The following is a 57,671-nucleotide window of genomic DNA, read 5'->3' on the forward strand; positions in this document are numbered from 1 at the left end:
ACATAGGTCCATAGGATGGGATTGGCTTTCATTTTGTGTTTTGAAACCGTACCGCTGACCCCTTCGTCTAGAACTTCGCCTTTTCTCTTCTCCATTGCCACTCGCAGCGAAGAGATTAGACCTAAAGCAACGACTACGATGGATAGTATAAGCAGCACTTGCCACCAGGGCATGGAATCCTCCTGCCTTTCCTGCCGTACGGCCTGTCGCACGGATACTTTATCCTTATCTTTCCGCTTCAAGCCGTCGTTCATACATCCTGCCCGCTTACGGAGCACGAAATATATTTAAATTGTGCGGTCTAGTATGTAATTGGTGCGTGAGACAACATTTTCTGGTGATTCAACTTTTGACGATAGAGAACCCGTACGTGAGACGACAAAATGTGTTGATCCAGCCCCACAACGGCGAAAGCCAGACGCGAGACGACAGATCCTGTTGACTCAACTTGGGCCAATGGGGATCCAGTACGTGAGACGATAATTCTATTGACTCATAACTCTTAACTCAGCATTCTCCATTTCAAAACCCGATCATAATCAGATAATGAAAAAAAGCCGGCCGCCCTTTAGGCAGCCAGCGTTACATAAACACTATCTTGTTTCTACATCTTGATTCTACACTTCCGACGACTCCATATCCTCTTCCGTGACCAAACCAGCGAACAGAGCATGGACGAACTGCTCCGAATCGAAGGGTTCTAAGTCGTCCATCTTTTCACCCAGACCGACGAACTTCACGGGGATATTCAACTCATTGCGAATCGCGATGACGATGCCGCCCTTGGCGGTGCCGTCCAGTTTGCTGAGCACAAGCCCTGTGACGCCCGTCTTCTCGCCGAATAACTTCGCTTGGCTCAGGGCGTTCTGCCCCGTCGTCGCATCGACGACGAGCAGCACCTCATGGGGGGCCCCCGGTACTTCACGGCCGATTACGCGGTAGATCTTGTTCAGCTCCTCCATCAGGTTCGTCTTGTTCTGCAGACGACCTGCGGTATCACAGAGCAGGACGTCGATCTTGCGCTGTTTGGCCGCTTGCACCGCATCGTAGATCACCGCTGCCGGATCAGAGCCGGCTTGGTGTTTGATCACGTCCACGCCGACACGCTGTCCCCATACTTCCAACTGCTCAATCGCTCCAGCGCGGAAGGTGTCCCCCGCTGCCAGAAGCACTGATTTGCCTTGGCTTTTGAGACGGTGGGCCAGCTTGCCGATGGTCGTCGTTTTGCCTACGCCGTTAACCCCGACGAACAGGATCACCGTCAAGCCGTCTTCGTTCAAGCGAAGTTCCACATCGGTGTCATCGCCCTTTAGCAAGGACACGAGTTTCTCGGAGAGGATCGGCTTAAGCTGTCCGGCATCCTCGATCCGCTGTTTCTTCACTTCGCTGCGCAGATCATCGATCAGCTCCATCACCGTTGTCACGCCGACATCGGCGCTGATCAAGATCTCCTCCAGCTCTTCATAGAATGCCTCGTCGATCTTCTTATATCTGCGCAAGAGGTCATCCATCTTCTCCGTAAAGGCGCTCGTCGTCTTCTGCAAGCCTTCTTTGAACTTCGTTGTAACGCTCTCCGCCTTTGTGGAGATCGACTCGCGTAACTTTTTGAAAAAATTCATCTTCCAACCTCCGCCAACTGATAGTTCCACAACTGATTGAATCCCTTGAACTCCCTTGGATTCGCTGGAATCCCCTTAACATCCCTTGGTTTCTCTACGATTCGCTTGAATCGCTTAGATACGCTGAGACGTGCCTGATCCACGCTTTATGCCGATACGGGTTCACCGTCTTCCAACCGTACCGATACCAGCTTCGATACGCCGTCTTCTTCCATCGTCACGCCGTACAGGACGTCCGCTTCCTCCATCGTGCCCTTGCGGTGCGTGACCACGATGAACTGCGTCTGATTGGAGAATTCCCGCAGATAAGATGCGAAGCGCGAGACATTCGCTTCATCGAGGGCTGCCTCTACTTCGTCCAGCACGCAGAAGGGCACGGGACGAACGTGGATGATCGCAAACAGCAGCGCGATCGCCGTGAGCGCCTTCTCACCGCCGGAGAGAAGCTGAAGATTCTGCAGCTTCTTGCCCGGCGGCTGGGCGATGATATCGATACCGGTCTCCAGGATATTGTCGGGATCGCTCAATATGAGATCAGCCCGTCCGCCGCCGAACAGCTTTACGAACACCTTCTTGAATTGCTCGCGAATCTGTTCGAAGGTTTGGGTGAAGCGCTCCGACATCTCCCGTTCGATATCCTTGATCACCTCGTACAAAGTTTCCTTCGCTTCGACGAGGTCATTCTTCTGACGGGTGAGGAAATCATACCGTTCACTCACGCGCTCATACTCATCAATCGCGCCGAGGTTCACATCGCCGAGCTGAGTGATCCGGCGTTTTAGATCCCTGACAGCCGCCTGCGTGCCCAGGATGTCCTGAGGAACTGGATACCTTTCCTTAGCGAGCTCATAACCAATCTCATAATCTTCAGCCAGATGCTTAAGCAGGTTGTCCAGCTCGACATCGAGACGGTTCAGCCGCACTTCCAGCTGGTGTACTCTCGCTTCAACTTCCTGCAGCTGGACTCGCTGTTCCTTCGTCTCTTCCTCACGCTGAGCGAGATCTTGCAGCTTCTGGGCCCGATCAGCGCGCATGAATTCGATGCGCTGCGCACATGCATCCCGTTTCTCGAGAAGCTGCTCATAGAGCACGGATTGGCGCTTGATCTCGTCCGTCGTGCGGGCGATCTCAGCATCCGTGTTCTTGAGCGTCTGCTCTGTTTCCTCCTGCTCCTGCAACAACGCAGCCAGCTCATCAGTTGTACGCTGCATCTGCTGCCGCATCGCAGAGCGGTCCTGCGTAACGGAGGCGATCTCCACCTTCAGCTCAGTGAGCTGGGTTTGCAGCTGATCCTTCGCAAACTCCTGGGACTTGCGCAGTTCCTCTGCTTGACGAAGCTGTTCATTGAGCGAGTCTTCCGCCTCCGCAAGCTCCTGTAGCTTGTCCTGTACTTCAGCCAGGCGCTGCTCGATCTGCCGGCGTTCGTGAAGCACCGTCTGCTGGTCCTGCTCCGTCACCCGCAGCAGGGCTTCGATATTCTGGAGCTGCTGATTCGCCTGTTCGATCTGGGACTGAAGTGCTTGCTCCTGCAGCCGACCTTGTTCGCCCAAGCGGCGAAGTTTCTCCAAATCTACCTGCAGGCGTTTGATCTCCTGCTCTTCATATCGCACCATCGTGCCGGCATCTTCGAGTTCGCTGCCGAGGCCGCGGATCTCCTGCTCCAGCTGATCTATGATCCGCTGCCGGCCCAGCAGGCTGTTCGTCTTCTTCTGGAGGCTCCCCCCGGTCATCGAGCCGCCGGGGTTGACAACGTCGCCGCCAAGGGTGACGATCCGATAGCGGTACTTCAAACGGCCTGCGAGTTGGTTGGCATGTTCCAGCGTCTCGGCGATGACGACATTGCCGAGCAGATTGGCAGCAATCTGATGATAACGTTCCTCATACGTAACCAGATCCACAGCGATGCCGATATACCCCGGCATCTTCTGAATCATTCGCAATTCCTGTTCAGCTATGTAACGCCCGCGCATGACATCGAGGGGCAGAAAGGTCGCGCGCCCGGCCTGCTGCTTCTTCAAGTAAGCGATTGCTGCGCGGGCCGCTGCTTCATCCTCCATGACGATGTTCTGCAGCGCTCCGCCGAGGGCAATCTCGATCGCCGTTTCATATTGTTCGGGTACATGGATCAGTTCGGCAACAGCGCCGTGCACGCCTCTTAAGGCACCGTTCTCCCGCGCTTTGAGCACGGTTCTTACGCCGAGAGCGAAGCCGTCGAAGTCCTCTTTCATCTCCTGCAGCGTATCGCGTCTTGAGGATAGACCGTCCATCTTCTGCTGCAACTCCCGCAGCTTGCGGTTCCAGCCCTCGAGCTCCGTTTCCGCATGACGGATCTTCTCCGTGATCTCGAGATATTGCTGCCGCGTCTCTTCAAGTGAAGCTGAGGTTTCTTGGAGCTTCTCCTGGAGATTAGCGATGCGCGATAAGATTTCATCGCGTTCTCCCTTCGCCCGCTCGATATCGCTGCCGAGTTTCTCCTGCCGTCTCTGCAGCGTCTCCTCCTGCTGCTCCAAGTAGCGAACCTCGTTGCGATGTTGGGCTGCCGAGCTCAGCACTTCCAGCATCTCGGCTCGCAGATCTTCCTCCCGTGCAGCATCGGCCCCTTCCACACCTTGGAGGCGGGCCTGTTCCTCTTGCAGCCGGCGCTGCAGTTGCTTCAGCTGTTCTTCCACTTCCATGAGCCGCTTCTCCAGGGCAGCTTGTTCTTCCCGTCTCGCGTCGATGCGGCCTTGCAAGGTGAGAAGCTTGTCCTTATTCTGAGTGCGCTGAATCTCAAGGTTGCGGCGCCGCTCCTTCAGCACCTCGACCTGGCCGTCGGACTTTTCCGCTTCTCCGCTCACCTCCAGCAGGTGCTGCTGCTCCTTCTCCAACTGTTCCTCCAGTTGGCGGATCTCCAAGCGGAACTTCTCTAACGAAGCATCATGCTGGCTGATAACCGTTGAAAGCGCCAGCTGCTCCTCTTGCAGCTGGCCGAGTTTCTGCTTCGTCTCGCTCCATGAAGCATGCACCTGCTCGATTTGATGCACATAGAGCGCGATCTCATTGGCCTTCAGCTGTTCTTTCAGATCTTTGTACCGCTTCGCTTTCTCCGCTTGTTCATGGAGGGGCTCAAGCTGTCCTTCCAGTTCCGCGATCAGGTCCTCGATCCGCACGAGATTTTGCTCCGTTTCCGCAAGCTTCTTCTCGGCTTCTTTTTTGCGGGATTTGTACTTCACGATCCCGGAAGCTTCTTCGAAGATACCCCGTCTTTCCTCAGACTTCGTGCTCAAGATTTCTTCGATGCGACCTTGTCCGATGATGGAGTAAGCCTCTTTGCCGATCCCGGTATCCATGAATAATTCCGTGATGTCTTTCAGGCGGCAGGCCTGTTTGTTGATAAAATATTCACTTTCCCCGCTGCGCATGATCCGGCGGGTAATCGTTACTTCAGAATAATCCAGGGGAAGTTTCTGCGAAGAATTGTCCAAAGTCAAAGAAACCTCGCTGTAGTTCACCGGTTTGCGCGTGTCGCTTCCTGCGAAGATCACGTCTTCCATCTTGCCGCCGCGAAGTGACTTGGCACTCTGTTCCCCCAGCACCCAGCGGATCGAATCGGATATATTACTCTTGCCGCTGCCGTTAGGACCGACGACAGCTGTAATACCTGGCACAAACTCCAGCTCGGTTCTGTCAGCGAATGATTTGAACCCCTTCAGCTCAATCCGCTTTAAGTACATGAACTCACCTCTAACGCCCTAAACATAGTATGGAAGCAGGATGCGAATAAGATCCCTCGCCCTGCCTGCCAGCAGCCACAACTTTCAGCGCACGGTCTGTACCGATGAACGCCAAGTGCTCTGCAGCGATCTTATACGGCTGCAAGCCATGTTTGCTGTATGGTTCAGCAGCCTGTCACGGGCAGATTCACGGCAGATCCCTGCATGGCAGATTAAATATGCTAAACATGCTCATAATAGAAAACTGTCGGAGCAAGTGCCGCCGACAGTCCTCTAATATATGCTATGGGGTCGTCAACTCGGCCAAAGCTTTCGCGGCTGCCTGTTGCTCCGCTTCTTTCTTCGTGCGACCGGACCCTCTGCCCAGGCACACCTCATTCATATACACTTCGGAGATGAAGTGCTTATCATGAGCCGGTCCTTGTTCATCGACGATCCGATATTCCAATAAACCCAGTGCATGTTGTTGCACATACTCCTGCAATCGAGTCTTATAGTCGGTGATTTGCGGTTGGTCATACTGCGAGATCTTCGGAAACATGACGCGATGCAAAAAATCCTGAACCGCCTGGATGCCTTGATCAAGATACAGCGCCCCGATAAACGCTTCAAAAACATCGGCAAGCAGCGCCGGCCTGCTGCGCCCGCCGGTGATCTCTTCTCCTCTTCCCAAGCGGACATAAGAGCCGAACTCGAGTTCATTGGCGAACTCGACCAGCGAGGGTTCGCAGACGATCGAAGCGCGAAGCTTCGTGAGTTCCCCTTCTGTCCGCTTCGGATAACGGTGATAGAGATAATCGGACACGCACAGTTCCAGCACCGCATCGCCTAGAAACTCTAAGCGTTCATTGTGGACGGCTTTCCCTCGATTTTCATTGACATACGATGAATGCGTAAATGCCTGAGCGAGCAGTTTGCGATTGTGAAATCGAATATTCAGCGCTTGCTCCAACTCTCGCAAATCACGGTTCATGGGGCAGAGCTCCTTTGGTCAGAGTCTTACTGATATCGTACGCTGTCTCATCCTTCGTGCAGCATCCTTCGCACAGCTCCTGCTTACTCCTCATAACGCTTCAAGATTAAGGTAGCATTGTGTCCGCCGAAGCCGAAGGAGTTCGACATCGCCACATCCACCTTCGCCTCTCGGGCTTGGTTCGGCACAACGTCGAGATCGCACTCAGGATCTTGATTGTCCACATTGATCGTCGGCGGGACGACGCCTTTATTGATCACCAGTGTGGAGATGATCGCTTCCAAACCGCCGGCAGCCCCCAGCAGATGCCCCGTCATCGATTTGGTCGAGTTGACGAGGAGGCGGGATGCTTCATCGCCGAACACGGTCTTAATCGCAGCGATCTCCGCCTTATCCCCTACCGGTGTAGAGGTGCCGTGTGCATTGATATAATCAATATCCTGCAGGTCAAGCCCGGCATCGCGGATCGCCATGCGCATGCAGCGAACGGCGCCTTCACCGCCGGGAGCGGGATCCGTCATATGGTATGCATCTGCACTCATGCCGTAACCAACGACTTCTGCGTAAATCTTAGCCCCGCGTTTCTTCGCATGTTCTAGGGATTCCAGCACAAGCACGCCCGCACCTTCGCCCATGACGAAGCCGTCGCGGTCGATATCGAAAGGCCGGCTGGCGCGTTCCGGTTCGTCGTTGCGCGTGGACATCGCGCGCAGCGCACAGAAACCAGCCATCCCGACCATACGAATCGTCGCTTCCGCACCGCCGCAGATCATGATGTCGGCATCTCCGCGCTGGATCATCCGGGCGGAATCGCCGATCGCATGGCTTCCAGTAGCGCAAGCGGTAACTACGTTCGTATTGGGTCCCTTAGCTCCCGTCAGCATCGAGATCTGACCGGATGCCATGTTCGAGATCATCATCGGGATGAAGAACGGGCTCACCCTTCGATGTCCCTTCTCCAACAAGATCATGTGTTGTTCTTCCCATGTACCGAGGCCGCCGATGCCGGAACCGACGATGACGCCGACGCGTTCCGGATCCGCATTCGTGCCGATATCAAGGCCGGCATCTTGAATGGCTTTCTTCGAAGCTGCTACGGCGAACTGCACAAAACGGTCCATCCGCCGTGCTTCTTTCCTATCTATATAATCCTCAGGATCAAAATCTTTCACTTCTGCTGCGATTCTTGTAGGCAATTCGCTGGCATCGAACGACGTGATCGTCGATACCCCGGATTTTCCCTGAACCAGATTCGTCCACAATATATCTAGATCGGAACCGAGCGGCGTGATCGCCCCCATGCCGGTTACTACTACTCTATGTTTCATCATTACCCACCTCGGTAAGGATATCGGATGTTCAGCTCGTGATGAACGAATGCGTTCGAGCCGATTGCTTCTATAGTTTCAACCGCAGTTAATGTGGATAAGTCCCGTTATGCACGGGACTTAAAGATTACTTGTGAGATTCTATGTACGAGATTACCTCTCCTACATTCGTAATCTTCTCAGCATCTTCGTCGGAAATCTCCATGTCGAACTCATCCTCAAGTTCCATCACGAGTTCCACGATATCCAGAGAATCAGCACCCAGGTCATCTTTGAAAGATGCTTCTGGAGTAACTTCAGATTCATCCACACCCAAGCGATCCACGATAATGCGCTTCACGCGGTCAAACACGTCGGACATCCGGTTCACCTCCCTCTTGGTATTATAGTAGAATAGCTCATAAAATGCCATAGGACTTCTCCGATTAGCCCATGTACATGCCGCCGTCAACATGAATCGTCTGGCCGGTCATATAATCGGCATCCTCGGAGGCGAGCACGCGGACGATCCGCGCGACATCCTCCGGCTGTCCCAGTCTTCCCAGCGGAATCGACTTGAGCAGCTGTTCGCGCGTCTCCTCGCTGAGCTGATCGGTCATCTCCGTCGCGATGAAACCCGGGGCAACGCAGTTGACTGTAATGCCCCGCGAGGCCAGTTCCTTCGCCGCGCTCTTCGTCATGCCGATCACCCCGGCCTTGGCTGCGGCATAGTTGATCTGTCCGGCATTGCCGGCAGCACCGACAACGGAGGAGATGTTGATGATCCGGCCAAAGCGCTGCTTCATCATCGGCCGTGTCACGGACTTCATGCAGTTGAAGACGCCTTTCAAGTTCGTATTAATAACTTGATCGAATTCTTTTTCTTTCATACGCATAAGCAGATTATCCCGCGTGATGCCGGCGTTGTTCACAAGGATGTCGAGCTTGCCGAAATGTTCGAGTACTTGCTTCACCATGCTCTCGGCTTGTTCCATGTCGCCCACATCCGCCTTGACGAGCAGCGCCTGTCTGCCAAGCGCGCGCACGGCCTCCGCGGTTTCCTCCGCTGCTTGTACGTTGCCGGCGTAGTTCACGGCAACATCGGCGCCGGCTTCGGCGAGACTGATCGCGATCGCCCGTCCGATGCCGCGGGAGGCGCCGGTGACGAGCGCAACTCTGCCTTGCAATGACATATCGATTCCCTCACTTTCCCTCTCTATTCTTAAGTGCGGCGATCGCCGCCTCCAATGACTCCACGGAGTTCACCGTATAGACGGCAGCCGAGCGGTCGATCTTGCGGATCAGACCCGTCAGCACGGAGCCGGAACCGATCTCCACGAAGGTATCGACGCCCTGGGACAGGAGCCAGTTGATCGAATCTTCCCACAGAACCGGAGAGACCACTTGCCTCACGAGAAGCTCGCGGATCTCTTCCGCCTTGGTCACCGGTCCGGCCGTTACGTTGGCGACCACCGGGACCGCTGCATCCCGCATCTCCACTTGCTGCAGGACCTCGCGCAGACGGCTTGCTGCCGGTTCCATCAGGGAGGAGTGGAACGGACCGCTTACCTCGAGGGGGACGACCCGCCGCGCACCGATCTCCTTGCCCCGTTCAACGATCGCCTGCACGCCCGCCGCCGTTCCCGAGACGACGATCTGCCCCGGGCAGTTCACATTCGCCATCTCCACAGTTCCCGCCTGCTCGCTGACTTCCCGGCAGAGCGCAGCCAGCGCTTCGCGATCTGCCCCCAGGACCGCGGCCATCGCACCTTGCCCTGCGGGCACTGCCTGGTCCATGAATTCCCCGCGCAGGCGCACGGTGCGCACCGCATCGGTAAAGGACATCACTCCAGCGCATACGAGAGCACTGTATTCGCCAAGGCTGTGTCCGGCGACGTAGTCCGGCTGAAGACCGCTGTCCCGCAAGCTCTCCAGATAGGCGCAGCTTGTCGCCAGCAGGGCCGGCTGCGTGTGGTAAGTCAGCTTCAATTCATCCTCCGGTCCTTGGAAGATCAATTCGCTTAAAGGATAGCCAAGGGTTTCATCGGCGGCGCGGAACAGGGCTTGCGTCCCTTCATGCTGCCGGCAGATGTCCGCTCCCATGCCGACGCTCTGTGCACCCTGGCCTGGAAAAACATACGCTGTTAAGCCCATCTTACGCAACTCCTAACTGCACGATTTCTGCTTATCTTGTCAAAGCCGTTAACTTCATGTTCGATATGCATCATTTAATTCCTTCATGTCGTCACCAGATCAGCACAGAAGCTCCCCAGGTTAAGCCGCCGCCGAAGCCGACAAGCACGAGGCAGTCCCCCTCCTGCATGCGGCCTTCTTCCGCTGCTTCCGCCAAGGCGATCGGGATCGATGCCGCCGATGCATTGCCGTACTTATCCAGATTGATCATGCATTTGTCTTCGGGAAGGTTCAGCTTCTCCAAGGCCGAATGGATGATGCGGATATTGGCTTGATGCGGCACAAGCAGGTCAACATCATCCTTCGTGAGACCTGCTTTGTCCAGCGCTTCAAGGGCGGCTGAGCCCATGATGCGGACGGCGAACTTGAACACCTCTTTGCCCGCCATATAGATATAATGCTTCTTCTCGGCGATGCTCTCCGGCGATGCCGGGCAGCGCGAACCGCCGCCGGCCAGATTCAGCAGCTCCCCGCCGGAACCGTCGGCACCGAGCACGAAGGAGCGGAATCCCCGTCCATCCGGCACTTGCCCAAGCACAACCGCTCCCGCCCCGTCCCCGAACAGGATGCACGTGTTACGGTCCGTGTAATCCGTGATCTTGGATAAGCATTCCGCGCCGACAACGAGGACATGTTTGTACAGACCGGCAGCGATCATGCTGACGGCATTTGCCAAACTATAGATAAATCCCGAACACGCCGCCGACAGGTCGAAGGCCGCAGCGCGCTTCGCTCCCAGTTTCTCCTGCAGGACACAGGCCGTGGACGGAAAAGCCATATCCGGCGTGATCGTAGCAACGATGATCAAGTCGATATCATCGGCAGTCAGCCCGGCATTCTTCAATGCTTCTACCGATGCATGGTACGCCAGATCCGAGGACGCTTCCTCCGGAGAACTGATGCGCCGCTCGCGGATCCCGGTACGCGTGATGATCCAATCGTTGCTCGTGTCCACCATCTTCTCCAGATCAAAGTTGGTGAGCACTTTCTCCGGCACATATTTGCCTGTCCCAAGCACTCCTACCGACATTCCTAAATTCATAGCTGCCCCTCATTTCTCTTAATTTCCTCTCTGATCGCGTCTACCAGATGATTCATCAGCGCCGTCCGAGCTTGCCCGATGGCATTTTTGATCGCACCTGCATCTGAGGAACCATGACTCTTGATGACGATACCGTCGATTCCGAGCAGCGGGGCACCGCCGTGTTCACGATAATCGTATTGTTTGAACACCCTCAGCTTCGGTTTAAGGATGAGGCCTGCGATTTTCGTTAATGCCGAGCTCGTCAGCGTCTGTTTCAGCAAGGTGAAGATCGCCTTCTGCGCACCTTCAAAGGACTTCAACATGATGTTGCCGGCAAAGCCGTCACAGACGACGACATCGCAGACGCCGCTGAGGATGTCCCGGGCTTCCACATTGCCGATGAAATGGATCGGCAGTTGCTCCAACTGACTGTAAGCGGCTTTGGTCAGTTCATTGCCCTTCATCGCTTCAGTGCCGACATTGAGCAGGCCGACACGCGGCTGATCCAGCTGGTGAACCTTGCTGCGGTAGATCGTACCCATCACAGCATATTGCGCCAGATGTTCGGGACTGGCATCCATGTTTGCGCCAAGGTCCAGAGCCAGGGTGCCGCTTCCCTCGAGCGTCGGGATCATCGGCGCTAAGGCTGGACGATGGATGCCCGGGAGACGTCCGATAATCAGAAGCCCCGTTGCCATGAGGGCGCCGGTGTTGCCGGCGGACACAAGCGCATCGGCCTGCTTCTCCTTCACCATGCGGCCGGCGACGACCATCGACGCATCCTTCTTGCGCCGCACCGCCCTGACGGGCTCATCATCGGCTTCGATGACTTCCGATGCATGTTGAATCCGCACGTTGCCGGGCAATTTCCCGCCGCCGGCGGTGATGAACTGCGCGATCCGCGGCTCGTCGCCTACCAGGATGAGCTCGACATCGGCGAATTCCCGAGCTGCTTGCAGCGTTCCTGTGACCACCGCTTCCGGCGCATGGTCGCCGCCCATCGCATCAATTGCTATTCGCATGATTGTCTACCCCTTCTGTCTGATCTTGCTCGATGGTTTTGGTACGATAAATCATAAAATTACCTTGAAATACCTTTTCATCCCCAACATAAGTGAAGACTTCGACGTGCGCTTTGCCTCCGGCTTGGGAACCCGATCGCACATAGGCCTTGGCAACGCATTTCTCCCCCAGCCTCACCGGCCGGATGAAGCGGATGTCCGCAGAAGCGGTGAGCGCCACCTCGTCATCGATCACTGCCACAGCCAGTGAGTTGGCTTGCGAGAAGATATGGTGCCCTCTCGCGATCTTCGTGCGGGAGAACACATGCTCCGGTTTGATTTCGAAGATGGAGATGCCGCTTTTGTCCAGCTGCAGATCGATGACATCACCAATCACCTCGTGCAGCGGCAAGGAGCGCACTTGATCATAAGTCTGTTCAGCCATGAGCTTCAGCCGCTCCCGCAGCTCAGGGATGCCGAGTTCCAACCGGTCCAGCCGCACCGTCTGGATGCTGACGCCGAACTTCTTCATGAGATCCTCATCCGTTAGGAAAGGATTCTCTTCAATCGCTTTAGCGAGCTGTTGCTGCCGTTGTCGCTTAGGCAGTCTGCCGATTGCCCTCACCTCCCGGTATGATGAGTGAATATCGGATCGCCCGGGACGGACCCGGTCTCGTGATCATCGTTATGTATGGTTTTACATAGCTTTCATTCCGAAACAGCTTTGCAATGGTTCAACTATGATTCTGCAGCCGTTCCGCAACGTTCAGCTATAATTCCTGGTTCTATCAGCCAATCCGACAGCCGCACCCGTACACGCAGATCTTATCACCTGGTACTAGTAGTATATTATAAAACAAGCGGAAATGTGAAGTAAAATCCGCCGGACTTCCAAAAGCTGCACAGAAGAAAGGCGCCCTCATTCTCAAGAGGACGCCTCTGCTAACGCAATTATTGTTTGATCACTTCTTTGCCCTTATAGGTGCCGCAAACACGGCATACGCGGTGAGCAACCTTCATCTCGCCGCATTGTTCACACTTCACCATGCCTGGAATACTCAATTTATAATGAGTACGGCGTTTGTCGCGTTTCGACTTGGAAGTCTTGCGAAAAGGTACTGCCATGAATCCCACCTCCTTCAAAGCATGCCCTGTGGCAGCAATGAAACATGATCATTTCTCAAAAAACTTCTGCAATTCTGCCAGCCGCGGATCGATGCGCTCCATGCGGCAGGAACAGTCCGTTTCATTGCGATTCGTCCCGCAGACCGGACAGAGACCGCGGCAGTCCTCCTTGCACAAAGCAACGAACGGCACGGACATCAGATAGGCCGCTTCCAGATACGGAACTAAGTCAAACTCATTCTGCGGAATATAGAAGACATCGTCTTCTTCGTTCTCATCCTTAAATTGTTCATCCTGTGAAAATGATTCGTGAAAAGGAACATGGATATGTTCACTGACTTCATCCAGACAGCGGGAACAAGAAAATACGATGTCGCCATCGAGCTGCCCGTCGATCAGAAAGATCCCTGCTGCAAACTCAGCTGTAAGTTCAGCATGAACGGGAGTATGCCTTAAGATATCACGGCGGCTGCCGAGAGCCTGGCTCATGTCCAGCTGAGTTTCAAGCTGAATCGGTCCGTCCAGACCGGCCATTTCTTTAAAATTGATCTTCAACGGGCATCACCTCAAACAAACAAAATTTATTATATCGACTCCTATGGCTTCTTGTCAACTAAATTCAGCCAAGTATAGCAGGCGAATCCCGCTTGGGTTAAAATAGAAACCAATATGGAGCCGGACTTCAGATCTCCCCTATGACAATCTCTGGACTTGCAGGTCCTCAGCTCATCTTGCTTGCGAATCTTACGCTAACCCCACGATACAAGGAGTCATGAACATGCGCACAGTAGGGATCATCGTCGAATACAACCCGCTTCACAACGGTCATGTTTATCATTGCCAACAAGCGCGCCGCCTATCAAAGGCTGACGCCGTCGTCGCTGTGATGAGCGGGCATTTCTTGCAGCGAGGCGAGCCCGCGCTGACGAACAAATGGGCGCGTACGGAGATGGCGCTCAGCATGGGCGTCGATCTCGTGATCGAACTGCCCGTCGCTTATTCCGCGCAGCCTGCGGAATGGTTCGCCTACGGGGCGGTATCCGCCCTGCACTTAAGCGGCATTGTAGACAGCTTATGCTTCGGCAGCGAGAGCGGCGACATCGCATGGTTCAGCGAATTAGCGGATCTGCTCGCGGACGAGCCGGAGGTTTTGCAGAAGCAGCTGCACGCAAGGCTCAAACAAGGCTTAAACTATCCGCAGGCCTATACCCGCGCTGTCCAGTATGTACTGCGCAGCGAAGGGATCGGTGCCGCTGGATGCGGCACGGACGATGCATACGACCTTGCCAAACCCAACAATACGTTGGGCCTTCATTATATGATCGCCTTACGGCGGCTGGGCAGTTCCATCGCCCCGCTGACGATCAAGCGTGTGAAGGCCGGCTACCATGATCCGCTCGAAGCCGACGCACAGATCGCCAGTGCCACCGCAATCCGCGAGAAGCTGCTTGTCAGCGGTGATCTTGCCGCCATCCAGCCTTATATTCCACACTATACCGCAGAGATCCTGCAAAGGGAATGGGACGCCGGCCGCGCTCCAGTTCATTGGGAGCGGCTGGCCGTGCCGCTGATGCAAGCGATCCTCAGCCGCAGCAAAGAGGAATTAGCGGCACTGGCGGAAGTAAGCGAAGGTCTGGAGAATCGCATCCTGCGCGCATTGAACGAGCTGGAAGGCAGCTGCAGCGTCGAGCAGCTGATCGAGGGTTGCAAGACGAAGCGCTATACCCGCACGAAGCTGCAGCGCACCTTCACCCGCATCCTCCTCGGCCATCGCAAGGAACTGCTGACCCGGGATGTCTTGGCGCAAGGCGTTCCTTACCTGCGCATCCTCGGTTTCAGCCGCATCGGCCGGCAATTGCTGAAGCAAATGAAGCAAACCGCTTCTGTACCGATCATCACGAATGTCGGACAAGAGGTGCATCCGCTTATGCTGCTCGATATCCAAGCTACGGGCATCCACGCCCTTGGCTACCAGCACTTCACTGCCCATGATCTCCTGCGCGATTATTATGAACCGCCGCTGATGCTGCAGCAAGAAACTTCAGCGAGCGAAGAAGTCCCTGCAGCAGATGCGGCCGAAAGCGGATCGCTTTGAGCGGCGGCGGTCCGCTCGCTTAGGCAGCCGGGATAACCCTGTGAGACCCGATGCCAGCCGCGGCTGCCGCTTCATCCTCAGCACCTGCTTCCTCCGCCTGTATGGCTGCCCCCTCTGCGGCCGCTTTGGGAGGGAGCTTGCGCAGATATTCCAGCGCATCGCTCAGCGTGCGAACCTCCACGATCTGCATGTTGGAGCCGATCTCCTCCGCCGTCCGCACCGCTTCGGAATAATTCTTGATATGAAGACCCCGCTTCTCATCGATGTAATCCGCAGGGGCCAGGAAGATATCGGCGCCGTCCCGGTCCGCCCCGATCACCTTGTGGCGGATGCCGCCGATCACGCCTACATCGCCCTCGGGACTGATCTCTCCCGTACCGGCGATGCGATAGCCGCGGCTGATATCCTCCGGCACGAACCGGTTATAGATCTCCAGCGCGAACATCAAGCCGGCCGAAGGACCGCCGATGTCTTCCGTCGAAATCTTCACGCGGTACCGCTCATCCTCCGGCTCGACGCTGCGCATCACAAGCAGGGATACGCCCAGCCCTACCTCAGCTTCCTCTCCTTCAGAAGACGGCAGGCGGCGCAGCTCGATCTCTTCCGTGTAACGGACATTGCCGCGAAGGAAGGTCACGGACGCCAGATCCCCTTCCTTCTTGGTACTGAGATGCTGTTTCAGGTCTTCGAAGCGCTTGACGGCCTGCCCGTCAAGCGCCTCGATGCGGTCCCACAGCTGCAGCACCTCCGCCGCAGGATAGTCCGCCATGACGCTCTGCACATACAATCCTTGGTCCTCGTAGCGATAGGGGATGCCCAGCTCCTCGTACACCGCAAGGATCGCATGGTTCTGCGAACCGAGCATGTTGATCTGCTGCCGGCTGTGATACTGTTCCTCCGTCTCCCCTTCATAGAAAACTTCTTCGCGTTTGTGAAACTCCGCATACGGATCCAAACGCAGCATGAGATAGCTGAACAGATCCGGGTAGCTTTGGTAGACCGCCGTCAAGAGAAAGGCTCCTTCCTCCTTCCCGCCGGTTTCTGTCTCTACCATCTCCCCGATCTCCTCCGTCGGTCCGGGCAGATACACCACATAATTCGTAGGAATATTCTGCAAGATCATAATCGCGAGGATCGCCGCCAACATGGCGATGATCAGTGCATGGCCCAGCCGATATAAGGTGCGTTGCATGTTGTGCTCCTTTCTAAGCGCAGCGCTGCCGAGGGCATGCTCCGGTCATCCGTCGTCCAAGCAGGTCTAAACAAGCCCGGCAGAACGTAAGATGCAATAAGTCCACTTAACAGGAGGCAAAGCATCGGTGACTGCTTCAAATTTCCGCAACAGTCCCATATTAACCATCATCCTCGGCACAGCAGCCTGCTTCGTAGTCGGTTTTATCATTCTCTATCCCGATCAGATCCTGAACTCCTCTCTCGAAGGGCTCACAATCTGGTGGAAAATCGTCTTTCCGGCGATGCTGCCCCTTCTGATCCTCGTTGAGATCATGACCGCCATGGGCATCATGCACTTCATCGGCGCCCTGCTCGATCCCGTGATGCGCCGCATGTTCCGCCTGCCCGGCATCGCCGGCTGGTGCATCGCCGTCGGCTGGACCGCCGGGGCGCCGGCTGGCGTGCAGCATATCGCCAAGCTGCGCCATGCCGGGCAGCTCACACGGCAGCAGGCGGAACGCCTGCTGGCTCTGTCCTATGCAGCCAGTCCCGTGCTGATCGTCATCGTCATCGCCGCCGGTTTCTTCCAGCGGCCGGAGCTAGGCGTGCCGCTCCTCGTCATCCATTGGCTCGGCGCCCTGATCGCGGCGCTGATCGCGACGGATTCCGCTGCCGATCGCAAGCAGCAGTCTGCCGGCCCCGCCCAGCATCGCCGCCGCAGCAAGCGGCAGCCGGGACTCCTCCGCCGCAGTTTGCTGGCAATGGAGCAGGCCCGCTTCGAAGACGGGCGCAGTTTCGGCCGCCTGCTGGGGGACAGCGTCTTCGACTCCATCCAGAAGCTGATGATCGTCGGCGGATATATGATCTTCTTCGCCGTCATGCTCAAGATCATCTCCCTCTCCGGCGCAGACCACCTCATCATCCAAGGAGGCGCCGCCCTGGAAGCGGCCTTCGGCCTGCCTGCCGAATCCCCCGCCGCATGGCTTGCCGGTTTCTTCGAGCAGCATCTCGGCGCCTATGCCTTGCGCAGTGCTTCTTATGATATCTGGTCGCTGGCCGTATTAAGCGCCCTGCTGGGCTGGAGCGGCCTATGCCTGCAGGTGCAGACCCGTTCAGCGATGGCGGGGACGGATCTGCGAGCGGCCCCATTCCTCTTATCCCGTATCGTGCACGCCGCAGCGGGAGCGGTGCTCTCCTTCCTCCTCTTCCCGCTGCTGAACCTGCTGCCGGCAGCTGCCCGCGGCTTCCGCCTGTCCGAAGAAACGGGCGTGCCGGTATGGGCGGAATGGCCGTATGCAGCGGGAGCCTCCCGCGGTTATCCCGATCTCATCACCGTCATCCGCTTCGATGCCTGGCTCATCTTCGGCGCTTCCTGCGGGATCTTGCTCCTCGCTTTGCTCTCGCTTCTGTACGATGCGATGTCCGATGCGGGCCGCCGGCACAACGGCTGAACGCTTCTCCAGACCAAGCAGCGCGGACCGATCAGACCAGCCGCTTATTAGACGGGGAAGGGTACTTCTTCCTGAGCGCCTCCTCTACGATCTTGGGCACCAGATCCGAAACATTGCCGTGATATTGGGCGATCTCCTTCACGATACTCGAACTTAAGTAAGAGTACTGCGGATTGGTCATCATGAAGAAGGTCTCCACTTGTCTGTTCAACTTGCTGTTCGTAGAAGCGAGCTGCAGTTCATATTCAAAGTCGGATACCGCCCTCAGTCCCCGGATGATGATGCTGGCTTGCTTCTGCTGCATATAGTTCACCAACAGATCCCGGAAGCTGTCGACCTCAACATTCGGCATATCCTTCGTCACTGCGATGAGCAGTTCCTTCCTCTCCTCCACGGAGAAGAGCGGCTTCTTGCTCGAGTTGTTGAGCACAGCCACGATCACATGGTCAAAATGTTTCGCAGCCCGGTGGATAATATCCAGATGCCCATTGGTCACCGGATCAAAACTTCCCGGATAGACCGCGATGAGTTCCGGTCTCGGTCGCTTCATAGCGCCTCACTCCAATCTCTACTATGTATCTTGATGTTGTCTGTCTTCGATGCCGCGGCGAATCTTCTCCATCCCAACCCTCCGCCCGTTCTGCAAGCGTCAGTCCTGTACGCGGTAGATCGAAACGGCGGCTTCCCCGTATACGGCACGCCGCACGCATACACTCCTGCCGATGCTCGGTTCATATGTATGTTTGGCATCATGCTCGATGACGATCCTTGCTCCCTCGGCGAACAATTGCTTCTCCTCCATCTCCAGCATGATCTCATCCATATTCGTATATCGGTACGGCGGATCGAGGAAGACGAGATCGAAGGCAAGACCCCTCTTCGCCAAGATCGACAACGCCCTTCGTGCATCATTGCGGTAAAGTTCAGCCCGATCGGCGAAACCTGTGCGCTCCAGATTATCCCTAATCGTATCGACCGCCCGTCTGTCGTGATCGATCAGCACCGCCCGCTGCATACCGCGGCTGAGCGCCTCAATCGCCAACCCCCCCCGACCCGGCATATAGATCCAGCACCGTGCCGCCGTCGAAGTAAGGTCCGATCATGCTGAACACGGCTTCTTTCACCTTATCCGTCGTCGGCCGCGTCGTGCTCCCAGGCACGGCCTTGAGCGGCCTTCCTCTGGCGGTTCCGGATATGACTCTCACTTGCTTGTATTCCCCCTTACCGGATCACCGTGGCATGGAAAACTTCTATACGCTATACTAACACATTCAAAAAAAAATACGAAAACCAAAATCCGTTCTCCGTGCCCCTAAACACAAAAAAACCGCGCCAATTCGCGGTCAAAAGAATTCGGGCACCCTCGCGGGTGCCCTTTTCATGGGAGAGGAGAAACCGGATGAAGAGCTTATGGGGAAACGTAAGTCTTCTCCGCGGTTGTCTGCAGCATCTCTCGATGCCGCTATCTATATCTTGTCCGTTCTTCACAGATCTATACATCGCAATCAAAAATTTTTTTGGTTCTTTTGACGATCCAGGGCCCAGCCTCATGAAAGGTCGTCAGGACGTTCGCCATCCAGCAGTTTATCCAAGGTATCAAGCATCTGACGCACGGAGTCCTCATCATACTTCCCCCGCTTCTTAAACTCTTGAAGCGTCCTCCTGAGCTCGCCGGCAATTCGCTCCTGCTCGGCAGTGTCCTCCATGCCTTCGGGATCGAACCATACATATTTGTCCTCTGGGCCGTTGCGCAGATATGGACGCAGCCAATTATCCGGATACGTATAATCCTGCTCGCCCAACACCATAGCCAGCACATCGTCCGTTTCCAGCGGAAGCAATTGATGGTAATATTCGCCCTCACCACTTCCGGACAGATCGACATGCAGATAGACATAGTGCAGATAATGTTCGCCGGTTTCTCTGTCCCTGACGATCTCATACTGCTCCAAGTCGCCCGTCAGCAATTCCTGTATGTTCTCCAATCGATCTTGCAGCATCTGCGACGGGATGAGTTTCATCGTGTGAAAGGATTGCGGCATGGCGAATCTCTCCTTTCTTTCTTACGCTTCATCATACCACATTTCCTCAGTCTGCATGTACATTCCGTTGATTTTTTGCGGGTGAGGGTGTTTTTGCCGGCGATCTTGCCCTTGAATAGGAACGTACATTCGCATTATAATAGAAACATACCACATGTGCGAACATGTGTTCTGTTCATGTTTTCTGTTTCGAATCCAAGGGAAAGCAAACAGGTGATGCCTATGGAATCCCGAAGAGACAGGATTATCTTCCTCGTCGATATGCAGAGCTTCTACGCCAGCGTCGAGAAGGCGCGGCACCCTGAACTGCGGGACAAACCGCTGATCGTCGCCGGCGACCCGGCACGCCGTTCGGGGATCGTCCTTGCCGCCTGCCCCCTCGCGAAGCGATGCGGGGTCACAACGGCGGAGAGGCTGGGGGAAGCCGTGCGCAAATGTCCCGACGTCGTCGTCATCCGGCCGCGCATGCAGGAGTACATCCGCGTCTCGCTGCAGATCTCCGCGATCCTGGAGCGCTTCAGCGATCTCGTCGAACCCTATTCCATCGACGAACAGTTCATCGATGTCACGGGGAGCTACTTGCTGTTCGGCAAGGATCCGCAGGAAGTCGCGCGCAAGATCCAGGCGTCCATCAGCCGCGAGACCGGCGTTTACGCGCGGGTCGGAATCGGGCCGAACAAGGTGCTGGCGAAGATGGCCTGCGACAACTTCGCTAAGAAGAATGCCGACGGCATCTTCACGCTGACCCATGAGAACAAGCGCGAGCACCTCTGGCCGCTTGCCATCGACAAGATGTTCGGCGTCGGCAGCCGCATGAACCGTCATCTGCGGCGGCTCGGCATCCACACGATCGGCGATCTCGCTGCCTTCCCCCTGCACAAGCTGCAGCGAATCTGGGGGGTGAACGGACATGTGCTGTGGATGACGGCGAACGGCTATGACTATTCGCCCGTCACGCCGACGACCCATGACACGCAGAAGGGGATCGGCCATCAGATGACCCTGCCCCGCGATTACCGCACGGCGGAGGAGATTCGCGTCGTACTCATGGAATTAAGCGAAGAGGTGTGCCGCCGCGCCAGAAGCAAGGGGCTGATGGGCGAGACCGTGAGCGTCGGCTGCCGCGGCGCCGACTTCGACCGTCCCACGGGCTTCCATCGGCAGACGAAGCTCAGCAGTCCGACCAACCATATGCCGCATATCTTCGCCGCGGCGCAGGCGCTGTTCGAGCGCCACTGGGACGGCGAGCCGGTGCGCAGCGTCGGCGTCTCGCTCACCCAGCTGAGACCCGATGACGAGTATCAACTGGACCTGTTCCTCGACCGCGAACGCGAGCGCAAACTCGATCATGCCGTGGATGCGATCAAGGAGCGGTACGGATCCGCCGCGATCGTACGCGCCGTCTCCCTGACATCCGCCGGCCAAGCTTATGATCGGGCGCAGAAGATCGGCGGCCATTACAAGTAATATGCTGCATGAGTCCTATGCCTCATGCACCGCTGTCTTGTCGGCATCAGCCCATGCCGCTCGCATCCCGCGCAGCTGCTTCTGATGCTGCAGTCCGCATCTCCCGGCTCCATGCCGCGGCCTGTGCGGTACGATGATCCGGCGCTTCCTGCCTGTGATCATCCTATCCGCCGATCACCTGCTGATGGCCCCTGCGCGAACCAACCCCTTGGTCTTTGATCTTGCAGCCATGACATTCTTCCGAAAGGAGTGAACACCGATGTCAGACAACATGGACGAACATCTCCGCCGGGGCAACTTATTATGGGAGGGAAGCCGCATGTTCTTGCCGGAACATCGCGAACAATTGCTTGCACAACGGCGCAGCCGACAGGCCTTCCGCATGCCGCACTTGGATGAAGAACGGCTGGCCGACATGAGCCGCGCTGTCTCCGATTCCTTCACCCATGAGCAGCCGATCACCGTCGTATACGGCACGAAGTACGGCACGCAGCGCTTCACCGGCATCGTCAAGGGAGTCGATCCCTTCGCCGGCAGGGTGAAACTGGTCCGCACCGCCGACAACGAGAGCCAAGCAGCAAGCGGTGAGGAAGATGAGACCTTGCAGATCGCCTTCCGGCAGATCGTCGATATCCAGGAGTAAGCGGCTTAGAGACCGCGCCGTCCGTCTGCCCGGCCTAGCGCCGGGTCTTTGCTTTTATTAAGATTATTCATCATTTCATCGTCACAGAGGATCGTTCCGCCCCCGCGATGCGGCCGTCAGCGAAACATCCCCCACAGCTTGATCAGATGGAACATGTTGTTCGGATCGATCTTCTGATCCAGAACGAACTGTGTAATACTCGCCGTCTGCTGCTCATCGATCGCGATGTCGATCACGTAAGATACGGATGCGATCAATTGACGAATCGCTGCGGGGTGTTGCAGGTGTTCCTTGGTCACCCCCTGCAGCATCGCTTTGACCTGCTCTCGCAGCCCCGGATCCTTCAGCCTCTCCTTCACCGCTTGCACCAGCTCGGGACTGATCCCATATTCCACATACCGCATACGGATATCCCTCCTATATTCCTTGAAAGTTCCCCTTTACGCGAAACGGGGGAAGCACCCCTTGCATCTCCTGCCGCCGCAGACCCCCATCACGCTCAGAGAGAATGGACTGACGATACAGTGTATGTTCACTGCCTGTCCAGATATCCACCGTCATCTGTCCCAGCATCGGACCAAGCAATCTGCCCGATTCAGCCGGCATATTCAGCCAATAAGAAAGCCAGGCGAAACAATGCTCACCTGGCATAGGTCAAAGAATAGCCATTTAGTCCAATATATCACCGGACAGCACTTTCTCCCGTTGCAGCATCTCACGAAGCGGTGCATACTCCGGCGACGTCCAAAAATCCCGCCGCTGGATCAGATCGGCTGCATCATCCCGCGCCAGCTCGAGAATCTCGAAATCGCTCATCAGGTCGGCGAAACGGAACTCCGGCAGACCGCTCTGCTTCGTGCCGAAGAAATCCCCCGGCCCGCGCAGTTCCAGATCGCGCCGTGCTACTTCAAAACCGTCATTGGTCTCCATCATCACCCGCATGCGCTCCTGCCCAACCTCCGTCTTCGGATCAGCGATCAGAATGCAGTAGGACTGATGCTCGCCGCGGCCGACGCGGCCGCGCAGTTGATGGAGCTGCGCCAGCCCGAATCGCTCGGCATCGTAGATGACCATCACCGTCGCATTCGGCACATCGACGCCGACCTCCACCACCGTTGTTGAGACAAGCATATGGGTCTCGGCGTCCTTGAATTTCCGCATCTCCTCATCCTTCTCCGCAGCCGGCATTCGGCCGTGCAGGAGGCCGACGCGAAAGTCGGGGTAAGCCTGCTGCAGCTGAGCATGGAGATCGATGGCGTTCTGCACGTCGAGTTTCTCCGATTCTTCGATCAGCGGACAGATCACATAGCACTGCCGCCCGGCCGCCATCTCCTTGCCCATGAAGACGATGATGCGCTGCAGCATATCGTGCTTCACCCAATAGGTTTTGACCGGTTTGCGCCCTTTTGGCAGTTCGCTCAGGGTGGATACATCCATATCGCCGAAGGCCGTAATCGCCAGCGTCCTGGGGATCGGTGTGGCGGTCATCGTCAGCACATCGGGATCCATCCCCTTGCGGCGGAGGATGCTGCGCTGATTCACTCCGAACCGATGCTGCTCGTCGGTGATCACCAGTCCCAGCCGCCGGAAATACACATCCTCCTGAATCAGCGCATGGGTGCCGACGATCACATCGGTGATCCCCATCTGCAAGGAGGCCAGCACATCCCGCCGCTGTTTCTCCGTCATGCTGCCTACGAGCAGGTCCACCTGGATGCCGAAGGGTTCGTACATCCGTTGCAGGTTGCGCATATGCTGCTCCGCCAGAATCTCCGTCGGCGCCATGAGCGCCCCCTGACTGCCTGCCTTCACAACGGCAAACAGTGCCGCAGCTGCCACCACCGTCTTGCCCGAACCGACATCGCCCTGCAGCAGCCGGTTCATGCATCCCGGCTCACGAAGGTCGCGAAGGATCTCATCGATCACCTCTTGCTGCGACCGCGTCAAAGTAAAGGGCAGACTGCGGATGAATTCCTCCACCTGAGCGCGGTCGATCGGATGCGCGATGCCGTGCTTTCTGTTCTTATTCGCTGCCTTTAACGCTTGCAGTTTCAACTGGAACATCAAGAGCTCTTCATAGACCATGCGGCGGCGTGCAGCTTGTCCTTCATCGATGTTCTCCGCGTAGTGCACGCCGAACAGCGCTTCCCGCCGCGATAACAGCTGATGTTTGTGAACCAACTCTGCCGGCAGCACCTCTTCGATCAGATGGCCGTATTGTTCCAGAGCCTGCTTGATCACCTTGCGCAGCCATTTCTGGGAGATGTCCCCGCTTACCGAATAGACGGGCTGCAAGCGTCCCGTCTGCCGGTTCTTTCCCGCTTGGAATTCCGACTCAGCTACGGTGATCTGCCGCCGCCGGGCGTCCCACTTGCCGGTCAGGACGATATCCACCCCCGGTCTTAACCGTTCTCTGAGAAAATGCTGATTAAACCAGACAGCATTCACCGGCATGCCGCTGACGATCACTTTGCACACCATGCGGGACTTATTCCTGCCGTACATCTGCACATAGGGCGCACCGTATACTGTCGCTTGTACCGTAATCTTCTCCCCGTCGCTGACTTCCGACAGATCCCGCATCCGGTAATCCTCATAGCGAAACGGAAAATATTCCAGAAGATCTTGCACCGTGAAGATCCCAAGCTGGTTCAAGAGTTCCGCTCTGCGCGGACCGACCCCTTTGACGAAATTCACGGTGGTCTCCGCAAGTTTCCCCTTCATGGTTCTCCTCACCTCTAAACAACAAAAAAGCCCCTATAATCCTAGACTACCCTAAACATTCGCGGGTTGACAACCGGATATAGGGACTTCCTCGTTCACTTATGGAGGTTGTTTATGTATGGGATAAGGATAAGGTTGTCACTCGGATTCCATAAGCGGGCTCATGAATACCGCGATCACGCCAGTCCCGGCATGCGTGCCGATGACAGAGCCGATGCGCGTGTAGACATAGCGGTGGACGATGAATTGTTCTCTCACCATGTTGCCCAGCTCTTCAGCCGTTTCCTTATTATCGGCATAGGCCATATGTACGACCACCGGTTTATCCATGGCAAAATCCTTCTTCAACAGTTCGATGATCCGATGCATCGCTCGTTTCTGACCGCGGATTCGGTCCACAGCGTATACCTCACCATCGTCATCGATGCTGAGAATCGGTTTGATATTCAGAAGCGAACCGAACACAGCTGAAGCCTTGCCGATCCTTCCTCCCTTGTGCAGATACTCCAGCGTATCAACCAGGAAATAGAGCTTCGTGCTGGAACGCAGGTTCTGCACGAGATCGATGATCTCTTCCTTGCTCTTCCCGCTCTCAGCAGCCTTCGCAGCTTCTTCTACCAGCATTCCAAGTCCGTAGCTGGCGCTCTTGCTGTCGATAATCGTGATGTCCGCTTCTTCTTCCAGCATAGATTTGGCTAAAACGGCCGACTGGTAGGTACCGCTGAATGCTGCAGAGAGATGAATGGAGATGATCTGTGTGCCGGGGGTTTCATTTAACTTCTTATACACCTCAAGAAAGTCCATCGGCGAAGGCTGGGAGGTCGTCGGCAGCTTGCTTGCTTTGACCAGCTTATCATAGAAGACATCCGGCTCCAGCCACCGATCATCATACACCTCTTCCCCAAAATGCACCTTGAGCGAGACCACTTCGATCCCATACTGTTTTACGAGTTCTTCCGGCAGATCTGCCGTACTGTCCGTGACGATGCGAATCTTGGACAAAACATATCACCTCTAACCCTTAATCTAACGCTCTCCTCAACCATCCGCTCTTCTCTACTCTACTGAGAATATATAGTAATAAAGAGGCTGTCCCCCATGAAGGACTTCGAACTCAGCTTCTGGATAGGTTTCCTCTGCATAAGCCAAAAGCTGTTCCGTCATGCTAGCATCCGCATCGGCACCTGTGATCACAGTGACGATCTCATCACCGCTTTCCAGCATTTTCGCCAGCAATTGCTTGCTGGTCTCCAGCAGTTCATTGTGCGTAACGACGATCTTGTTGTCGAGAAGCCCCAGATAGTCGCCTTCCTTGATCGTCAGATCCTCGTACTGCGAATCCCTTACGGCATAAGTAACCTGCCCTGAACGAACCTGGCTGATCGCTTCCTCCATATTGGCGCGATTCTGCTCAGGTTCCGCATGCCCGCTAAACGCAAGGGCAGCTGCCATTCCCTGCGGGATCGTCTTCGTAGGGATGACGATGATCTCCTGATCCTCGACCAATTCCTGGGCTTGCTGCGCCGACATGATGATATTGGAGTTGTTCGGCAGGATGAACACCCGTTCTGCCGGGATCTGCCGCACGGCGTTCACCAGATCCTCCGTGCTCGGATTCATCGTCTGTCCTCCGGAGACGATCAGATCGACGCCGATGCTTTCGAAGATCTCGGCGATGCCGTCGCCGACCGCCACCGCAAGCAAGCCGTTCTCCTTGCGCGGCTGCGGTTCAGCAGCTGCAATATGGCCGTAATCGGCCCCCTCTACGATATCGCGATGCTGGTCCCGCATGTTCACGATATGTAAATTTCGGAGTTCCCCATAAGCGAGCGCTGCATTCAGGACATCCCCGGGCTGTCTGGAATGGACGTGCACCTTCACCATGCCGTCGTCAGCGATGATGATGATCGAGTCCCCGTCCTTCGCCAGCTGCTCGCGCAACTCATCCTCATCGAATTGCGCTGCCGCTTCTGGATATGCCGACATATCGATGAAGAACTCCATATCATATGGGTAAAGAATATCCTCAGCGGCAATCTGTGCCTGCGCCGGGCCTTCCGAGCGAATCTCCTGCGCATCAGCTTGTCCAAGCGGCATGCTGGATAGATCCGCAGCCGGCACCGGTGCTTCCACCGTACCTGCTGCCGCAGCGTCATCCAGCGGTCGTTCATTCGTCAGCGATTCTAAGAATCCCTCATAGATGACGACCAGGCCCTGACCGCCTGAATCGACTACGCCAACCTGTTTTAATACGGGGAGCATCTCCGGCGTTCTTGCCAGCGCATCCTTGGCCATCGATACCACAGCGGTGAACAGTTCCGTCATATCCTGCGCACGGCGGGCGATCTGCATCGCATGCTTCGCAGCCTCACGGGATACCGTGAGGATCGTTCCTTCTACTGGTTTCATGACCGCTTGATAAGCCGTATCGACACCTTGCTGCAGCGCCTGCGCCACCTGAACGATGTTCGCCTTATCAAGCTCCTGCAAAGCCTTGGCGAAGCCGCGGAATAATTGGGATAAGATGACGCCCGAATTCCCTCTCGCCCCCATAAGCAAGCCTTTGGAGAAAGCGGCAGCAACCGTGCCCAGATGCTCGCTTCTCCGCTTGTTCACCTCATTTACACCCGATGTCAACGTCATGTTCATATTGGTACCGGTGTCTCCATCGGGAACCGGGAACACATTCAAGCCGTTAATGAACTCAACATTGGCTTGCAGTCGATTCGCGCTTGCGATCACCATGTTGTAAAAATCTGTACCATCTATAAAGCGCTTACCCAAAATGAGAATTCCCCTTCCTATTTCATTACTCTGACATCTTGCACGATGATATTCACGCCGTCCACGTGAACGCCGGCGATGTCATTTAACACGTAGCGAACCTTGGACTGGACGTTATGTGCAACTTCAGAGATCTTCGTTCCATAACTGACGACTATGTATAGATCGATCATCAAGGAGTCGCCTTCACGTCTTACTTCGACACCCTTGCTCAGATTCTCTCTGCCAAGCAGATCCGATATGCCGTCCTTGATGGACTGCCGAGAAGCCATGCCCACAAGACCATAGCACTCCAGGGCCGCAGAACCAGCTAACACAGCGATGACTTCATCGGAGACCGTGATCTTACCGTCTTGGGTGGTTTGCTCGATGACCAAAGTGATACATCCCCTTTCGTTGGTAGATAGGATGAACTAAAGTTCATTTTACTATATCTGATAGGAGAAATAAATAAATGAGTGTCGAAAAATCATTCGTTGACGCTGCTTACTGCCTTATGGTATCATATCTAAGTGTGTTTTGGAACGAGGGAGGTGTGTGATTCATGGCTCGCAAATGTTATGTTACCGGCAAGCGCCCATCCAGAGGCCACAATGTTTCCCATGCGAACAACAAATCAAAAAGAACCTGGGGTGTGAACGTCCAGAAAGTTCGGATTCTGGTCGATGGCAGACCGAAGCGCGTATATGTCAGCACCCGCGCACTGAAATCCGGAAAAGTGCAGCGTGCTTAACAGCACGAGTATAATCGAAATTAGCCTGAATAGATGAAAATTCGCATAATTAGCAAAAAGCACCGAAAACTCTGGTGCTTTTTTTCGTTGCGCTGCTGTTCATCAACCGTAAACATATGCGAAGGAGATCCCTTTCCTTGTTATGAACTGCCGAGCGACGGATTAATACTTTCCCATTTTTTTAAGGACGAATTTTACAAAACCGCCTAAAAACTTCGGAAGTTTAATCGTATAAAATTTCATAACAATCCCTCCTCAGCAGTAGATTATGAGTTCCGAATCCGTTCGGTGACCGGACGGCCTAGAGGTTCTGCGACCGAAATCGATTGATCTGTCAACAACATATATATGCAGGGCGTGCTGCAAACATACGCGATTAAACATGCCCTTCGATAAAAAAATCCTCCGCAGCCATTGTCTAATCGACAACACTGCGGAGGATCTTAGATCCGGCATCTTTCTGCCTTGACCTAACCGCGCAAACGCCGAATCGCCTCAGCCCGATCCGCTTCATTGAACACGGAGCTGCCGGCGACCAGAACATCTGCGCCCGCTTCGATGACCTGCTTCGCCGTCTGTTCATTGATTCCGCCGTCTACTTCGATATGGACGTGCGTAAGGCCCTGCTCGTCCAAGCGCCGGCGCATCTCGCGGATCTTCGGCAGCATCGCCGGGATGAAGCGCTGGCCGCCGAAACCGGGATTAACCGTCATGATCAGGATCAAGTCCAGCTCATGGGCGACATGATCGAGGACGTTGAGCGGAGTGGCTGGATTCAAGGCAACGCCCGCGTGGATGCCAAGATCCTTGATCTGGCCGACCACGCGGTGCAGATGGGTGCAGGCTTCGGCATGAACGGTAATGCGGTCCGCGCCGGCCCGCTGAAACTCCTGCAGCATCAGCTCCGGCCGTTCGATCATCAGATGGACATCCAGCGGCAATGATGTCGATTGCCGCATGAAATCCACGATGAACGGTCCAAATGAAATATTCGGAACGAAGTGCCCGTCCATGATATCGACGTGGAGCAGATCCGCCCCGCCCCGTTCCACATCCTTCAGCTCGTCCTCCAGACGGCGAAAATCAGCTGCCAAAGCGGATGGTGCAATATAGATCATCTAGGGTTCCTCCGTCTCTTCTCTTTCGCTTCTTTCACTTCTTCTAAGAATACCTTGTAATGTTCGTATCTCGTTGGATCGATGCAACCTTCCTGCAAGCCCTCCGTGACTGCACAGCCGGGTTCACTGATATGCAGGCAGCCACGAAACTTGCAGGATTCCGCTGCTTCGCGCAGCTCTCGGAAGCCAAGCGTCAACTCTTCTGGTTCGATGGTGAAGTCCAGCTGACTGAAGCCCGGTGTATCGGCGATCCAGCCGCTTTGCGGCAGAGGGATCAACTCCACATGGCGGGTCGTGTGTTTCCCGCGTCCCAGCCGGCGGCTGATCTCTCTGGTCTCCAAGTCGAGACCGGGGATCATCGCATTGAGGAGCGTAGACTTGCCGACCCCGGATTGTCCCGCGAAGACGCTGATATGACCGGTGAGCCGTTGGACCAGCTCGTCGGTTCCATCACCGTGAACGGAACTGGTCGCAAAGACCTCATATCCGATATTCGTATATTTGCGCATCGCCGCTTCGAGTTCCTGCGGATCCTTCCCCAGATCCTTCTTCGAAAAGCAGATGATGGGCGTAAGGCCCGCCAGCTCGACGTGAACCAAAAAGCGGTCCAGCAGGAGATGACTGACCGCCGGTTCAGCGATCGAGAACACGAGCACCGCTGTGTCCACGTTAGCGATCGGGGGGCGCACGAGCTCACTCGTGCGCGGTTCGATCTCCGTCACCGTCCCCTCGCCGGTCGCTTCCACCTCGAAGTGCACCCGGTCTCCTACGAGCGGCGTGATCCCGCGTACTTTGAATACCCCGCGCGCTCTGCACTGAACCGTTTCCCCGCCGTCATCCGGCATGACATAATAGAAGCCGCTTAACGCCTTGACGATCAATCCGCGCGCCATGCATCATCCTCCACTGTTCATGCTTGTTGAGTTCCTGATATGTTCGTTCAAACGTTACGATCTGTCATATCGATTGGCATTGTTCACCTGTCAGCCCTGTCCTTCCGACAGCTGGCCTTCGATTGCTTCCGATTCATCGGTCCAAGATGCCTGATCCGCCGGCTCATCCAGAACTTCTGCTTCCACCGCCTCTTCATCGGGCCCGGCAGGCGGTTCCGGCGTGCCCGTCTGACCTCCGCCGGACTGGAGCAGCCGCGCTTCCGAATAGGTGACCGTCTGCGTATCCAGCCAAGCGCCGTCTCGCTGAATCAGGATCGTCGCGTTCTGCGTCGGGGAGACGACGATGCCCACGCGATAGGTCGTGCGCTGCGTGATCTCCTTCGTTCCCCACAGGACATTGTCCTTGCTTGCATCCGTGATATAGATCTCGATCGTTGAAGCGACGCCTTCGACTGCCGGCTCTACGGTGATCACTTTCTCCGTTTGAATCGCATCGCTCGGCAAACCTGTGCTCACATAGAGCGTGATCTCCGCTCCGGGAGACACCGGATCATTCGGCTCGAAAGGCCACTGCCGGAACACGTGCCCCGCAGGCTGCGTATAATCCGGTGCTTCTTCGATCTTGACATTCTCATTGAGGTTCAGGATCTCCAGTTTGTTGCGTGCAACCTGCAAGGTGTCGCCGATTAAGTTCGGCATGCTCTCGGTGCCCGGGCCTTGACTTACCACCAGCGTCACCTGGCTGCTGCGAGGATTCACCTTCTCCCCGGCAGCCGGTTCATGGCTGACCACGCTGCCCTTAGGCAGATCATTGTAACTTTCGACGATCTCGATGGCATCCCTGGAGAAGCCCAGTTCCACCAACAGATTGCGCGCTTCATGCTCCAACATCTCCGTCAGATCAGGCATCTCTTGCTCGAGTGGTCCCAAACTGACGGTCAGATGAATCGTCGATCCTTCCTTCACCAAGATATCCGCTTGACTCTGTCTGATGACATAGCCTTGTTCGTAAATATCGCTGTACTCGTCCTCGGTGAACTGCACCTTCAGATTCAGATCCTCCAGAATCCGCACGGCATCATCCACATGCTCACCGACCACATTCGGCACATCCACTTCCGGCACATCGAACAAGCTCATCACCGCTTTAACGCCCTGCCAGGTTCCGAAGAATAAGACCAGCACAACCGCGATCCAGATCGTCGGCTTCACCCAGCGGCGGCGCTTCGGCTCATCTGCCAGGCTCTCCGCGATCCTGCCCCGTGTTTGCGGCATCTCTTCATCCTCCTGCCCATGATTGACGGCTGCCGTATACTCACGAATCGCCGGCATGATAATCGTCTTCTCATCATCATCGTCTTCCGGTTCATAGAATACCTTGCGCTCATCGCGGCGTTCCGGAAGCAGGCAAGTCTCCAAGTCTTCCAGCATGGCTCTTGCTGATTCGTATCGCTCCTCGGGCCGCTTCCGCAGAGCTTTCAAGATGATGTTCTCCAAGCTCTGCGGGAGAAGCGGATTGATCGAGCGCGGCTCTTCAAAATCTTCCTGCAGGTGCTTAAGGGCCACGCTGATCGGACTGTCACCCGCGAAAGGCAAGCGATTCGTGACCATCTGGTAAAGAACCGCGCCGAGTGAATAGATATCGGATTTCTCGCCCTGGGCGACACCCTTGGCATGTTCCGGCGAGAAATAATGCACGGACCCGAGCACAGCCCCCGTCTGTGTGATGTGGGAGGAGGCAGCAGCACGGGCAATCCCAAAATCCGTCACTTTGATACGGCCGCTCTTGCTGATCAAGATGTTGTGCGGTTTGATATCGCGGTGGATGATCCCGTTCTGATGGGCATGATCCAGAGCATCGCAGATCTGGCTTGCGATCTTGACCGCTTCCTCTGCTTGCAAAGGAGCCCGCTCCTTAATGATATCGTTCAGCGTCCCGCCTTCGATATATTCCATGACGATATAATGAATATCTTCATCTTGGCCGACATCATAGATGCTCACCACGTTCGGATGGGAGAGCGATGCCGCCGAACGCGCTTCCCTGCGGAACCGCTGGATGAACTCCTCATCATGAACGAACTGTTCGCGCAGCACCTTCACCGCGACATGGCGGTGCAGCAGCGTATCGTAGGCTTTGTATACGATGGCCATTCCTCCGCCGCCGATCCGCTCGACGATCTCATAACGGCCGCCCAGTTCTGATCCTATCATCCTGCTTCCCCCCTTCCATCCAGTTGTTCCGCCGACTCCGGTGAAGCCTCGTCCTGTTCATTGATCAGCAGAACGATGGTGATGTTATCATCCCCGCCGGCATCCAACGCCTTATCCACCAGCTGGCCGGCTTTCTCGCTCCATCCGGCGTCGGTATTCATCGTCTCGACGATCGTCTCCGTCTTGACAAGACCGCTTAGCCCATCGGTGCATAAGAGGAGAACGTCTTTCTCCTTCCATTCCCGGCAGACCACATCGACATCGACTTCCGGATCAGTACCGAGCGCCCGCACGAGAACATTGCGCCGCGGATGGCTTGCCGCTTCTTCTTCATTGATCTGACCGCTTTTGAGGAGTTCGTTCACCAGGGAGTGGTCCTCTGTAAGCTGAACGATCGAACGGCCGCTGATCATATAAGCCCGGCTGTCCCCGATATGCGCGACGACGACGCGCTCGCGGTCGGCAATCGCCGCCACGACCGTCGTCCCCATGCCGACGTATTGCTCTGAGGAGTTGGCCAGTTCATAGACTTCGCGATTCGCCTCACGGATGAGGTCACGCAGCAAGGCTGCACACTGCTCCGCATTCATGCCCCGTACCAGACGCTGCCTCATCTGTTTCTCTATGTACTGGGTCGTCATCTGGCTGGCAACATCGCCTGCCAGGTGGCCGCCCATCCCATCCGCAACGACAGCAAAAGCGAATCCATTAATGCTGGCTTCGACGCAGGCGCGGTCCTCATTCACGAGACGGACGCGTCCGACATCGGTGATATTCGCTGTCTTCATCGGTTTCTCACCCCGTAATGGACTGCATATGCTTCGCCCTGAGCTGCCCGCAGGCAGCGGCGATATCGTGTCCTTGTTCACGGCGGATCGTCGTGTTGATTCCGTTATGCTCCAATACTTTCTTAAACCCAAAAATATCCTCTCGCGGCGTGCGCACATACTTTCGCTCGGGGACGTGATTTACAGGGATCAAATTCACATGGCACAGCATGCCTTGCAACACTTCCGCCAGTTCCGCCGCATGTTCCGGCTGATCATTCACCCCGCCGATGAGGGCATATTCAAAGGTGATCCTCCGGCCCGTCTTCTCAATATAATACTTGCATGCCTCGATCAGATCATCGAAGGGATAGCGGCGATTGACGGGCATCAACTTAGATCGCAGAGCATCATTCGGAGCATGGATCGAAACAGCTAGATTGATCTGCGTATCCTCATCCGCAAAGCGATAGATATTCGGCACGATGCCGGACGTGGATACGGTGATGTGACGCTGGCCGATATTCAGCCCCTTCTCATCGATGACGATGCGGAGAAAATCCATCGTCGCTTCATAGTTCTCGAAGGGTTCTCCAGATCCCATCACGACGATGCTGCTCACCCGCTCGCCTTCGGCATCGAGCATCTGCTGGCACTTCACCACCTGTGCGACGATCTCGCCTGCCGTCAGGTTACGCTTAAGACCGCCTAAGGTCGAGGCGCAGAACGTGCAGCCGATCCGGCAACCGACCTGTGTCGTCACGCAGACGCTGTTCCCATACTGATGCCGCATAATCACCGTCTCGATCACATGCTGATCATGCAGCCCGAACAAGAACTTCATCGTCCCATCCTGGGATTTCATGTGGGTGATCTCTTCCAGCGCAGCAAAGCGAAACTCCTCATCCAGCTGGGCGCGAAGCTGCTTGGGCAAGTTGGTCATCGCAGCAAAATCCGTCACACGCTTCACATACAGCCAGTCGAAAATCTGCGCTGCGCGAAACCGCGGAAGGCCGCGTTCAGCCGCCCATGCTTCCCAACCTTCCAAAGTCAGGTCATAGACCAATGGTTTCATCTCATCACGATCCATTCTATGTTTAGATTTGTTCTTCTTCGTGTCAACCCAAGCCCCTATCCTATATATACTATCACAAGCACATGTTCGCTTAAAAGAATTTTTGCCGTCGAAGCAACGAAGCGGCAAGGAGAACATGCCTTACCTTCACCTGTCCTGCTCCCCGTCCCGCAGCGTGCCCGCCCGGCACAGCTCCCGGACCTGCAATTCTTATGCTCTTCTTAAACGGGCGATGAAGAACCCGTCCGAGCCGTAGTGATGAGGAAGGATTCTGACTGCACCGAGCTGATGCTCAGCGTTCGGCGAAAGCGCCGGCGGCAGCAGATCAGCCTGCTCATCGGCGGTGAATTCGGGATGATCGGCGAGGAAGCGGCGGATCACCTGCTCATTTTCCGCAGGATCCACCGTACAGGTGCTGTATACGAGGATTCCTCCCCGCTTCAGCAGCTTAGCGGCCTGTATCAGCAGATGAAGCTGCAGGTTCGCCAGTTCCGCAATTTCCTCACTGCTCTTGCGCCATTTGATGTCGGGCTTGCGGCGGATGACCCCGAGGCCGGAGCAGGGCGCATCGAGCAGGATGCGGTCAAAATGTTCCGCCGGGAATTCCTCCGCAAGGTTGGCTGCATCGCCGACTCTGGTCCGCACGCTGCTCAGACCAAGCCGCCGGACCTGCGCTTCGATCAGCGCCTGCTTATGTTCATGAATATCATTCGCCCAGATCTCGCCCTCATCCCCCATCGTCTCCGCGATATGCGTCGTCTTGCCGCCCGGCGCGGCGCAGCAATCGAGTACCCGCATGCCCGGCTGTGCATCCAACATCCGAGCGACGACCATAGAACTCTCATCTTGTATCGTGAGCAGCCCCTGCTCATACCAATCGGTATGCGCGATATTGCCGCGGCGTCCGGCGAGCACGATCCCGTCTTCGCTGAGCAGCGAGGGGCGGGCATCGAACCCGTGTTCCCTGAGCGCCGCCAACATCGCATCCCTGTCCGTCTTCAAGCGGTTCACCCGCACGCTGATCGGTGCCGGTTGATTGTTCGCTTCGCACATCGCTTCGGTCTCCTCCGCTCCATACTGCTCGATCCATCGCTGGACGAGCCACTCCGGGTGGGAGTGAACCAGGGAGATGCGCTTAGCAGGCGGCAGGGAATCGGGGATCTGCAGCGTATGAAGGCTGCGCAGGACGCTGCGCAGGACGCCGTTCACCATGCCCGCGATGCCCTTATGCCCGCGTTTCTTGGCGATGTTCACCGCCTCGTTCACCGCCGCGTGGGGCGGGATGCGATCCAGATAATAGATCTGATAGAAACTCAGACGAAGCAGGATGCGCACCCACGGTTCCACTTTGTCCAATCCGCGGGCGACGAAGCGGCTGAGATAATAATCGATCGTATTCTGCCGCTGTATGGTGCCGTATACGATCTCGGTGACCAGGGCGGCATCCTGTTGGTTCAGCTTGCCAGCCTTCAGCGCCTGGTTTAATTCCAGATTGCTGTAAGCCTGATCCCGTTCGATCTTAAGCAGGATGTCCAGCGCCGTGCTGCGCGCGCGGCCGCTCATATGCCCAGCACCGTGCCTTCCTTCATCTTCCCGCCGCGCACGAAATCCGCCGCCGCCATCGCTTTCTTACCGGCGGGCTGCACCATGGTAAGACGAACGACACCGCTGCCGCAGCTTACATCGATGCCCTCCGGCTTAAGGGCCAGCACCGTACCCGGTGCATGGGAGGTGTGCTTAGTCGAAGCGTCCAAGACCTTGCATGCCCAGACTTTCATCACTTCCCCATCCCAAATCGTATACGCAACCGGCCATGGACTCAATCCTCTGACCTGATTGAAGATCTCCCTGGCCGAACGGCTCCAGTCGATCTTCTCCTGCTCCCGCGTGATATTCGGCGCATAAGTGGCCTCGGATTCCTGCTGCGGGATGCGCGGCGCACGCCCGGCGATGAGATCCGGCAGCGTTTCGATGAGCAGCTTGGCCCCTGCATGGGCCAGCTTCTCAAACATCGTGCCGGCGTTATCCTCTTCTGTGATGGGCACTTCCACCTGCGAGATCATATCCCCCGTATCCAGGCCTTCGGCCATATACATGATCGTCACGCCGGTCTTCGACTCCCCATTCATGATCGCATGATGGATCGGTGCGCCGCCGCGGTAGCGGGGCAACAGCGAGGCGTGAACATTGATGCAGCCGAGGCGGGGCATATCGAGCACTTCCTTAGGCAGGATCTGGCCATATGCTGCGGTTACGATCAGATCCGGCTGCCACTCTGCCAGCGCTGCCACTGCTTCAGGATTACGCAGCCGTACAGGCTGCATGACGGGAAGCCCAGCCTTCAGGGCAGCTTCCTTCACGGGCGGCGGCGTGAGCACCCGCTTCCGTCCCTTCGGACGGTCCGGCTGCGTCACGACGCCGACAACGTTGTAATCATGTTCCAGCAATTGAAGCAAAGAAGGAACCGCAAAATCTGGGGTTCCCATGAATACGATATTCAAGCGATCAACTCCCGACCTTACATTTCACCTTACTGTCCTTGAACCCATTTATCAGACATGCACATGTCACTGACAGCATGAATCCTGTTTAAGCTTGTTTCGAATCTCTCTAAGTCTTATTCGCATCCTTACTCGCTGTCCGCCTCATCCTCTTCTTCCGGCTGCAATTCATAGATTCGCTCAGCCAGATCGGTGAACAGCACCCCGTTCAGATGATCGACCTCGTGTTGGAAGGCCCGCGCCAAGAGCCCTTCGCCTTCCATCGAGAATTCGTTGCCGTAACGGTCTTGACCGCGGACTTTCACCTTCATCGCCCGGCGCACATCGCCGTTGATGCCGGGGATGCTGAGGCATCCTTCCGGTCCGAACTGCTCGCCTTCCCGGGCGATGATCTCGGGATTCACCATCTCGATCAGCCCGTGCTCGTCCCCGGTATCGATGACGATGACCCGCTTCAAGATGCCGATCTGCGGCGCCGCCAGACCGACGCCGTTGGCATGGTACATCGTCTCCGCCATATCATCCAGCAGTTTATGCAGATTCGCGTTGAATTTGGTAACGGGCTTCGATTTCTCCCGCAGAATCGGATCTGGATCTTGTACGATGATTCTAATGGCCATATGAACAGGCAGCCCCTTCCTAGTAACATCTCTAGTCTCATTGTATACCTGAGTGTTTCCCGTCATTCCCGCAAGGTCATCCCCGCAGGCTGGCGGCATCCATCCTTAAAACGTTCGTCCTTCGCTTGAACGTCCGCTCGTCCATATGATGCCGACTACATCATCATATATGGATCCACGTCGACCGCCAGTTGAAGTTCGGGATCGCCGCCGCGTTCCGCTTCTTCCACCGCCAGCTTGACGATCGCCGGTGCGGAGGCGGAAGCAGCATCTCCACGATATTTTACCATGCACTGGAATCGATATCTATCTTTGATCCGCGGGATCGGAGATGTCACCGGTCCCAATACCGTCAACTCGTTGTCCGCCGTCTGCTGCATGCGATAGACCGCCTGCTCATCCCATTGCCGCTTCCAGATCCTCTTGATCGCCTGCGCCACCGTCTCCCCGGCTTTCATCACCTTGGTCAGATCGGGGTGGCTGAGGGTGATGAGGATGAGCCGGCTGTAAGGCGGATAACCGAGGGCTCTTCGTTCCATCAGCTCGCGCTGTGTGAACATCTCATAATCATGCCGGCTTGCACTGACGATGCTGTAGTGTTCCGGCGCGTAGGTCTGTACGATGACCTCGCCGGGCAGATCATGCCTGCCGGCGCGGCCCGCCACCTGCGTCAAGAGCTGGAACGTCCGTTCCGCAGCGCGAAAATCCGGCAGCCGCAGGATGGAATCCGCGGCGATCACCCCGACCAGAGTCACATAGGGGAAATCCAGTCCCTTAGCAACCATCTGCGTGCCGAGCAGCACATCGGCCCGCCGCTCCCTGAACATCCGCAGCCATTTCTCATGGGAGCCCTTCTCCGTCGTCGTATCCACGTCCATGCGGATCACCCGGATCCCGGGATACAGCTTCACCAGCTCTTCTTCCACGCGCTGCGTACCCGTGCCGAAGAAACGGATATGCGGACTTTCGCACTGGGGGCATTGCAATGCCTCCCGCTCCCCATATCCGCAGTAGTGGCAGCGCATCGTCCGCGTATAGCGGTGATAGGTCAGCGAGATATCGCAGTGCGGACACTGGCACACATGGCCGCAGGAGCGGCACATGACGAAGGTCGAATAACCGCGGCGATTGAGCAGCAGGATCGTCTGCTCGCCGCACCGCACCCGTTCCTCGATCGCTTCACGCAATCGGCGGCTGAACATCGAACGGTTGCCGCTGTGCAGCTCCTCCCGCATATCGACCAGCGTAACCGGCGGCAGCGGCCGCCCGGCGACTCGCTCTGTAAGCGCCAGTCGGATCAGTTCCGGCTCACCGCTCAGCGGCTCGATCGCCGCCCGCCAGGTCTCAAGCGACGGTGTCGCCGAGCCGAGGATCAGCGTCGCTCCGTGCTGCTCGACCCGCCACATGGCGATATCCCGGGCATGATACTTCGGACTTTCCTCTTGCTTGTAGCTTGTCTCATGTTCTTCATCGATGATGATCATGCCGATATTGCGAAAGGGTGCGAACACCGCTGATCTCGCGCCTACAACGACCTTGGCTTCCGCCGTCTGTACTTTCCGCCATTCATCATAGCGTTCACCGTGGGATAAGCGGCTGTGCATGACGGCCACCAGGTCGCCGAATCTTCCCTTGAATCGCTCGACCATCTGCGGCGTCAGCGAGATCTCCGGCACCAGCACGATCGCCTCGCGGCCGAGCTCCAGGCAGCGTGCGATCGCTTGCAGATAGATTTCCGTCTTGCCGCTGCCCGTCACGCCATGGAGCAGATAAGCATGCCGCTTGCCAGACTCAACCGCCTCACGGATCCTGCTGAACACCTGCTGCTGCGCCTCCGTCAGCGGCAGGGGCTTGCTCCGTTTGAATTGCCTGTCCTTATAAGGATCTCGGAGCACTTCCGCCGGCCGGATCGCGATCCATCCCTTCTCGGCCAGCGCCTTGATCGCTGAGGATGTCGTGTTGAGAACTGCCGCCAGCTCGGTCATAGGGATCGGTTCGGGATGTTCCAGCAGATAGCGGAGGACTTCCTGCTGTTTAACGGCTCTTGCCGACAGCTGCGTCAGGGCTTCCTCCAGCTTCTCCGGCGGTTCCGGCGGATACACGGTGAGGACCTTTTTGACTTGCAGGCGATCCTTGACGAGCTGCTGTTCGACGATGAGTCCTTCGCGCACCAGGTGCTTGAGTTCGGATTCGGAGCGCGGGAACTGTTCCAACACGCGGTCCCGGGACACCGGTCCGTGCTCAGTGAGCCAAGCGAGGATGCTTTGCGCCCGATCGCTTAAGTCTCCTCGATCCTTCCCGACATCGGCAGAAGCACAAGCCAGCACGCGGTCGTATTTGGCCTTCAGCGCTGCGGGGAGCATCGCCGTCAAGGCGGTGATCTCCCGGCACAGATAGCGCTCGCTCATCCAGCGTCCCAGCCGCACCAATTCCTCGGTCAGCGGCGGCTGGATATCGAGGATGTGATCGACAGCGCGCAGTCTGCTTCGTTCCATCTCAGTGGTATCCGACAAGGCGACGACGAATCCTTGAATGAGCCGAGAACCGAAGGGAACAGCGACGCGGCTGCCGACTTCAATCCACTCGCGCATCCCCTCCGGCACCAGATAATCGAAGGGGCGGTCCGTCTGTTTGGCTGCTACGTCGACGATCACACTGGCGATCATGGGGCGGCATTCCCCTTCGCGTTCATCCGCTCGGCGGCCAAACGCAGCAGCTCTCTGGCAGCCTCCAGCTTGGAACTGCGAGGAATCTTCTTAACGAGACCATTCTGATCGAAAATATACAGCTCATTGTGATCCGCACCGAAACCGATCCCCTGCTGCGAGACGTCATTCGCTGCGATCAGGTCGCACCCTTTGCTGCGCACCTTCTTCATCGCATGTTCTTCCAGATGTTCCGTCTCCGCTGCGAAACCGATGACGAATTGGCCCTTCTTGCGGCGCCCGATCTCAGCCAGGATATCCTCTGTTTTCTCCAGTACCAGAGTCATCTGTTCTTCGGATTTTTTGATCTTCTGCGCAGACTGCGCAGCTGGACGATAGTCCGCTACAGCAGCGGCCTTGATGATGAGATCCTGGGCATCGAGCCGCTCCATCACCGCCTCATACATATCCCGTGTGGAGACGACGGGAACCAGCTTCACTCCCCGCGGCGCGGGCAGAGATACATTCGCGCTGACAAGGGTGACCTCAGCCCCCATCTCTTGTGCAGCTTGCGCGGCAGCATAACCCATCTTGCCCGAGGAATCATTGGTGATAAAGCGCACGGGATCGATCCGCTCCAGCGTGCCGCCGGCGGTGATGAGGACCTTACGCCCGGCCAGGGTTTGGTCCGGCGTCATAAGCCGCACGATCTCCGCATAGATGTCTTCCGGTTCAGCCAATCTGCCGCGGCCGACATAGCCGCAGGCCAGCTGCCCAACCCCCGGTTCGATGAAGTGAACGCCGCGCTCCCTAAGCGTCTGCATATTGGCCTGCACCGCAGGATGTTCATACATGTGCACATTCATCGCCGGCGCGACCAGGATCGGCGCCGTGGTCGCCAAGAGCGTCGTGCTCAGCATATCATCTGCCAGACCGCAGGCCATCTTGGCGATGATGTTCGCCGTGGCAGGCGCTACGACGAAAAGGTCGGCCCTGTCTGCAAGATCGATATGCGCCACCACGGACGCATCCCGCTCCGCAAAGGTGTCCGTATGAACAGGCTGCCGGGACAGTGTCTGAAATGTCAACGGGGTGACGAACTTGGCGGCGGATTCGGTCATGATCACATGCACCTCAGCTCCGCTTTGCGCCAGCCTGCTGGTCAGCGCCGCCGCCTTGTAGACTGCGATCCCCCCGCTTACGCCCAGGACGATTGTTTTGCCATTCAGCACCTTGTTACCTCCGCTCCCTCTCATAGTAAAAAAACAACAACCGCAAGGGTTGTTGGAAGCAAGCTTGTCCGTTCTCTAGACGGTCATGATATATGCTGCGTTCATTTGTTCTCTTTGGTCTCGTCGACGTTCTCGATCTTCACATGGCCATGATAGATCTCTTCAAGCGCTATGCCGACGTACTTATGCGACTTCGGCTCCTCGAGGTAGGTCTTCGCCCCGTCCCGGAGTGCTCTCGCCCGTTTCGAAGCGCCTACGACCAGCGAATACTTGCTTTCAACCTTATTCATAATCTCGTCGATCGATGGATATAACATGTCTACAACACCTCATTCAAGCTGGTAGTTAGCTGCGGAACGATGCGCTCTTTGCGGCAGTGTTCCGCCTCTATGATACTCATGATCCGCCTGCAAGCGCAGTCGATCTGATCATTCACAACGATATAATCATACTCTTCCATCAGTTTGATCTCGTCCCTCGCCACCTGCATCCGTCTGCGGATCACTTCATCATCGTCGGTTCCACGCCCCGCGATGCGCTTCTCCAGCTCAGCCAGCGACGGAGGAGCGAGGAAGATAAACACCGCATCCGGAAACTTCTGCTTGACCTTCATCGCACCTTGAACTTCGATCTCCAGGAAGACATCCTTCCCTTGATCCAGCTGCTCCTGGACAAATTTCGCCGGCGTGCCGTAATAGTTGCCGACGTACTCCGCCCACTCCAGCAGTTCATCCTGCTCGATCATGCGTTCGAATTCTTCCCTCGTCTTGAAGAAGTAGTTCACACCATCCACTTCCCCCGGGCGCGGGCTGCGAGTGGTAGCCGATACCGAATAGACGAGATCCGTTGTTTTCTGACGCAACGCTGCGCAGACCGTGCCTTTGCCAACGCCGGATGGTCCCGATAATACGATCAATAAACCTTTGTTCATTCCGCTTCTAGTCCTCTCGTGAATCTAATCCTCCGACTCGTCTTCCTTAGAAGTTAAACGATGGGCTACCGTCTCCGGCTGGACCGCGGACAAGATCACATGGTCGCTGTCCGTGATGATGACCGCTCTCGTTCGTCTGCCGTAAGTAGCATCGATCAGCATATGACGATCACGCGCTTCCTGGATGATTCGCTTGATCGGCGCAGACTCCGGACTTACGATCGAGATGATCCGGTTCGCCGATACGATGTTGCCAAACCCGATGTTGATTAGCTTGATTGCCATCCAATTCCCCTCCGAATCTATGTGCTGGCCTGCTTCAGCAACCCATCCAGATGATGGTATTACTATTGCCTGCTAATCCTTGCCACATACCCGTCAGTCCGCTTGCTGAGCATCGATCACTCGATATTCTGCACCTGTTCCCGTATCTTCTCCAGTTCAGCTTTCAACTCTACGACTAGATTCGTGATCGCCGCATAGTTGGCCTTGGAGCCGATCGTATTCACTTCGCGGTTCATCTCTTGAATGAGAAAATCCAGCTTCCTGCCGACGGGTTCATCGGCATCCAGCAAGTCGTGGAATTGCTGACAATGGCTTGACAATCGCGCTAATTCCTCATCGATGTCCGAACGCTCGGCCATGACGGCCACCTCCATCATAAAACGCTGATCGTCGAACCAAGTCGGATCTTCCAACAACTCCTGGATCCGCTGACGCATCTTCTGCCGCATATGCTCTACCGCTAAAGGGGCTTCTTGTCCTACTTGATCCATCAGCTTCTCCACCGTGCGGATCCTCGACACCAGATCTTCCCGCAGGTTCCGACCTTCCGCTTCGCGCATCGCAAGCAATTGCTGCATCGCTTCACGCAGACATTCCTCCAGCGACCCCCGCATCAGATCGGAATCTTCCAGCTCATCCTCTGCGGGCATAAGCACTTCCGGAACAGCGATGAGATCCCTCAGCCCGATCCGCTCCTCTTCCGGCAGATTCAGGCGCCTGCGAATCTCTTCTGCTGCTTGGTATAAGCTTTCCACGAGCGGCCAATTCACCGCGGCTTGCTGCCCGCTTGTCGGATCCCGTTCCACCGTGACGAAGATATCGATTCGCCCTCGTCTAACCAACTGCTGGGCGATCTTGCGCAGATGTTCTTCGTAGATCATCCACTCTCGCGGCATACGCACCACGACTTCATTGTATCGGTGGTTAACGGATTTGACATCGATCTGCAATCGATACCCAGATATGGTTCTAACAGACAGTCCGTATCCAGTCATACTACGTAACATTTTATCACATCCATTAACCTATTTTAAGTCATTTTGCATACCGGGACAAGTTAAGATCTTCATCTGCACCATAATCAATCACCCAGCTTTGCCAGGCATGAAACGTCGAACTATTCTTCTTGCAGGCGCAGAGAAGATACACCGCAGGAAGCATGAGAGGACTCTGCAGAAGCACAATTGAAACGGATTTCCAGACCACAGCAAAGGGGGTTCAACCGGACGGACTTCTTGTCCCGCGGCTGAACCCTTGTACCCTTGCTAAAGCCTGAATTAAGATTGGTTCGGCGCATAGCGAGGCACCGCTTCCCATACATGCTCTACCAGCTGCACCGTCATCTCGTAGGCCAAGAACGGTGTCATCAGATAGATGCCCTTGAACCAGCGCATCGCTTCGTCCAGAAGTTCCTTGGCGATCGCCACGCCGGCCTTTCTGCCATCTTCTCCTTCCAGGCCGGCCATGCGAGCCCGCACATCGTCGGACAGCTTGATCCCCGGCACTTCGTTGTGCAGGAATTCCGCGTTGCGGCCGGATGCCAGAGGCATGATCCCGATAAAGATCGGAATCGGAATATGCTCCGTCATCTCGGCGATCTGCTGGAACAGAGCAGGATCGTAGACCGGCTGCGTCATGATGAAGTCCGCGCCGGCTTCCACCTTGCGTTCCAAGCGTTTGACCGCCTTGTCGAGATGCTTCACGTTCGGGTTAAAGGCTGCACCGACGACGAAGTTGGCGCGCTGTTTCAGCGGCTTGCCGGAGAAGGCGATGCCCTCGTTCAGCTGTTTGATCATGCGAATCATCTCAAAGGAAGTCAGATCATATACCGAACTTGATCCCGGCAAATCCCCGATCCGCGCCGGATCTCCCGTAACCGCCAGCACGTGGTCGATTCCGAGCGCATGAAGGCCCATCATATGCGACTGTGTGCCGATCAGATTGCGGTCGCGGCAAGCGATATGAACTAGCGGCCGGATGCCGACGCGCTCATGCATCAGATGGCCGAGAGCCATGTTGTTCATGCGGGTGACGGCCAAGGAGTTGTCCGCCAGGGTGATCATATCCGCCCCCGCATCGCGCAGCGCTTCTGCTCCGCGCATGAAGCGATCGATCGTCAGATCCCGCGGCGGGTCAAGCTCGACGATCACCGTATGGCGCTGCCGAACGAGCTCGACGATCGACGGCTCCCGCGGCGGCTGCTTAACGGCCTCGGCTGCCGATCCGGATGCCGGTGCCTCCGGTTCTTCACCCACGATAACCCGCCCTCGGGTCGGTCGATCGAGCGCTGCCGTCTCTGCCTTCGTTTCATCCGCGCCGCTTGCGCCCGGCTCACTTGCTCTCACACCTTGCCCGGCCAAGCTCTTCAGATCCCGTCCTTGCAGCGCCTGCGCCATGGCGGCGATATGCTCCGGTGTCGTGCCGCAGCAGCCGCCGATGATGCGCATGCCGCGCTCGGCAAACATCACGGCGCATTCAGCGAAATAACCCGGCGTCGCGATGAATTCCACCCGGCCGTCGACGAGATCGGGGATCCCGGCGTTCGGGAACACGGACATCGGCACAGGCTGCCGATCCCGCAGCTTATCCATCGCCCGCATGATGCCATAGGGACCGCTGCGGCAGTTGAAGCCGACGATGTCAGCACCGCTCTGAACGGCCTGATCAAAAGCTTCCTGCACGGTATACCCGTCCTGGGTCCGTCCCACATCTTCCATAGCGAATTGGGCGATCACCGGAAGATCACTGCTTATTCCGCGAACAACGCTGAGTGCAAGCAGCATCTCTTCCAGATCGTAGAACGTCTCCAGGAGAATCGCATCGACGCCCTCTTCGATCAGCACGCGGATCTGCTGGTCAAAATTCCGGCGCAGTTCCTCAACCGCAATATCGCTCCGCCTGCCGCCGCGAATCGATCCGACGGCACCCGCTATGTAGGCATCGTCACCCGCCGCCTGGCGGGCGATGCGCACCGCGGCGCGGTTGATATTCTCCACTTCATCTTCAAGTCCATACTTCGACAGCTTCTCGCGGTTCGCTGAGAAGGTATTCGTCTCGATCAGACGCGCTCCCGCTTCGTAATAACGGCGGTGCACATCCGCGATCACTTCCGGCTTCGTCAGATTGATCTCCTCATAGGAGATTCCCACGGGAAATCCAAGCTGATATAGATAAGTGCCCATCGCACCGTCACCGATGATGACTCTCTCCCTGAGGGCGCTGCGCAAATCTTGTTTCATCTTCATCCCCACCAATATCTTATCGGTAAATTTAATATTCTTAATGGTAACACAAAGCTCCAGGAAAAATAAGAGTATCTTACTCGGAATTTTGACTCTATCATGAACAATTCCTCATACTGGCTTACAATTCATAAGAATGCATAAGGACGCACCAGCGGTTGAGCACATCCTATGCATGTTATACGAAATTTCGTATAAACAGGTTCTGAACGGGGTGCCTCATTAGGGTTTTGACCGATTATTAGGACATAAACCTCTGCTCATGCACACTTTTCAGTTTTTGTACGAATTTTAGGACAAAATCCTTCATCGGTGCACTCTTTCTTAGGTTTTTATACGATTTTTAGATCAAAACCCTTAGTGAACACACCAACTCCCAAGAGTTTATCCTAGTTATAGGATAAAATTCAAATCCGCCAGACTTATTCTGACGGATTCGATACAATCATCCTGTTTGAGATCTTCCCGCTCGATCATCCTGCCTGCTCGATCATCCCGCCGACGATCCTGCGGCTGCTGATCCTATCGAATGACGGGGTTGGACTTGCTGCCGGGCATGCCGCCGCCGTAGATGATTTTCTTCTTCTTCGGCGCACCGCCGCGCAGCACGCTGCCCGCTCCCATCAGGAAGGTCGGAATGCCTGCGAACACCAGGACCAGCGCCCATTCCCGGATACCGAGATCGACGGTTTTGAACACCGGCTGCAGTGCATCGATGTAGATGACGCCGAGCAGGAGCCCAATCGATGAGAGCACCGCAAGCACGAGATACTTGTTCTCGAACACGTTGCGATGGAAGATCGAACGTGAACTGCGGCAGTCGAAGACATGAATCAGCTGTGCCATGACCAGCGTTGCGAAGGCAACGGTCTGCGCCAGGGACAGGTGATCCGGCTCGGACTTCAGCGTCAGCCAGAAGGCGGCCAAAGTGCAGAGTCCGATCAAGACGCCGCGGCTTAGAATCTTCCAGCCGAGACGGCGGGCGAAGATGTTCTCCTTGGCCGGACGAGGCTTCTGCTTCATCAGATCGGATTCAGACGGATCGATGCCTAGAGCCATCGCCGGCAGACCGTCGGTGACCAGGTTCACCCAGAGGATCATGATCGGCACGAGGGGCAGCGGCATCCCCAGCATCATCGCGATGAACATGACGAGGATCTCGCCGACATTGGATGCCAGCAGATAGCGAATAAACTTCCGGATATTCTCATAGATATTGCGTCCTTCCTCGATTGCAGCGACGATCGTGGCAAAATTATCATCGCTGAGCACGAGGGAGGAGGCTTCCTTCGACACATCGGTGCCGGTGATCCCCATCGCGATGCCGATATCCGCCGCTTTGATCGCCGGCGCATCGTTCACGCCGTCGCCGGTCATGGCGACGACATGACCGCGGCGCTGCAGAGACTTTACGATGCGCAGTTTATGCTCCGGCGCTACTCTGGCGAAGACATAGATCTGATCCACCTTCTCATCTAAGTCCTCATCGCTCATCGCTGCCAGCTGCTTGCCGTTAATCACCTTGCCGTTTCTCGGCAGGATGCCCAGCTGCTTGGCGATCGCCTCCGCCGTCAACTGATGGTCGCCGGTAATCATCACCGTCTTGATCCCCGCCTGTTTGCAGGTCAGGATTGCATCCTTGACTTCTTCCCGCGGCGGGTCGATCATCCCGGCCAGCCCGATCAAGGTCAGGCCCCGTTCCGCTTCTTCCTCCGTGTCGCAGCTTTCGTGTTCCTTCACGTCCCTGTAAGCCAATGCCAGCACGCGAAGTGCCTGTTTAGCCATCGCTTCGTTGGCGGCCATCATCTTCTGCCGCAGCGTTCCGGTCAGCGGCACCACATTGCCTTCCCATAGAATATAGGAACATTGGTCAAGGAGCAGATCAGGCGCCCCTTTGACGCAGACGATCCGCCCGCCTTGATGCTGGACGACGACGGACATGCGTTTCCGCTCCGCATCAAAGGGAAATTCCTTCACCCGCGTATACATCCCAGCCAGGGACTGACGAGTCATGCCGGCCTTACTGCCCAATACCAGCAGTGCTCCCTCCGTGGGATCTCCTTTAATATCGCAGGTTTTCTTCGTTCCCGGGGAGGCAGCGGATTTCCCTTCCTTTGCGGCTTTCATCGCTGCTTTAGGGGCGACAGCCTCCCCTGATTGCTCGACCAAGACGGCATTGTTGCAGAGCACGCCGACCTGCAGCAGACGCCTGAGGGCGGAATCCCGCCTTGCGTCGATTCGCTTGCCCTGCTGTGTGATCTCGCCGTACGGCTCATATCCCAAACCCGACACTTCATATAGAGAGCCGCCGCTCCATAGATGGGTGACGGTCATCTTATTCTGGGTTAGCGTCCCCGTCTTATCAGAGCAGATCACCGACGCACAGCCCAAGGTTTCGACGGAGGGGAGTTTGCGCACGATCGCCTTGCGCTTGATCATCCGCTGCACACCGAGGGCTAGAGCGATGGTAACGATCGCCGGCAGACCTTCGGGGATTGCCGCCACGGCCAGGCTGACACCGGCCAGGAACATGCCGTAAGCCGGCTGTCCATGCATAATTCCCGCTGCCACAACCATCACAGTCAGCGCCAAAGCGATGACGATCAGCAGCTTACCCAGCTGTTCCAAGCGATGCTGCAGGGGTGTAGCCATCGCATCCGTCGTCTGAATCAGATCAGCGATCTTGCCCATCTCCGTATCCATGCCGGTGGCGATCACCACCGCCCTTGCCGTCCCCCGCGTTACCATCGTGCCCAGGAAACCAAGGTTGCGCCGATCGCCGAGCGGCGCGTCTTCTTCTAAGATCGTATCGATCCGCTTGTTGACTGGGACGGACTCGCCGGTCAGCGCCGATTCCTCCACATATAAGCTGTTTACTTCTAGAAACCGTACATCCGCCGGGATGCGATCGCCGCTCTCGAGCAGGATGATATCGCCGGGGACAAGGGTATGTGCTCCGACCTCGTTCACTTCGCCATTGCGGATGACCTTGGCCGTAGGTGCCGAAAGCTCCTTCAACGCCCGCAGTGATTTCTCCGCGCGGTATTCTTGGATGAACCCAAGGATCCCGTTCATCACGATGATCGCCAGGATCGTGATCGCATCCAGATACTCGCCGAGCAGCCCGGAGATGAGCGTGGCACCGACCAGTACCAGCACCATGAAGTCCTTGAATTGATTCAACAGAAGCACGATAGGTGATATGCGAACCCCTTCGCTTAGAACATTCGGACCGGCTGCTTCCAGCCTTCGCTTCGCTTCTCTGTCAGATAATCCGCTTAACGCATCCGTTTTCTGTAATCGGATCACATCTTGCGTGCTCAATTGATGCCACCTTTGCTGACTCATCGATTTCCCTCCTTGTAGAGTTCCAGCGAAAGCGTCAACTCCGGCCGACGCCCCCACAACCTGTCTACCGTATGTGTATTCTGACAAGCTGCGAAATATCCCAGTCGCGGACAAAATATAGCGCCGGCTTCTGCTTGCCGAATTCCATCACTTTTTTCTTGGCGAAAAGTATGGCATCATGGAGTTTAGCTCATCCGATCATCGACATCGGGTCATCGAGCTCGAAGCCTCCCGATTAACACAAAGAGATCCTTACAAAGATAAAGGTATAAAGATAAAGAGGTGAATCCCATGTCCTTAGACGGCGTAGCAGTCCGCGCGGTTGTCCATGAACTTCAGCAGCTTACGGACGGCCGCATTCACAAGATACACCAGCCCAGCGAACACGACATCGTCATGCAGATCCGCGCCGGCGGCAGGAATCACAAGCTCATCCTGTCTGCCAATCCAAGCATGCCGCGCGCTCATCTGACGAACGAACATTTCATCAATCCGCTTGAAGCACCGATGTTCTGCATGCTGCTGCGCAAGCACTGCGAGAACGGCATCATCGAACGCATCGAACAAGTCGGCATGGAACGCATCATTCATATGTATGTCAGACAGCGGGACGAGATCGGCGATCTAAGCCATAAGAAGCTCATCATCGAGCTCATGGGCCGGCACAGCAACATCATCCTCGTCGATGCGAACACGGATCAGATCCTCGACGGCATCCATCACGTCACACCGGCGATCAGCAGCTACCGCATCGTCATGCCCGGTGCGGCCTACACCCCTCCGCCCGCTCAGGACAAGGTCAATCTACTGGAGATTCCCGCGTCTGAGCTGCATACCCATATCGAATACGACAAACTCTCGCCTTCGGAGCTCACCGCAGCCGTTGAACGCCGGGTGATGGGCAGCTTCAGCGGAATCGGACCGCTCACAGCCCGGGAGATCATCCACCGCGCCGTACAAGGCGAAGGTCTGATCGCGGCACTAAGGGACTTCCAGAGCGTACTGCGGAATCATCAATATGAACCCTGCATTCTGGAACAAGAAGACGGGAAGCCGGTCTTCTCAGCGTTTGCCCTAACCCATATCGAAGGCAGGCTGCAGCCCTTTGATTCCATCAGCGCTTGCCTGACCGACTATTTCAGCGAGAAGGCGCAGCGCGATCTGGTCAAGCAGAAGACAGCCGATCTGATGAGGATCCTGACGAATGAACTGAACAAGAACGAGAAGAAACTCGAGAAATTATACGAATCTCTTAAAGAAGCCGAGGGCGCCGACCATTATCGGAAGCTCGGCGAACTGCTAACGGCATCGTTGCATACGATCAGCCGCGGCCAGTCAGAAGCGGAGGTCATCGATTATTATGATGAAGCCCAGCCGACGATTACGATCCCGCTGGATCCGAAGCTGTCGCCGGCAGAAAACGCCCAGCGCTATTACAAGCGGTATAACAAGTTGAAGAACAGCCAGACCGCGGTCCAAGAGCAGATCGAAACCACCCGGCAGGAGATCGCCTATCTTGAGACCTTGATCCATCAGCTCACCGATGCGACCTTGGACGACATCGATGAGATCCGCGATGAACTCGCTTCCCAGGGCTATGTGCGGCAGCGCAGTACCCCCGGTCACAAAAAAAAAGAAGCCGGCTAAGCCGACTCCCCTCTGTTATCAATCCCCGGAAGGGATCGTGATCTATGTGGGCAAGAACAACGCGCAGAACGATTATGTGACCAACCGCCTTGCCCGCCCGTCGGATACATGGCTGCATACGAAGGATATTCCGGGTTCCCACGTCGTCATCCGCAGCGCAAACTTCGGTGAAGAGACACTATATGCCGCCGCGCAGCTGGCCGCCTATTACAGTCAGGCCCGCGGATCCAGCCAGGTTCCGGTCGATTATACCCTGATCAAACATGTGCATAAACCGAACGGTGCAAAGCCGGGCTTCGTCATCTACGATCATCAGAAGACATTATATATCACACCGGATGAAGCATACATCGCACAGTTGGAACGCTGTTCGGGCGAATCGTCCAGCGGTTGACGCGCATTCGTCTCATCTCCTTTGTCCCCAGCTTTGGACAAGGGAGGTGAGGTATTCCCGCACCTGCTCCGCCAGCTCCGGCCGCTCGAGGGCGATATCCACCGTCGCTTTGATATAGCCGAACTTATCCCCGATATCATAGCGCACGCCCTCCAGAGGATAAGCGATCATCTGTTTCTGCTGATTCAGCACGCGCAGGGCATCGGTCAGCTGAATCTCCCCGCCCTTGCCCGGCTTCGCTTGCTCCAAGATCGAGAAAATCTCCGGTTCGATGATGTATCTGCCGATCACCGCCAGATTCGAAGGTGCTTGATCGGGCTGCGGTTTCTCTACCAGATCGCGGATCTTGATGATCCCGTCCTCCTCTTCAGGCGAGATGATGCCGTATCGATCCACTTCTGCGGGACTCACCATCATCGAGCCGATCACCGACGTCCGGTGCTGATTATACATATCGATCATCGACTTCAAGGTCGGCGTCTTCGACATGATGATGTCGTCGCCCAGCAGCACGGCGAAGGGTTCATTGCCGATGAACTTGCGCGCGCACAATACGGCATGACCTAGACCCAGGGGCTGCTTCTGACGAATATAGTGAATATCCGCCAAATTCGAGATCTGCTGCACCATCTCCAGCATTTTCTGATTCCCCTTCTCCTCCAACATCAATTCCAGCTCAATCGATTTATCAAAGTGATCCTCGATGGCGCGCTTGTGCTTCCCCGTAACGATGATGATATCCTCTACGCCCGATTCAATCGCCTCTTCGACGATGTATTGGATGGCAGGTTTGTCGACGATCGGCAGCATCTCCTTCGGCTGCGCTTTCGTCGCCGGCAAGAATCTTGTCCCTAATCCGGCTGCGGGAATGATTGCTTTGCGTATCATAAAGGTCCCTCCTTCAACAATTGGACACCGGAAACAACCGCTGGATCTGCTGCAGCAGATCCTTACGAAACCCTGATCACAGGCATGGCACTCCGGTTACTGACACAGGCCTGCTCGAATGTTTACACTGACCAGCCACAGCCACAGCCAACTGCACCAAAACCGGGCACTCAATCGGACTTCCTTGATTTACAGTATTCAGCGTTTTCAATCCGGTGATATACGGGTATTCATACCGCGCATGGCAGCAGCATTGGATCAGACCATGGGGCGGATCATGGATAAGACTATGCCGTCTAGAGCCATTGATCCAGATCATGTTTTTTCAAAAAGGTCATAAATGTAACTGCCGCAAGGGGCAGCAGCGTCGATTTGAGGTAAACGGCATGGAAATCCCGCATGAAATTCAGTCCTCGAATGCGCTTCGTTACGATCGTCCCCAATACCGATTCATTCCGCACCGCCGAGCGGGAAAGCACAGACAATCCGAGACCCGCCTCCACAGCGGACTTCACGGCCCCTGTGCTGCCCAGCTCCATGACGATCTTCAACTGCTGCGGGTCGTGCCCGCCTGCCCGCATCTCCTGTTCCATCACCTGCCGCGTTCCTGAACCCTGCTCGCGAAGCACGAAGGGATGATCGATCAGCTGCTCAAAAGTCGGTTCCTCCACGTCTCGCAGCGGATGGTCCGGCGGTATGATCAACAGCAGCTCATCACTCAGCACCACATCGGAATGAATCTCGGGATGCTCGACCGGCGCCTCCACTAAGCCGAAGGTCAGCTGATGGTTCACGATCTCTTCGACGATCTGCGCCGTATTGAACACCTTCAGGCTGATCATAATATCGGGATATTCCCGGGCGAACGGACCTAATAATCTGGGGAGGATGTACTCGCCGATCGTCAAACTTGCACCGAGCTGCAGTTTACCCTTCAGCATCTCCGTGTAGCCGGCCATCGCCTGCTCCGTTTCCTTCATCAAGGCGACCGCTTGCCGTGCATAGGGAAGCAGCGCCTTCCCCGCATCGGAGAGCTCAACCCGCTTCGTCGTGCGATGGAACAGCTTCACGCCGAAGTATTCTTCTAAAGCCTGCACCTGCATCGTCACCGCCGGCTGCGTCATGCTGAGGGATTGGGCCGCCGCTGAGAAGCTCCCGTAGACAGCGACGGTATGGAAGATATGAAGATGATGGAAGTTCAGGGCCACGCCGCTTCCTCCTTATATAAACTATTCTTATATTTTAGCACAATATTTCCCGCCCCGCGACAGAATTCCCTCCATCCCTTACCAGAGAATCCTTTATGTACCGTCTGTCAGATCGTCTTTCATCATCCCTCATGGCAACTGCCGTCCTCAGCTATGATCCTGCCTCTGCAGTTCTCTCTCCAAAATAAGAAAGCGCTCAGCAATCACTGAACGCCAGCAAACCGCCGCCGTGCACAAGATCCGGCAGCAGAAATGTTAGATTAGCAGATCTATGGGCTTATCTTCTCTTACGCGCACTCTTCACCAAGGTCATCCGACGGGAATGCCGGAGCCATGAATAGTAGGTGCGAAGATCTCTTAATTCCATCGTCTCAGACATGCGGCCAAGGAAAGTCACCACGATCATCTTGTGTACAGGACCTCCGGCGAGATCCGTCTCGTCTTCCATTTCCGAGAATTCCGCCACCATCACCAAGTCATCGTCAACGACATACACATCCTCTTCCTTGCGATAGTACGGTTCGATGCGGCCCTTCTTCAATCGTTCCCACAGGAACGCGCAGATATCCGCGTATCCGGTCTTCTTCGATTCCACGCGGCTTTCCCAGCGCATGCGGGCATGATTGGTGATGACGATATCCGATACTTTATACCTACCTAGCTCCACATAAAATGGTTCATATGTACTCCATCGTTCCATGGTCGCATCCTTCATTACGGCTCCCCCTTCGATGATGGGTATTTATAACTAGGATATGAATACTATTATTTTCTATTATAAATCTATAAGCGCTTTTGCACAACAAAAAAACGCGAAAAAGCGATGATTAGTGACATCAATCGACTTTTTGCGCGTTTTTCAAGGGGGGATATCACAATTGGAAATGTAAAGGTTGTCTGTGTGATGAATGGTTAGAATGGTTATGAATGATAGGTGAACGCCTTAGATTGATCAGCTTCATCAGCTTGTTCAACTTGCTCATCTCTGCCGTCGCTGCTGCTTGAACTAGTGCTGCTGTTGAACTCCGTGGGAATCTCTCCCCTTAGAGATCGTTCGACACTTTTGACGTACGGCAGTTTCTCCAACTGAGCGATGATGCGATCAGCTTCTGCTGCGTCCACGTACAGAACCACATATCGCATCTTCTTGGATATATAATGAACGTTGCCGTATTTCTCAAAGGTTCTTGCAGGCTTTAGGTCTTTCGTCCAAATGATCAAGCCCGTTCGTTCAGGAAACAACATATTAATCCCTTCTTTACCTCAAAAGCTATAATTCTTTAAGACTATCAGACTATGCAAGAAAAACCTCATCCACAGCGGCACGCCCCGCCGCTCCCGCAACCGCTGACAGGCAGCGGATTATTGCTCGGCACTTTAATCGATTCCGAGACGGCATGGGCGATGGTCTTGGACAGATCATAGAGAAGTTCATCCAGGTTCTTCTCTGCTTCTTTATATCGTCTAACCGCTTCGAACTTTTCCAGTTCCTTCTCCGCTTCCTTCGCTTCTTCCAGCGCGCGGTGATATTCAGGATGGAAATGTCCGAAACGCTCACATTCCGCAAACATTTCTTTTTTCCTCGTAAAATCCCGAATCTTCTCCTGAATCTCTGGACTGGATTGGACGATCTTCTGCCACTTCAAGTACTCGGCGACTTCCTGGGAGTTCGTCACCATATCTCCCAGCTCATAGGCCATAAGAAGTACCTGGGCCGTGTCCAGAGACTGAATCTCAGCTGTTTGCATCGGCATTTCCCTCCTTATTACAGCATGTTCCTCTATCATCATAGCATGAAATTGAAATTTGGGAATCCCTTTTCTTATTCCCAGAATCCCGGCATAAGGAGCTTAAGCTGCTCGATATCTCGTAATTCCAGTTGTTTGCGTTCCGCTCCTGAACTGCCGTACACCTTGAATGAAGTCCCCGTATCCACAATCGAACTCGGCACAAAATCGAATTCCTTATCTGCTGCCCGAAGCCGCACCGCCGTGCGCCAACGGATCGCCTGTTCCAGCAAAGCTCTGCTCGTGGACGGATGGTAACGGCGGTATTGTTCATACCAGATCGACGGAATCTGCTCCACATCCGGATAAACCTCTTCGATCACATCCTTCGGCGGCGCCAGTGCATGAACCGCGCTTGCATCCCTGGGAGTGAAAAGCCCCGGCGCCTGCGGCGCCAAAGCCGCTTCATCGATGAAGGACACGGAAGCCTCGCTTCCTTGGTCATGCCTGAGATCCAGCGCGGCTTCCTCCAGTTCCCCCTTCCCGGCTGGAGCATCCATGGCTGCTTCTATGCCGCATTCCCTGAGCAGGGATGCCAGCTGCGACGGCTCAGCCCTTGCTGCAAACCAAACCTGTTCATTCAGCCGCATAAGCCCAAGCTGTTCTGCATGCGCCGCCAGCCAGGATGCATCCTGTTCACGGTTCGTTTGCAGGATCATTCCCGGGACGAGGCGCACCGTGAAACGTCCTGCTTCCCATTCGCGAATGGTTTGCCGGATGGACCTTGCGATCTCATCCATGCTATGAGCTTCAAGGAAGCGAAGGATGCGCTCCGCATCCCATCCCTGTTCACTTGCCCGCCGCACGCTGCCTGCTGTCAGGCGAAAGCGCAGCACCGCATCACAAGCAAGCCGTTCTGCGAAGCGATGAAGCGCATGCTGAACCTTGAAACAGGTATGCGGATAGGCGATGATCTCATAATCCCTCTGCACGATCAAGGTCTGGGGCATCGTCTCGAGCGGCGGTACTCGCCTGATCCAGCGCTGCCCCATCTCATCGACCGCGGATTCGAGCCAGCCGGAGCGCTGGAGATGATCCAGCCACGCTTTCAGCTCGGACCTCGTCTCCTCATCATCTCCTGCATCGCCGATCACAGCATCGTCCAGGCACCACTTCTCGCCGGTGAACTTCCACAAAGCCGCCGTCCAGCGCTGCAGAAGCGGCTGCCGCGGGCTGTGCACGCGGTACCAGAGCAGGAACATCTGCTCTTCCCGCGCCGCTGCATCCATATCCAGCCAAGCCGAGAGACGCCGTTCATCCACCCGTACCTGCGGCGGTTCCATGACCAGCACCCGCATGCGCAGGCCGAGGTCGACGGCTTCCAGCACCTGCCGGCGTGCCCCTTCATCTTCCTTACCGCACTTAGCGACTTTGGCGATCAGCAGGTCCAGACTGCGCTTCTGAAATCGGCCCTGTCTCGTTAAGCGAAGCGGCTCAGCCTCGATCTCCAGGAACACGAGGAAGAGAATCTCCCCCATCCTGCGGTGCGGATCTGCGGCGAGCAGCAGCGGCGAGGCGAAGGGCGCGTCCTCAGGCTGCTGCATATAATCCATGTAGATCGATACGGGCAGCTGGTACTGCCGTTCTCCCCATGTTCTCGACAGCGTATGAACAAGCTGTTTGCGGCACAGCTTCAGCAGACCGAGATGCCATTCAGCCGGAATACCCGCTTCTCCAGCCCTTTGCAAGTATGTATCCAGTGAGAACGGCGAATGCCCAAAGCAGCGATGGATCAAGTCCAGCGCCCGACACTCCAGCGGATCTAGAGCCTCATATTTACTCGCCTGCCCCTTCCTCAAGACAGTGCTCCCTCCCTTTCCGCATGCGTAAGGACCGATTCCTGCTTCTGAGCACACCACTCCTCCGCATGGGAACGTTCATAGGCATACCCTTGCTCGACGAGGAAGAGCTGCCTCCGACGAGCGAATTCCTCCTCCCGGGTATGTTCCGAGACCAAGGTATAGAAATACGCCTCTCCCCTTGCTTTCGGACGCAGGATCCGCCCCAGCCGCTGTGCTTCCTCCTGCCGCGATCCGAAGCTGCCGGAGATCTGAATGGCGACAGAAGCATCGGGCAGATCAACAGCAAAGTTAGCCACCTTCGATACAACCAAGACGGGGACCGCTCCCTGCTTGAACCTTTCATACAGCTCTTCCCGCTCTTCATGGGCCGTCCCACCGCTGATGATCGGGGCGCCGAAAGTGTTGGAAACGGCTTTCAGCTGATCGAGATATTGGCCGATGATCAGCACGGATTCCCCCTGATGCCGCTCCAGCAGGGATGCCAGCACGGGCAGCTTCATGCGGTTCTCGGCAGCGATGCGGATCTTGCGCCGATTGTCCGCTTGGATATACCGCCTCTCCGTATCCGCACAGAGCGGAACACGGATCTCCCTGCATGTTACGCGTGCAATCCAGCCCTGGCTCTCGAGGGATTTCCATGACCGGTAATAACAGCGCGGCCCAACCAGGGAGTAAACATCCTCCTCCAAACCGTCTTCCCGCACCAGCGTAGCGGTCAGGCCGAGCCGCCGCGTCGCTTGCAGCTCAGCAGTCGCTCGGAATACAGGGGCGGGCAGCAGATGAACCTCATCATAGATGATGAGGCCCCAGTCCCTCTCTCGAAAGATATTCATATGCTGCAGCGGCTCGTCTCTGCTCTTGCGGTACGTGAGGATCTGATAGGTGGCGACGGTGACGGGCCGTACTTCCTTGCGCGTGCCGGAATACTCGCCGATATCTTCCGGTGTCAGGGTGGTCTTATCGAGCAGTTCGCGGATCCATTGGCGGACGGACGTCACATTGGTCGT

Annotated in this window: 50 protein-coding genes and 3 pseudogenes (1 of these 53 running past the window's edge); 6 read left to right on the top strand and 47 right to left on the bottom strand. The window is 56.0% G+C overall.

What is annotated here, in order from left to right; all coding sequences use genetic code 11:
* Window positions 1–617: 617 nt before the first annotated feature.
* From ftsY to PRECH8_RS05275, 13 genes are all read right to left on the bottom strand, one after another.
* The gene (ftsY, locus tag PRECH8_RS05215; protein ID WP_200966031.1) at window positions 618–1,619 is read right to left on the bottom strand and encodes a signal recognition particle-docking protein FtsY; all 1,002 of its coding nucleotides are present in this window, start codon (window positions 1,617–1,619) and stop codon (window positions 618–620) included.
* A complete protein-coding gene (locus PRECH8_RS05220; RefSeq protein WP_200966032.1) occupies window positions 1,616–1,762 on the bottom strand; it encodes a hypothetical protein in 147 nt (48 codons plus the stop codon). Before PRECH8_RS05220 ends, ftsY begins: the two co-directional genes overlap by 4 nt.
* A gap of 3 nt (window positions 1,763–1,765) precedes the next feature.
* Window positions 1,766–5,332 carry a chromosome segregation protein SMC gene (gene smc, locus PRECH8_RS05225; protein WP_200966033.1) on the bottom strand — a complete coding sequence of 1,189 codons (3,567 nt, stop codon included), beginning with the start codon at window positions 5,330–5,332 and terminating at the stop codon, window positions 1,766–1,768.
* 283 nt (window positions 5,333–5,615) lie between these two features.
* Window positions 5,616–6,305 carry a ribonuclease III gene (rnc, locus tag PRECH8_RS05230; RefSeq protein ID WP_200966034.1) on the bottom strand — a complete coding sequence of 230 codons (690 nt, stop codon included), beginning with the start codon at window positions 6,303–6,305 and terminating at the stop codon, window positions 5,616–5,618.
* A gap of 83 nt (window positions 6,306–6,388) precedes the next feature.
* Window positions 6,389–7,633: a beta-ketoacyl-ACP synthase II gene (gene fabF, locus PRECH8_RS05235; RefSeq protein WP_200966035.1), complete on the bottom strand. Its 1,245-nt coding sequence runs from the start codon at window positions 7,631–7,633 to the stop codon at window positions 6,389–6,391.
* A gap of 127 nt (window positions 7,634–7,760) precedes the next feature.
* Entirely contained in the window at window positions 7,761–7,994 is a 234-nt protein-coding gene (gene acpP / locus PRECH8_RS05240) for an acyl carrier protein (protein ID WP_200966036.1), read from the bottom strand.
* A gap of 64 nt (window positions 7,995–8,058) precedes the next feature.
* Entirely contained in the window at window positions 8,059–8,805 is a 747-nt protein-coding gene (gene fabG / locus PRECH8_RS05245; protein ID WP_371871177.1) for a 3-oxoacyl-[acyl-carrier-protein] reductase, read from the bottom strand.
* Between the two features lie 10 nt (window positions 8,806–8,815).
* Window positions 8,816–9,766 carry an ACP S-malonyltransferase gene (gene fabD, locus PRECH8_RS05250; protein WP_200966037.1) on the bottom strand — a complete coding sequence of 317 codons (951 nt, stop codon included), beginning with the start codon at window positions 9,764–9,766 and terminating at the stop codon, window positions 8,816–8,818.
* Between the two features lie 91 nt (window positions 9,767–9,857).
* Window positions 9,858–10,847 carry a beta-ketoacyl-ACP synthase III gene (locus PRECH8_RS05255; protein WP_276569090.1) on the bottom strand — a complete coding sequence of 330 codons (990 nt, stop codon included), beginning with the start codon at window positions 10,845–10,847 and terminating at the stop codon, window positions 9,858–9,860.
* The gene (plsX, locus tag PRECH8_RS05260) at window positions 10,844–11,851 is read right to left on the bottom strand and encodes a phosphate acyltransferase PlsX (RefSeq protein WP_200966038.1); all 1,008 of its coding nucleotides are present in this window, start codon (window positions 11,849–11,851) and stop codon (window positions 10,844–10,846) included. Before plsX ends, PRECH8_RS05255 begins: the two co-directional genes overlap by 4 nt.
* Entirely contained in the window at window positions 11,835–12,437 is a 603-nt protein-coding gene (fapR, locus tag PRECH8_RS05265; RefSeq protein WP_200966094.1) for a transcription factor FapR, read from the bottom strand. Before fapR ends, plsX begins: the two co-directional genes overlap by 17 nt.
* A gap of 344 nt (window positions 12,438–12,781) precedes the next feature.
* Window positions 12,782–12,955: a 50S ribosomal protein L32 gene (gene rpmF / locus PRECH8_RS05270; RefSeq protein WP_200966039.1), complete on the bottom strand. Its 174-nt coding sequence runs from the start codon at window positions 12,953–12,955 to the stop codon at window positions 12,782–12,784.
* Between the two features lie 48 nt (window positions 12,956–13,003).
* Window positions 13,004–13,510, bottom strand: coding sequence for a YceD family protein (locus PRECH8_RS05275; protein ID WP_200966040.1), 507 nt, complete (start codon window positions 13,508–13,510; stop codon window positions 13,004–13,006).
* A 223-nt stretch (window positions 13,511–13,733) separates the two neighbouring features.
* Between PRECH8_RS05275 and PRECH8_RS05280 the strand changes: the two genes are divergently transcribed.
* Window positions 13,734–15,050, top strand: a complete 1,317-nt coding sequence (locus PRECH8_RS05280; RefSeq protein ID WP_200966041.1) for a nucleotidyltransferase — start codon at window positions 13,734–13,736, stop codon at window positions 15,048–15,050.
* A gap of 19 nt (window positions 15,051–15,069) precedes the next feature.
* Here PRECH8_RS05280 and PRECH8_RS05285 read toward each other — a convergent pair whose 3' ends face one another.
* Window positions 15,070–16,242, bottom strand: coding sequence for a YlbL family protein (locus tag PRECH8_RS05285; protein ID WP_200966042.1), 1,173 nt, complete (start codon window positions 16,240–16,242; stop codon window positions 15,070–15,072).
* Window positions 16,243–16,369: 127 nt separating this feature from the next.
* On the opposite strand from PRECH8_RS05285, the gene PRECH8_RS05290 reads away from it, so the two are divergent.
* Window positions 16,370–17,674 (top strand): nucleoside recognition domain-containing protein, encoded by a 1,305-nt coding sequence (locus PRECH8_RS05290; protein WP_200966043.1) that lies wholly within the window; start codon window positions 16,370–16,372, stop codon window positions 17,672–17,674.
* 31 nt (window positions 17,675–17,705) lie between these two features.
* On the opposite strand, the gene coaD is transcribed toward PRECH8_RS05290, so the two are convergent.
* From coaD to PRECH8_RS05305, 3 genes and pseudogenes are all read right to left on the bottom strand, one after another.
* Entirely contained in the window at window positions 17,706–18,224 is a 519-nt protein-coding gene (gene coaD / locus PRECH8_RS05295) for a pantetheine-phosphate adenylyltransferase (protein ID WP_200966044.1), read from the bottom strand.
* Between the two features lie 99 nt (window positions 18,225–18,323).
* Window positions 18,324–18,879: pseudogene (gene rsmD / locus PRECH8_RS05300) on the bottom strand (16S rRNA (guanine(966)-N(2))-methyltransferase RsmD).
* Between the two features lie 342 nt (window positions 18,880–19,221).
* Window positions 19,222–19,716, bottom strand: a complete 495-nt coding sequence (locus tag PRECH8_RS05305) for a hypothetical protein (RefSeq protein WP_200966045.1) — start codon at window positions 19,714–19,716, stop codon at window positions 19,222–19,224.
* A gap of 222 nt (window positions 19,717–19,938) precedes the next feature.
* Between PRECH8_RS05305 and PRECH8_RS05310 the strand changes: the two genes are divergently transcribed.
* Complete coding sequence (locus PRECH8_RS05310) at window positions 19,939–21,183, top strand: DNA polymerase IV (RefSeq protein WP_200966046.1); 1,245 nt, start codon at window positions 19,939–19,941, stop codon at window positions 21,181–21,183.
* Between the two features lie 15 nt (window positions 21,184–21,198).
* On the opposite strand, the gene PRECH8_RS05315 is transcribed toward PRECH8_RS05310, so the two are convergent.
* Entirely contained in the window at window positions 21,199–21,345 is a 147-nt protein-coding gene (locus PRECH8_RS05315) for a hypothetical protein (RefSeq protein WP_200966047.1), read from the bottom strand.
* Window positions 21,346–21,442: 97 nt separating this feature from the next.
* Here PRECH8_RS05315 and PRECH8_RS05320 point away from each other — a divergent pair, with 97 nt between their 5' ends.
* Entirely contained in the window at window positions 21,443–21,826 is a 384-nt protein-coding gene (locus PRECH8_RS05320; protein ID WP_200966048.1) for a YolD-like family protein, read from the top strand.
* 116 nt (window positions 21,827–21,942) lie between these two features.
* On the opposite strand, the gene PRECH8_RS05325 is transcribed toward PRECH8_RS05320, so the two are convergent.
* From PRECH8_RS05325 to PRECH8_RS05345, 5 genes are all read right to left on the bottom strand, one after another.
* Window positions 21,943–22,230 carry a stage VI sporulation protein F gene (locus tag PRECH8_RS05325; protein WP_200966049.1) on the bottom strand — a complete coding sequence of 96 codons (288 nt, stop codon included), beginning with the start codon at window positions 22,228–22,230 and terminating at the stop codon, window positions 21,943–21,945.
* A gap of 265 nt (window positions 22,231–22,495) precedes the next feature.
* Window positions 22,496–24,550, bottom strand: a complete 2,055-nt coding sequence (gene recG / locus PRECH8_RS05330; RefSeq protein ID WP_200966050.1) for an ATP-dependent DNA helicase RecG — start codon at window positions 24,548–24,550, stop codon at window positions 22,496–22,498.
* Window positions 24,551–24,688: 138 nt separating this feature from the next.
* Window positions 24,689–25,552: a DegV family protein gene (locus PRECH8_RS05335; RefSeq protein WP_200966051.1), complete on the bottom strand. Its 864-nt coding sequence runs from the start codon at window positions 25,550–25,552 to the stop codon at window positions 24,689–24,691.
* Between the two features lie 54 nt (window positions 25,553–25,606).
* Window positions 25,607–27,334 (bottom strand): DAK2 domain-containing protein, encoded by a 1,728-nt coding sequence (locus tag PRECH8_RS05340; protein WP_200966052.1) that lies wholly within the window; start codon window positions 27,332–27,334, stop codon window positions 25,607–25,609.
* A 17-nt stretch (window positions 27,335–27,351) separates the two neighbouring features.
* Window positions 27,352–27,711, bottom strand: a complete 360-nt coding sequence (locus PRECH8_RS05345; RefSeq protein WP_200966053.1) for an Asp23/Gls24 family envelope stress response protein — start codon at window positions 27,709–27,711, stop codon at window positions 27,352–27,354.
* A gap of 167 nt (window positions 27,712–27,878) precedes the next feature.
* Between PRECH8_RS05345 and rpmB the strand changes: the two genes are divergently transcribed.
* A complete protein-coding gene (rpmB, locus tag PRECH8_RS05350; RefSeq protein WP_200966054.1) occupies window positions 27,879–28,067 on the top strand; it encodes a 50S ribosomal protein L28 in 189 nt (62 codons plus the stop codon).
* 162 nt (window positions 28,068–28,229) lie between these two features.
* On the opposite strand, the gene spoVM is transcribed toward rpmB, so the two are convergent.
* The 17 genes from spoVM to PRECH8_RS05435 form a co-directional block, all read right to left on the bottom strand.
* The gene (gene spoVM, locus PRECH8_RS14740) at window positions 28,230–28,310 is read right to left on the bottom strand and encodes a stage V sporulation protein SpoVM (RefSeq protein WP_200966095.1); all 81 of its coding nucleotides are present in this window, start codon (window positions 28,308–28,310) and stop codon (window positions 28,230–28,232) included.
* Between the two features lie 227 nt (window positions 28,311–28,537).
* The gene (gene rpe / locus PRECH8_RS05360; RefSeq protein ID WP_200966055.1) at window positions 28,538–29,185 is read right to left on the bottom strand and encodes a ribulose-phosphate 3-epimerase; all 648 of its coding nucleotides are present in this window, start codon (window positions 29,183–29,185) and stop codon (window positions 28,538–28,540) included.
* Window positions 29,182–30,078 (bottom strand): ribosome small subunit-dependent GTPase A, encoded by an 897-nt coding sequence (gene rsgA, locus PRECH8_RS05365; protein WP_200966056.1) that lies wholly within the window; start codon window positions 30,076–30,078, stop codon window positions 29,182–29,184. Before rsgA ends, rpe begins: the two co-directional genes overlap by 4 nt.
* Before the next feature lie 90 nt (window positions 30,079–30,168).
* Window positions 30,169–32,292 carry a Stk1 family PASTA domain-containing Ser/Thr kinase gene (pknB, locus tag PRECH8_RS05370; protein WP_200966057.1) on the bottom strand — a complete coding sequence of 708 codons (2,124 nt, stop codon included), beginning with the start codon at window positions 32,290–32,292 and terminating at the stop codon, window positions 30,169–30,171.
* On the bottom strand, window positions 32,289–33,080 hold the full coding sequence (locus PRECH8_RS05375) for a Stp1/IreP family PP2C-type Ser/Thr phosphatase (protein ID WP_200966058.1): 792 nt from the start codon (window positions 33,078–33,080) through the stop codon (window positions 32,289–32,291). Before PRECH8_RS05375 ends, pknB begins: the two co-directional genes overlap by 4 nt.
* A gap of 7 nt (window positions 33,081–33,087) precedes the next feature.
* On the bottom strand, window positions 33,088–34,134 hold the full coding sequence (gene rlmN, locus PRECH8_RS05380; RefSeq protein ID WP_242457449.1) for a dual-specificity RNA methyltransferase RlmN: 1,047 nt from the start codon (window positions 34,132–34,134) through the stop codon (window positions 33,088–33,090).
* 210 nt (window positions 34,135–34,344) lie between these two features.
* Entirely contained in the window at window positions 34,345–35,697 is a 1,353-nt protein-coding gene (gene rsmB / locus PRECH8_RS05385) for a 16S rRNA (cytosine(967)-C(5))-methyltransferase RsmB (protein WP_200966060.1), read from the bottom strand.
* Entirely contained in the window at window positions 35,694–36,635 is a 942-nt protein-coding gene (fmt, locus tag PRECH8_RS05390) for a methionyl-tRNA formyltransferase (protein WP_200966061.1), read from the bottom strand. The genes rsmB and fmt overlap by 4 nt, the downstream gene beginning before the upstream one ends.
* A 128-nt stretch (window positions 36,636–36,763) precedes the next feature.
* A complete protein-coding gene (gene def / locus PRECH8_RS05395) occupies window positions 36,764–37,255 on the bottom strand; it encodes a peptide deformylase (RefSeq protein ID WP_200966062.1) in 492 nt (163 codons plus the stop codon).
* A gap of 155 nt (window positions 37,256–37,410) precedes the next feature.
* On the bottom strand, window positions 37,411–39,921 hold the full coding sequence (gene priA / locus PRECH8_RS05400; protein WP_200966063.1) for a primosomal protein N': 2,511 nt from the start codon (window positions 39,919–39,921) through the stop codon (window positions 37,411–37,413).
* A complete protein-coding gene (gene coaBC, locus PRECH8_RS05405) occupies window positions 39,918–41,132 on the bottom strand; it encodes a bifunctional phosphopantothenoylcysteine decarboxylase/phosphopantothenate--cysteine ligase CoaBC (RefSeq protein ID WP_200966064.1) in 1,215 nt (404 codons plus the stop codon). The genes priA and coaBC overlap by 4 nt, the downstream gene beginning before the upstream one ends.
* Window positions 41,133–41,233: 101 nt before the next feature.
* On the bottom strand, window positions 41,234–41,449 hold the full coding sequence (rpoZ, locus tag PRECH8_RS05410) for a DNA-directed RNA polymerase subunit omega (protein ID WP_200966065.1): 216 nt from the start codon (window positions 41,447–41,449) through the stop codon (window positions 41,234–41,236).
* A gap of 2 nt (window positions 41,450–41,451) precedes the next feature.
* Window positions 41,452–42,063, bottom strand: coding sequence for a guanylate kinase (gene gmk / locus PRECH8_RS05415; RefSeq protein ID WP_200966066.1), 612 nt, complete (start codon window positions 42,061–42,063; stop codon window positions 41,452–41,454).
* Between the two features lie 24 nt (window positions 42,064–42,087).
* The gene (gene remA, locus PRECH8_RS05420; protein WP_200966067.1) at window positions 42,088–42,348 is read right to left on the bottom strand and encodes an extracellular matrix/biofilm regulator RemA; all 261 of its coding nucleotides are present in this window, start codon (window positions 42,346–42,348) and stop codon (window positions 42,088–42,090) included.
* 116 nt (window positions 42,349–42,464) lie between these two features.
* Window positions 42,465–43,355, bottom strand: a complete 891-nt coding sequence (locus PRECH8_RS05425) for a YicC/YloC family endoribonuclease (RefSeq protein WP_200966068.1) — start codon at window positions 43,353–43,355, stop codon at window positions 42,465–42,467.
* Window positions 43,356–43,625: 270 nt separating this feature from the next.
* Window positions 43,626–45,587: a bifunctional homocysteine S-methyltransferase/methylenetetrahydrofolate reductase gene (locus tag PRECH8_RS05430; protein ID WP_200966069.1), complete on the bottom strand. Its 1,962-nt coding sequence runs from the start codon at window positions 45,585–45,587 to the stop codon at window positions 43,626–43,628.
* Between the two features lie 525 nt (window positions 45,588–46,112).
* The gene (locus PRECH8_RS05435; RefSeq protein ID WP_200966070.1) at window positions 46,113–48,938 is read right to left on the bottom strand and encodes a calcium-translocating P-type ATPase, SERCA-type; all 2,826 of its coding nucleotides are present in this window, start codon (window positions 48,936–48,938) and stop codon (window positions 46,113–46,115) included.
* A 291-nt stretch (window positions 48,939–49,229) separates the two neighbouring features.
* Between PRECH8_RS05435 and PRECH8_RS05440 the strand changes: the two are divergent.
* Window positions 49,230–50,979, top strand: a pseudogene (locus PRECH8_RS05440) (Rqc2 family fibronectin-binding protein).
* Between the two features lie 12 nt (window positions 50,980–50,991).
* Here PRECH8_RS05440 and galU read toward each other — a convergent pair.
* From galU to PRECH8_RS05475, 7 genes and pseudogenes are all read right to left on the bottom strand, one after another.
* Entirely contained in the window at window positions 50,992–51,867 is an 876-nt protein-coding gene (gene galU, locus PRECH8_RS05445) for a UTP--glucose-1-phosphate uridylyltransferase GalU (protein ID WP_200966071.1), read from the bottom strand.
* A 296-nt stretch (window positions 51,868–52,163) separates the two neighbouring features.
* Window positions 52,164–53,075 (bottom strand): selenium metabolism-associated LysR family transcriptional regulator, encoded by a 912-nt coding sequence (locus PRECH8_RS05450; protein WP_200966072.1) that lies wholly within the window; start codon window positions 53,073–53,075, stop codon window positions 52,164–52,166.
* 277 nt (window positions 53,076–53,352) lie between these two features.
* Window positions 53,353–53,790, bottom strand: a complete 438-nt coding sequence (locus PRECH8_RS05455; protein WP_200966073.1) for a hypothetical protein — start codon at window positions 53,788–53,790, stop codon at window positions 53,353–53,355.
* 302 nt (window positions 53,791–54,092) lie between these two features.
* Window positions 54,093–54,317 (bottom strand): annotated as a pseudogene (locus PRECH8_RS05460) (YlbG family protein); the annotation flags it as partial.
* Window positions 54,318–54,385: 68 nt separating this feature from the next.
* A complete protein-coding gene (locus tag PRECH8_RS05465; protein WP_200966074.1) occupies window positions 54,386–54,823 on the bottom strand; it encodes a YlbF/YmcA family competence regulator in 438 nt (145 codons plus the stop codon).
* Window positions 54,824–54,897: 74 nt separating this feature from the next.
* Window positions 54,898–56,661 carry a helicase-associated domain-containing protein gene (locus PRECH8_RS05470; RefSeq protein ID WP_200966075.1) on the bottom strand — a complete coding sequence of 588 codons (1,764 nt, stop codon included), beginning with the start codon at window positions 56,659–56,661 and terminating at the stop codon, window positions 54,898–54,900.
* A protein-coding gene (locus PRECH8_RS05475; RefSeq protein ID WP_200966076.1) for a DNA repair helicase XPB crosses the window boundary here: on the bottom strand, window positions 56,658–57,671 show its 3' portion. The gene runs 711 nt beyond the window's last position; only the last 1,014 of its 1,725 coding nucleotides appear in the window; its start codon lies beyond the right edge, outside the window; the stop codon is at window positions 56,658–56,660. The genes PRECH8_RS05470 and PRECH8_RS05475 overlap by 4 nt, the downstream gene beginning before the upstream one ends.

Source organism: Insulibacter thermoxylanivorax (genome assembly GCF_015472005.1).
GTDB classification, from domain to species: domain Bacteria; phylum Bacillota; class Bacilli; order Paenibacillales; family DA-C8; genus Insulibacter; species Insulibacter thermoxylanivorax.

Excerpts from the sequence above, each read along its gene's own strand:
- gmk (WP_200966066.1), bottom strand. The coding sequence starts at position 42,063 with ATGAACAAAGGTTTATTGATCGTATTATCGGGACCATCCGGCGTTGGC.
- PRECH8_RS05465 (WP_200966074.1), bottom strand. The coding sequence starts at position 54,823 with ATGCAAACAGCTGAGATTCAGTCTCTGGACACGGCCCAGGTACTTCTT.
- priA (WP_200966063.1), bottom strand. The coding sequence starts at position 39,921 with ATGATCGCCAGTGTGATCGTCGACGTAGCAGCCAAACAGACGGACCGC.
- PRECH8_RS05455 (WP_200966073.1), bottom strand. The coding sequence starts at position 53,790 with ATGAAGGATGCGACCATGGAACGATGGAGTACATATGAACCATTTTAT.
- PRECH8_RS05375 (WP_200966058.1), bottom strand. The coding sequence starts at position 33,080 with ATGAAGACAGCGAATATCACCGATGTCGGACGCGTCCGTCTCGTGAAT.
- fabF (WP_200966035.1), bottom strand. The coding sequence starts at position 7,633 with ATGAAACATAGAGTAGTAGTAACCGGCATGGGGGCGATCACGCCGCTC.
- galU (WP_200966071.1), bottom strand. The coding sequence starts at position 51,867 with ATGATACGCAAAGCAATCATTCCCGCAGCCGGATTAGGGACAAGATTC.
- rsmB (WP_200966060.1), bottom strand. The coding sequence starts at position 35,697 with ATGAGCGGCCGCGCGCGCAGCACGGCGCTGGACATCCTGCTTAAGATC.
- rnc (WP_200966034.1), bottom strand. The coding sequence starts at position 6,305 with ATGAACCGTGATTTGCGAGAGTTGGAGCAAGCGCTGAATATTCGATTT.
- PRECH8_RS05320 (WP_200966048.1), top strand. The coding sequence starts at position 21,443 with ATGTCAGACAACATGGACGAACATCTCCGCCGGGGCAACTTATTATGG.
- rpe (WP_200966055.1), bottom strand. The coding sequence starts at position 29,185 with ATGATCTATATTGCACCATCCGCTTTGGCAGCTGATTTTCGCCGTCTG.
- PRECH8_RS05430 (WP_200966069.1), bottom strand. The coding sequence starts at position 45,587 with ATGAAACAAGATTTGCGCAGCGCCCTCAGGGAGAGAGTCATCATCGGT.
- rpmF (WP_200966039.1), bottom strand. The coding sequence starts at position 12,955 with ATGGCAGTACCTTTTCGCAAGACTTCCAAGTCGAAACGCGACAAACGC.
- PRECH8_RS05315 (WP_200966047.1), bottom strand. The coding sequence starts at position 21,345 with ATGATCACAGGCAGGAAGCGCCGGATCATCGTACCGCACAGGCCGCGG.
- def (WP_200966062.1), bottom strand. The coding sequence starts at position 37,255 with ATGGCCATTAGAATCATCGTACAAGATCCAGATCCGATTCTGCGGGAG.
- PRECH8_RS05285 (WP_200966042.1), bottom strand. The coding sequence starts at position 16,242 with ATGCAACGCACCTTATATCGGCTGGGCCATGCACTGATCATCGCCATG.
- recG (WP_200966050.1), bottom strand. The coding sequence starts at position 24,550 with ATGAAGGGGAAACTTGCGGAGACCACCGTGAATTTCGTCAAAGGGGTC.
- plsX (WP_200966038.1), bottom strand. The coding sequence starts at position 11,851 with ATGCGAATAGCAATTGATGCGATGGGCGGCGACCATGCGCCGGAAGCG.
- PRECH8_RS05325 (WP_200966049.1), bottom strand. The coding sequence starts at position 22,230 with ATGCGGTATGTGGAATATGGGATCAGTCCCGAGCTGGTGCAAGCGGTG.
- PRECH8_RS05305 (WP_200966045.1), bottom strand. The coding sequence starts at position 19,716 with ATGCCGCAATCCTTTCACACGATGAAACTCATCCCGTCGCAGATGCTG.
- PRECH8_RS05425 (WP_200966068.1), bottom strand. The coding sequence starts at position 43,355 with ATGTTACGTAGTATGACTGGATACGGACTGTCTGTTAGAACCATATCT.
- PRECH8_RS05280 (WP_200966041.1), top strand. The coding sequence starts at position 13,734 with ATGCGCACAGTAGGGATCATCGTCGAATACAACCCGCTTCACAACGGT.
- coaD (WP_200966044.1), bottom strand. The coding sequence starts at position 18,224 with ATGAAGCGACCGAGACCGGAACTCATCGCGGTCTATCCGGGAAGTTTT.
- spoVM (WP_200966095.1), bottom strand. The coding sequence starts at position 28,310 with ATGAAATTTTATACGATTAAACTTCCGAAGTTTTTAGGCGGTTTTGTA.
- PRECH8_RS05435 (WP_200966070.1), bottom strand. The coding sequence starts at position 48,938 with ATGAGTCAGCAAAGGTGGCATCAATTGAGCACGCAAGATGTGATCCGA.
- rsgA (WP_200966056.1), bottom strand. The coding sequence starts at position 30,078 with ATGGCGCGCGGATTGATCGTCAAGGCGTTAAGCGGCTTCTATTATGTC.
- PRECH8_RS05310 (WP_200966046.1), top strand. The coding sequence starts at position 19,939 with ATGGAATCCCGAAGAGACAGGATTATCTTCCTCGTCGATATGCAGAGC.
- smc (WP_200966033.1), bottom strand. The coding sequence starts at position 5,332 with ATGTACTTAAAGCGGATTGAGCTGAAGGGGTTCAAATCATTCGCTGAC.
- pknB (WP_200966057.1), bottom strand. The coding sequence starts at position 32,292 with ATGATAGGATCAGAACTGGGCGGCCGTTATGAGATCGTCGAGCGGATC.
- rpoZ (WP_200966065.1), bottom strand. The coding sequence starts at position 41,449 with ATGTTATATCCATCGATCGACGAGATTATGAATAAGGTTGAAAGCAAG.
- rpmB (WP_200966054.1), top strand. The coding sequence starts at position 27,879 with ATGGCTCGCAAATGTTATGTTACCGGCAAGCGCCCATCCAGAGGCCAC.
- acpP (WP_200966036.1), bottom strand. The coding sequence starts at position 7,994 with ATGTCCGACGTGTTTGACCGCGTGAAGCGCATTATCGTGGATCGCTTG.
- fabD (WP_200966037.1), bottom strand. The coding sequence starts at position 9,766 with ATGGGCTTAACAGCGTATGTTTTTCCAGGCCAGGGTGCACAGAGCGTC.
- ftsY (WP_200966031.1), bottom strand. The coding sequence starts at position 1,619 with ATGAATTTTTTCAAAAAGTTACGCGAGTCGATCTCCACAAAGGCGGAG.
- fabG (WP_371871177.1), bottom strand. The coding sequence starts at position 8,805 with ATGTCATTGCAAGGCAGAGTTGCGCTCGTCACCGGCGCCTCCCGCGGC.
- remA (WP_200966067.1), bottom strand. The coding sequence starts at position 42,348 with ATGGCAATCAAGCTAATCAACATCGGGTTTGGCAACATCGTATCGGCG.
- PRECH8_RS05255 (WP_276569090.1), bottom strand. The coding sequence starts at position 10,847 with ATGAATTTAGGAATGTCGGTAGGAGTGCTTGGGACAGGCAAATATGTG.
- rlmN (WP_242457449.1), bottom strand. The coding sequence starts at position 34,134 with ATGAAACCATTGGTCTATGACCTGACTTTGGAAGGTTGGGAAGCATGG.